Genomic DNA, 48,364 nt, shown 5'->3' with positions numbered 1-48,364 from the left:
AGAAAAAGAAGGAATTCCGGCAGACCAGTTAGTTGATCATAAAGTAGCGGTTGTAGGTATGACAGCAGCTGTTAATCCTAAAGTTGGCATTAAAGATATTAAAAAAGAAGATCTGATTAAAGTTTTCACAGGTAAAATCACAAACTGGAAAGAGCTTGGCGGAAAAGACCAAAAAATCGTTCTAGTTAATCGCCCTGATTCTTCAGGAACCCGTGCAGTATTTAATAAATTTGCACTTGATGGCGCAACGCCTGCTGAAGGTATTACAGAAGATTCATCCAATACAGTTAAAAAGATCATTAATGAAACGGACGGTGCAGTTGGTTATCTTGCATTCTCTTATTTCACTGATAATACGGTAACACCACTTGCCATTGACGGAGTAGAGCCAACTGCAGAAAACGTACAAACTGGCAAATTCCCAGTTTGGGCGTATGAGCACTCCTATACTAAGGGAGAGTCAACAGATCTTGCCAAAGCATTCCTTGACTTCATGATGTCAGATGATATCCAAAATAATCTATTAAAAGAACAAGGTTATCTTCCTGTAACAAAAATGGAAGTTGAAAGAGATGCAAAAGGAAATCAAAAAAATAAATAATTAATTTGATTTTAAAATGAAGAACCTGCAAACAATTATTGCAGGTTCTTTTTATCCTCATCTTTTTTTATTTTTTTAACAGGAGAACGTATTAATTTAAACGCATAATAAAAGTATGTTTCACACTATTATGATTTTGAAATTTATCTGCACCCAAATTGTGTATCCAAGCAATCTGGATGCAGATTTTTTTTTACTATGTATTCGGCATTCATCCATAAATTATTTCTTAGATATAACACCCCTTTAGTGTTGCAAGTATGTAATGTACTAATAGTATTGGCTCCGCCTACGCCATATACCATGATAGCCACACATGCTATCCCCGCTATATATATCATAATTGGAAAATATTAATAAATTTCTAATGGGGTATTAAGACTATGTAAATAAAAGTTTAATTCTTCTAGGACAGCGTTAAAATTTACTAAGAATTTTCAATCGGTTTACATGATTTTAATATTTGTAAATTATGCTTAATTTGTATCTAATTTAAATAAAGAGGTGCAACTTATGTACAGCCATGCAACCAGCCAGTCACACTCTTCATTTGGTAAAAAAACATTTTTTTCATACTTTAAGTACTTCAATAACAGAGTAAAGAAGGACTTCTTACATTATAAGAGGCTTAGAGAATTACATTCTATTATGAATAGCTATGCTTTAGATACATTTTTTCAACCCGTTCTTTGCCTGAATACAGGGAAGACCATTGGCTTTGAGGTATTAAATCGTCCAGCTGTTACTCGTTTATTTCCGGACACGGAATGTTTTTATGAATTTGTTGGACAATCCAATCATGTATTCCTATTTGAATGTTTCTGTAGAAATCTATCTCTTAAACGGTTTATCGATCAATTTAAACGTCTTGCTTGGCAAGAACCAACATTGATTTTTATTAATATTCACCCTCTTGTTTTACTAGATTCTAATTATCAAAGTGGAGAAACACTGGAACTTTTAACGGAGCTAGGCATTGCACCTCAACAGGTCGTTTTCGAATTAACAGAGAAAAGTGCAGTTACCGACTTCGCCCTTTTTGAAAAAGTACTTTCCCATTATCGTTCACAGGGGTATCGAATAGCGATTGATGACGTAGGTTCCGGATACAACAGTTTAAAAACCCTGGTGTATTTAAAGCCTGAATTTATCAAACTTGATAAATCACTGATCCAAAATATCAATCAAAATGTGGAACAACAGCTATTGGTGAAGTTAATAGTGGAATATGCAAAACAATCCTCCACAGAAATTATCGCAGAAGGGATTGAGAGGACTGAGGATCTAGCCTTTATTTATGAACAAGGAGTCCATTTTGGACAAGGCTATGCTTTAGGAAGACCGCACAAAGAAGTACGTCCAGGGGAAATCCCGTTTGAAAAAACGGTCATGGATAGTGAGAATTATCGTGCATTACAAGAAAAAATGGCGATCGGGGGAGCATAACATTGAGGTTGTCTGTCAAACGAAAATTGTTTATTTCTTTACTGTCAGTTGCTATCATTCCATTACTAATTTTGAGTTCTATCTTGTACTATAAAACAAATCTTGGCTTTAAATCCATTCTCACAAATAGCCAGAATTCAACAAAAGAATCAGTTAGCGATCAGTTAGATCATTTATCAGAAGAGCTTCTTCAATTGACCATTTATTATGCCGGTAATAAGGAGCTTATAGAAGCATTTAGAACTGGGGATCGCGAAACGATTGCTCAGACCGTTCAGCCGATATTTGAAAGATTAAAGAAAGAACAAAAACTGGACGTATTTGAATTTGGTGATGTAAATGGTGTAGTGTTTTATCGAGCCCATAATCCACAAAAATTTGGTGATGATAAAAGTGATAAGCCTGCGATTCAAGAAACGATTAAAGGGAAGGAAATGGCTGGTTTCGAGTTTGGGAACAGTGGTCTAGCCGTTCGTGCGTTCGTCCCACTCGTTTATGAAAATAAAATAATAGGAACTTTACAAACAGGTATAGATAGTTCCGCAATCACCTACATAACTAAAACGCTCAAAGACGTAAACATTAATATAATGGATCCTGAAGGCCAGATTTTAATTTCTACTGATGATTCTAAGATCGGAACAAGGTTTAAAGATAATAGGATTATCAATAAAGTGAAAGCTGGCAAAGAAATGACCAGGGAACATGACCATCAATATGAAGTGTATATGCCTCTATTAGATCCCACTAAACAAGAGGTTATTGGAATAACGCAAATTAAACAAGATGTGAGTATTGTCAAGACAATTAATAGCCAAGTATTTCTTTATTTGTTAATCGGTAGCATCATAACCATCATTATCGTTGTCATAACTGCTTTCTTTTTAAGCAAAAGTTTTTCCACTCCCATAAAACAGATAAGAGACTTTATGGAGCACATTTCTAAAGGTAATCTCGAATATAAATTCAAGGGAAAAAATAGGAACGACGAATTTGGACAATTATTTTATTCAATAAAAAATACACAGGCCCGTTTAAAAGAAATGATAGAAAATATTTCGGAGCATTCTCAAGTAGTAAAAAATCAATCACTTTTTATGAAAGAATCTTGTGCAGAAATCCATATTGCCAGCAACCAGGTAGCTTCTACTATGCAGGAGTTATCATCCGGGGTGGAGCAACAGGCACACTTGACGACTGAATTGGCTGAGCAAATGGATCATTTTTCAAAGCGAATAAACCTTGTAAATCAAAATGGGACATTAATACAGGAATCTTTCTATGATATTTCGAACGTAACTGAAATTGGAAATGAACGGATGAATAAATCTATAGACCAAATGAATAAGATCTATGATATTGTGAGTGTCTCTATTGAAAAAGTTAAAAGTTTGGATGATGAGTCTAAAAAAATAGCCAACCTCATTAATGTGGTTCATAACATTGCGGATCAAACGAATCTATTGGCATTAAATGCTGCAATTGAGGCTGCAAGAGCGGGGGAACATGGAAAAGGATTTGCCGTTGTTGCTAATGAAGTAAGGAAGCTTGCCGAACAAGTATCACTTTCCGTAGGAGAGATTACAAGTATTGTAAATGGCATTCAGACTGTCTCTAAGAATGTGGCTGAATCATTAACATTAGGATATCAACAGGTGGGAGAAGGAACGATTCAAATCAAAGAGACGGGTGAGACATTCGAAAATATTAACAAAGCGGTTGTTAATATGGCAGAAAAAATCGAGCAAGTCTCAAAAAATTTAACAGAAATTGTGTATGGCAGCAATGAAATTAACAAGTCTATTGAGTACATTGCTACCATATCGCAGGAATCTGCAGCCGGCATAGAAGAAACATCAACGGCAATTCAACAAACCAGTGGCTCTATCGAGAGATTATCTTCAAATGCGGACTCTTTGGAAATTCAATCAGATGAATTGGGATTATTGGTAGGAAGGTTTCGGCTGTAGATGAAAATCAATAATAGTTTTGAGTCTTCTTGAAAAAATCCATTTACACTATCTAGACATTGGAGTAATATTATGACAGTTTCAAATTTCTAAATCGCTGAAACCAATAGGTACGGGGGAACCATTTTTATGGGTTGTTACTAAACTCAAGGGGTGAATCCTTTTTTGGTAGGGCTACTCAAGGTCCGAATCCGACAGCTAACCTCGTAAGCGTATATGAGAAGGAAGGTGGAGCTTGTGACATTACAAAAATGGTGTGTCTACGGGTCTATTTAAATCTGACTTGTAGGCAAATTTTTTTATTTTTGAGTAATTACTGATAGCATGGGTAAATTAAACCATAATTAATTTTTGGCGGTGAATAACTTGTTTGGGGTTATAAAAAGATTTTTAATTGGCCGACCTTTGAAATCTCATGAGCTAGGCGAACAGAAACTAAACAAAACGAAAGCATTAGCAATCCTTTCATCTGATGCTTTGTCGTCAGTGGCATATGGTCCTGAACAAATTTTAATTGTATTAGTTACGATCAGTACTGCAGCATTTTGGTATTCCATTCCTATTGCAGTAGGTGTGTTAATTCTTTTATCAGCCTTGATACTGTCCTATAGGCAAATCATCTTTGCTTACCCTCATGGAGGTGGGGCCTATGTGGTTTCAAAAAGCAATCTGGGGGTAAATCCAGGCTTGATAGCTGGAGGGTCCCTATTGGTGGACTACATCCTGACAGTTGCTGTAAGTGTGTCTGCTGGGACCGATGCTATAACATCTGCGTTTCCGACTTTACATGGCTATAATGTAGGAATCGCAATTACGTTTGTCATTTTAATAACAATATTGAATCTGAGAGGGGTAACGGAGTCTGCTTCAATATTAGCATACCCGGTTTACTTATTCGTCTTAGCGTTATTTATATTGATTGCTGTTGGTTTATATAACATTGTAACCGGAGGGATTTCGCCACAATTACACACCCCAATCGGTACCCCTGTAACGGGGATCAGTTTGTTTATTCTATTAAGGGCGTTTGCTTCCGGAAGTTCCGCCTTAACAGGAGTTGAAGCCATTTCTAATGCTATACCTAATTTTAAAGACCCAGCTCCTAATAATGCAGCTAAAACATTAATTGCAATGGGAGCGTTACTTGCCATTCTATTTTCAGGAATTGTATTTTTAGCCTATTATTATGGGATCTCTCCAAGTGAAAAAGTAACTGTCGTATCCCAAATTGCTGAAGAGACTTTCGGTCGGAATTTTATTTATTTCTTTATTCAAGGAACCACAGCATTGATATTAGTTCTTGCTGCGAACACTGGATATTCCGCTTTCCCGTTGTTGGCAGTTAATCTTGCTAAGGATAAGTTTATTCCTAGAATGTTTCTTATGAGAGGGGATCGATTAGGATATTCAAATGGCATCATTATACTTGGCATTGCTTCTATCCTTTTAATTTTAACTTTTCATGCTAAAACAGAACATCTTATCCCGCTTTACGCAGTTGGGGTGTTTCTTCCATTTACTTTGTCTCAGTCAGGCATGATGGTTAAATGGCTGCGAGAGAAGCCTAAAGGGTGGGTACCTAAATTTATCATTAATACAACAGGTACCCTTATTAGCTTTATTGTTACATTAATGTTTTTAATAACAAAATTCTCACAGGTTTGGCCTATTTTAATTTTTCTACCAATTATTGTGTTCTTTTTTCACCGAATTAGAAAGCATTATGACGCTGTTGGAGACCAATTAAGCCTAAAAACCTGTGAACCGTCTTTTACCATTGAGGGGAATGTTATGGTCGTGCCTGTTGCTGGTATGACCCATGTCGTAGAGAATACCTTAAATTATGTTAAATCTCTTTCGCCTGATCAAATTATTGCGGTGTATGTTGCCTTTGAAAGAGACGACGAAAAGAAGTTCGAAGAAAAATGGAAGAAATGGCAACCAGATGTAAGGCTGGTGACATTGCACTCTCATTATAGAAGTATCATCAGTCCGCTTACTAAATTTGTTGATACTGTAGAGCATAAAGCCAAAGAAGGGAATTATCGGGTAACGGTTGTCATTCCGCAATTTATTCCTAAAAAGGGGTGGCACAATATTCTTCACAACCAATCAAGCCTTCTTATTCGATCCTTCTTACTTTATCGAAGAGACGTGATTGTAACAACTGTGCCTTATCATTTAATAAAATAATAAATATGGGCCCACGTATAAATAAGGGATCCATTAGAGAAGGAGGCTACTAAATTGGTAGCCTCCCTTAAATATGTCTCAAATAGTATCTTTTGTCCGAGATAGATCTTACTAGAGGATGAACATCTTCTTTAAACTGTATGGAAGATAAAATACTCTTTATTGTACTATCTAATTTTCAGACTCCTGAGTTTTTAAAATAACTAATCATAACGTTTTGTTATTATATAGAAAAAATCAGCGTGCTCAAAAAAAGTCAGCCCATTAATGAATAGGCTGACTTACACTTTCCTTTTTATCAAAATAATGATCTATTATTCGGTCCAGTTTTTCCAAATCTTTCGAAGCAATATCTCCGATATGGTTTTTCAAAGAATCAATGGTTGTTTTTACAAGGAATTTCCGTGGCTTTTTGGAATGAAGCATTTCTTCCAGAATAAAATCCAGCAGTTCAACATATTTTAGTTGGTCTTCATCGTCGTTTAAACGATTTTTCAATGCTAAAACACAAGTGTAGAGTTGTTTCTTAAAAGCGTATTCCGAATAATGACAATCCGGCAGCCATTTTTCCAGAATGGCCGGGTCTAATAATCGGTCCCCTGCTTCCCCAATTTCTTCGACCATTTTTATCAATCGTTGCACCGTATAACGGATCACTATCCGAATATTTCCATTTGATTCATTCGCTAAAAAATGAAAATGAATATTATGATGCAGCATTCCAACAAACATAATGGCACAATCCAATAAATAGGGCTGTTTTTGCTCCCCGAATAGGTCTAACAAGCGGTTATAGGTCCAACGAATATGCAAAATTTGCGTTTGTTTTAAAAATTGTTTTAAGGCAGGGTCGTTAGAAACAAATACCTCTTCAAAAAGAGTTAACAATTTATTGCGATGATTAAAGGCCATTTGCAGTTCAATTTGTTGAATAAAGATTTCAATATCAGCAGGGTCATGTCCAATGAGTAGGGCATTTCTTTCCTCATCAATCTTTTTACTCAATGAAGTAAAAATGGCAATCAGCAATTCATTTTTAGAAGAAAAATAATTGTAAAACGTCCCCTTGGAAATCCCGCTAAAATCGATAATATCTAAAATCGAAGTAGCTTGATAGCCTTTTTCGATAAACAATTGGTGAGCTTTATTGATTACATGCTGTTTCCGGTCATTCATTTTATTCACCTTAAATCCTTACTAGACTGACTGTACAATTTTTAGTATACTGCATTTTTAAATCTAGTACAATTCCAGTAAAAATTTAAGATTTTTAGATTGCAAAATTTGAACCGTCGGTATATGATAGTATCTATCCAAAACAAAGGTCTAAAAAAATGGACCGTCAGTTTAGTGGGAGGAATAATAATGGATACTACTTTAAAACAAAATCGCCCTCCTTATGGAATCATCGCAATATTGATGATCGGGGCGTTTATTTCGATGTTAAATGAAACATTATTAAATGTGGCCTTGCCATCCATCATGAAAGATTTGGATGTTGGTGCTTCAACAGTCCAATGGCTGGCAACTGGATACATGCTCGTAAACGGGGTCATGATCCCGGCAACCGCGTTTTTAATTCAGAAATATTCAGTAAGAGGGTTATTCCTTACCGCAATTAGTTTGTTTACGGTTGGAACGATCATTGCCGGCTTTGCCCATGTTTTTCCGTTATTATTAACAGCACGAATGATTCAGGCGTCAGGTTCTGCCATCATGATGCCGTTACTGATGAACGTGATGTTAACCAGCTTTCCACCTGAAAAAAGGGGAGCAGCAATGGGGCTGTTCGGTCTGGTATTCATCTTTGCACCAGCAGTTGGACCAACGCTTTCAGGTTATTTAATTGAACATAATAGCTGGAGAATTTTATTCCATCTTGTATCGCCATTGGCTGCAATTATTCTTGTGATTAGTATTTTCTTATTAAAAGATAAGAAGGAAAAAGTAGACATTCGACTTGATAAGTTGTCGTTAGTATTATCTAGTATTGCGTTCGGTGGTTTATTATATGGCTTCAGCTCTGCCGGCGATAAAGGCTGGGACAGCCCAGCGGTATATGCAACGATTACTGCCGGAGCGATCAGTTTGGTTATGTTTATTGTTCGCCAAAATAAACTTGAAAAGCCGATGCTTAATTTTAAAATTTATAAGTACCCAATGTTCGCGTTATCTTCAGCCATTTCGATTGTGATTTCGATGGCAATGTTTTCAGCGATGCTGTTAATGCCGATTTATCTGCAGACTATCCGTGGAATATCACCATTAAAATCTGGTTTATTAATGCTTCCAGGCTCCTTATTAATGGGAATTATGAGCCCTATTACTGGGAAATTATTTGATAAGTTTGGCGGCAGAGTATTAGCGGTTATCGGTTTAACGATTACAACGTTTACGACCTACTTATTCAGTAAATTGACATTAGATACTACCTATACTCATTTGATTTTGCTCTACTCCGCTCGGATGTTTGGGATGTCGATGGTGATGATGCCAGTTATGACAAACGGGTTAAATCAGTTGCCTGCCCGTTTCTATCCACATGGTACCGCGATGAACAACACCTTGCAGCAGGTTTCCGGAGCGNNGCCTTGTTAGTAACCATTATGACAAACCGGACGAAGACACACGCTACTGATCTCGCTGCAGATGCCATGAAACACTTGACAGGGCAGCCGAGTCCTGAAATGCTAGCAACTATGAAGCAGCAAATTGCCATGAAGGCGATGCTCGAAGGGATCAATGATTCTTTCCTAGTGTCGGTTGGGATTGCCAGTATCGCGTTAGTTCTGGCCTTCTTTATCAAACGTGCAAAGCAAGCCGAAGACCCTGCTGAGAAGATGAGTAAGGGAAATCCGGTTGTTAATAAACTAGCAGAAAATTAAATCAATAAAAAACACACAGTGGATGCTGTGTGTTTTTTTATACATTGAATTGGATTCCAAAAAAAGGGAAACTTGGCACGGAAATTGCTTCTTTACTAATTGAAACAAAAATTGAATAGGAGGCTGAAACAAGATGGAACATATAAACATTCGCAAGGCAACCAAGACAGATATCCCTCAACTTCTGGAATTAATGGATCAATACATCGTTGACTTCTATCATTGCCCTCGTCCAAAAGGACAATCGGTTGAAAACTTGGTCCAACATTTACTAGAAAATCCTTACGAAGGGATACAGTTTGTTGCAGAAACGGAGTCAAATCACCTTGTTGGTTTTGCTACACTTTATTTTACGTTCAATACCCTTGAAGCAAAACGGATGGCAATACTTTATGATTTATTTGTTTCACCAGAAACAAGGGGAGGGAAAATAGGGGAAAGGCTGATGCAGACTTGTATTTCCTATATCAGAGAGCATGACTATTCCCATATGATCTGGGAAACCGCACATGACAATTATCCCGCCCAGGCTTTGTATGATAAATTGGGAGCAAAAAAGGCCGTTTGGCTTAACTATGAAATCAGCTAAGTGTTATGTATAGCTGAATAAATTATTCAAAACCTCATAAAAAAAATATCTCCGGGCCAGTACATACCAGTCCGGAGAATTCTTTTATAGTTTAAATTTATGAATTAATCCTTTTAAGTCTTGAGCCATTTTGTCCAAATAGCCGGAGGATGCTGCGATTTCCTTCATGGCCGAGAGTTGCTCATTGGAAGAATAGGCCACGTTTCTGGAAGAATTGGCGGAGCCCTTTGCTATTTCTGCGACTTCTGTAATGGATGAGGCGACTTTTTCCGTGCTGGCCTCCATTTGTGGTGTTATTGACGCCAACTCTTGGGTTAGGCGGGTTACATCCTTGGTGGCCGAAAGGATATTTTCAAAGACTTCACCGACGTTTTCAATTTGATTTAATCCCTCATGGACCTCCGAGTTCACCTTATTCATTGACTGAACGGATGAGGCGGAGTCACGCTGAATGACGGAAACGAGTTCCGATACCTGTTTAGCTGAAACAGCGGATTGCTCCGCTAATTTTCTTACCTCATCAGCTACTACAGCAAATCCCCGGCCATGCTCACCTGCCCGTGCTGCTTCAATAGCCGCATTTAAGGCAAGTAAATTTGTTTGGTCAGCAATATTAGAAATGAGCAAGGCAATTTGCCCAATTTCTTGAGATCGGTCGGTAAGTTGGTTTACGATTAAGGAAGATTCATTAAAAGAAACACTGATATTTTGCATTTGTTGGATGGCCTTTTGAATCGATTGATTTCCTGATACTACTTCCTTCTCCGTTTCGGTAGAATTGACCGAAATATGAGAAACAGTGTCAGCAATATTTTGTATGCCTACAGCCATTTGTTTGACGGCACTGGAGGAGTCAAGCGTCCCTTGCAGTTGAACGTCTGAACCGCCAGCCACTTCCTGAATAGCAGCCGCAATCTGATTGGTAGCCTTTGTTGTCTCCTCGGAACTAGCCGAAAGCTGTTCTGCAGAGGAAGCGACCTGTTCTATTGCTTGTGCCACTTCCTTGATCAAATTTCTGAAATTTTCAATCATGATATTCATGGCATTACCCAATTTTCCTATCTCATCACTGCGCTTGGAAATTTTGTGATCCACTTCACACGACAGAACCCCCTTGGAGACCTCTCCGGAAATGGAAACTAGACTCTTAACAGGTTTTATCATAAACCGATAAATCATAAAGGAAAGCAATATTAAAATAACGAGCATTATTGCTGCTATTATTAAGTTGACGTTGATAAGTTCTGCCTTGACCTTTGTACTTTCCGCTTGTTTTTCATTGATGTGTAAAATTGCCAAGGGTTCTCCAGAAAAAGACTTTAATGCAGTTGTATACTGGCCATATTCGGTTGTTTTTTCAGCGGTTGTTTGAAAAGCTTGCAAGTTTCCTTGGTGATCCAGGTCGTTTACGTACTTAGAAAGCTGCTCATGCTTTATTTGATTTGAAGTTGACAGCATGGTGCCGTTTTTGGATAAAATGGCAATATCATCATGAAGTGTATCTTTAATCTCTATTAAAGCTTTGTTATCTAGCAGTCTACCATAAATTAGGATTCCGGATGGATGTGATGTAACCTCTCCATTCGTAATGTTAGACGCTGCAAAAATGGCTAGTCCTTTAGAGGTTTCAATTAAACCTGAAAACTCTTGTTTTTCCTTTATCTTGTTGATGATTTCCTTATCGGCTAATGCTTCACTGAATTCTTTAACATCCCCTTTTTGGGACACTACGTTACCGTTCATATCTGTCGTTGTGACAAAAGAAACGCCTTGAGAGGAACCCAAATCAGCGTTAATATTACCTTCAATCCAGCTAACATTTCTCTTATCTACAGCATCATAATAGTCTTTCCAATGAGAGTTCGTATTTGCCAGATCGACCAAGCTACTCCCCATTTTTTCAATTAAATTTTCCGTTGCTTGATTTGAAATCTTTACCCGTTCTTTTTCCATTTGAGTAAGATCCTTATTTATTTCTGAAAATAAGTAGAACCCAGCTAGTGTAATCGGTAAAACTAATAAAATAACAAAAAATAAAATCATTTTTACAAGTAAAGAATTTTTGCCCATCTCCAATTTGTCCTCCATAAGTCCTATGTTTAGATATAATGATACATTATACAATAAATAAATCATTTGTATATATCTGTCGAATTTGTGAAACTTTTGTAAAAAAAGAAGCCAAAGGCTTGACCTTTGGCTTCTATAATGTCCGGTACTTTTTCAAGGCAAGAATATTTAACACAATAAACAAGGCAGCAAAGAGGATCAGTGCAAAGAGGTCTCCACCAATTTCACTTAAGCCTGCTCCCTGATACATGACGGCCTTTAGGGCATCACCTGCGTAATACATAGGGAATATTTTTGCAATCACCTGGAGCCAGTTGGCCATCCCTTCAAGTGGAAAGATACCGGCAAAAAACACTTGAGGAACAACGGCGATTGGGATGAATTGCATCATTTGAAATTCAGAAGCGGCAAATGATGATAATAAAATTCCTAAAGATAATGCAACTAAGGCTAGTAACAGGTTAATTAGTATGACGTGAAAAATGGATCCGACTAATACAATGTCTAAAACGTTGATCGCGTAAATGACGACAATAATTGTTTGGAGGACTGCAAAAATACCATACCCGATTAAATAGGCTGTTACCACCTCGGCGCGGCGGATTGGTGTGGAAATCAGCCGTTCCAATGTACCGGTTGTTCGTTCGCGCAGCAGCCCGATCCCGGAAATAATAAAGACAAAGAAGAAAACGAAGAAGCCGACTAAAATTGGGCTGAGTACATCAAAAAACACCGTGTCCTTATCCCCATAAACATATTTGGTTGTGATGCTTTGTTTCGCCAACCCGCCGGCAGCCATAGCCGGTAGTTGCTGGATCAGCTTCGCCTGAACCACTCCTGCAGAAGCCTGATTAATCTTCATTTGTAAAGCCTTTGCTTTGGTTGGATCATCGTTTCGCAGGGTTAATGTTAATGTTCCATTATCCTTGACTAGCAAGCCATCGAGATCATCATCTACCACTGTCTTTCCAGATACCTTTGAATAAGACTTTACATCGATATCCGCTTTTTTGATTGCTTTTACAAGAGTTTGATCAATTCCTTTTACTCCAAGCTTGGGATCGACCGTATTTCCGTTAAAAAGAAAGTACATTAAGGTAAGGATTAACAAAGGCGCCACGAACATTAACGCCAAGGTCCGTTTATCCCGCACCATTTGCTGACAAATTCTTTTGACTAACGCCCAAATTCTCATGATTGTTTCACCCCCGCCTTTAAAAATACCTCATCGAAGTGGTCAGCCTTGTAATATGCCTTTAATTCCTGAGGGGATCCGTTTGTGAGAATCCGTCCATCACGAACCATAGCTACGTAATCACAGCGCTCCGCTTCATCCATTACATGGGTAGTGACAATGATCGTTTTGTGTTCTTCCTTCTTTAAGCGAAGGAATTCATTCCAAATCGAAAGTTTTAGTTCCGGGTCGATGCCGACGGTTGGTTCATCTAGGATGAGTATTTTAGGATCCTGAATTAAGGCGATGGCCAGGGACAAGCGGCGCTTCATACCTCCTGAATAGGCAGATACCCGTTTCTTGAGCTGATCTGTCAAATTAACCAGATTGGCAACGTATGCAATGCGTTCTTTCTGCACTTCTTTTTTCAATTTGTAAAGCGAAGCAAAGAATTTTAAATTTTCTTCACCGGTTAACTCAACATATAGAGCATCGGATTGGGCCATATAGCCAATTTCCTGTAAAATTTCGAGGTTCGGCATATCTTTGTCTAAGACCTGAATCGTTCCGGCATCGGCTTTTTCCATCCCAACAATCATTTTGACAAGAGTGGTTTTTCCTGCACCTGAAGGCCCAATTAGTCCGTAAAGCTGGCCTTTATCAATTTCAATGCTGATATCATTTAAGACGGCCTTTTTATTAAAGCTCTTACTGACATGAGCCACTTTAATGGCAGCTTCCATACTGTATCCCCCCATAGAGAGTGTTTATAATTTAATTTTACCTTGTAAGCTGAATTACACAATAATCAAAAACCGACAATGTGTTGATTATTTTTTTAAAAAGCGTTGTGACAAAAATGGATAAAATGGTGCCACTCCAAAAAAAGGTGAGTTGAGACGTAAAATTAGATAGTGGTATAATATGTATATACAGCAATACCATTTCCAAACATGAAACAATCATCGATAAAGGGTAGGGAGATTATGACGGAGCAAACAAAAAAAATGTTCAGCATTCAGAAAAAATTAGTTATCGGGATTACAGCAGTTGCTTTAATTACTTATGGAATCAGTGCTATTTTTATCTTTTATCTGGCAGAATTGATCTCTAAATATACCAATTTATCTGTCAACTTTATTATTACGCTAACTCTTTTACTGGGAATACTATGGTGCGGAATCCTGGGGTACGTGGCTTCCCTATATATCACTCGGCCATTAAAGAGAATGGAAGAGTATGTGACTAGGGCAGCAAACGGGGATCTAACCAAACAGCTACCTCTTACTAAATCAAATGATGAGTTGCGATCATTGTCTGTTGCCTTTAATCATATGTTGAACAATCTTCAGGAAATGGTTCGGGAAATTGATATTAACTCAAATATGACGAATACAACTGTTGAACTAGTAACGGCAAAAACAAAAGAAGCGAATCAAGCATTTCAAATAGTATCGAATAATATAGAAGAAATTGATAGAGGGACGCAAAAAACGGAGATGTTAATGGAGCATACGGTTAACACGTTGTCTTCCTTGAAGGAAATTGCCGTCGTCATTCAGGAAAAAGCCAATGATACGAGTAATTTCACTAACAGGATGAATGAATCATTAAAATCATCTGTTGATTCTGTCGGAACGATTGTAGAGGGATTACAGAAAGTTGCGGATGAAAGTCAGTTATCTGTGAGTTCCGTTCTGCAACTAAAAAAGTATGCCGAGGAAATCAACCGGGTGGTTACCATCGTTGGCGATATTTCCACACAAACAAACTTATTGGCGCTAAACGCCAGCATTGAAGCAGCGCGCGCAGGTGAACATGGAAGAGGATTCGCGGTCGTTGCAGAGGAAGTCCGGAAACTAGCGGATGAAAGTGCTGAATCGGTCAAAGAGATCACGAAATATATTAAAAATATCCAAATAGAAGTGGAAGAAGTGGTGAAGCGGATGACTTCACTCAGTAGCCAAACAGGTGAGCAGACTGATCACGGTAGGAAGGCTAGCGGAGATATGATGAAGATGGAAGAGGTCTCATTATCCATCATTGAGCAAATCTATGAAATTTACAGTCTCGTCAATAAACAAATGGATGTCATAGAAAAAACGAACTCACAAGTCTTTGAAGTAGCCATCGTTGCCAAAGAAGCGGCAGTTTCCAGCGAACAGGTGACCGAATTCACAGCAAACCAATGCAGAATGATGTCCGAAATCGAAACCATCACAGTCGAACTGACCGAAAAAGCAAGCAAAATGCGCAAGACCATTGAAAAATTTGACTATTAGAAAAGAAAAAAATAGGAGTGTAAAAAAAAGACAAGCCGAATTTAACGGGTTTTATTGAAATATTTGCTTTAGGAGGAACAACTGACATACAAATCTATCAGCAAGAACCAACAAAGGAAAACAACCAAGATTTTACCGACTATGCTGAGGAATTACTAAAAGTAAAAATTTCAATCCAAATATAGGTTATTTAGAGAAATAGGTTAAACACCTGTTTCTTTTTTTGTTTGTTAGAAAAAGGAAAATTAAGTTTGAATGGTAATCCCAATTATCATGATATAAAAATGATGGATTATAGTTGATGTATATTGTGTATATACTGTATATTCTATATATAAACAGTTATGAAAAAGAGGTTTTTATTTGTGAAAATTATAATTAAAAATACTTCTGAACAACCGTTATATCAACAAATAAAAGAACAAATTAAGGGTGGGATCCTTCGTAAGGAACTAAAGGAAGGTGAAAAACTTCCATCTATTCGTAAATTGGCAAACGATTTACAGGTAAGTGTCCTTACGACAAAAAGAGTATATGACGAATTAGAGAGTGAAGGATTCATTATAACTCAAGTTGGAAAGGGGTCATTTGTAGCCTCAGAAAATATTGATATGTTAACGGAATCTAAGAGACATATGATAGAAAAAAAGCTATTAGAGGTTTGGCAAATGGCTAAAACATTTGGAATAACAAAAGAAGAATTAACTCTAATGATGGATATTATCTTTGAAGAGGGAGAAGAAGAATGATGAAGACTATTTTAGAGGTAAGAAATTTAAAGAAAGATTTAGATGACTTCAATTTAGATAATGTGAATTTTTCTTTAAAAGAAGGGTGCATAACAGGCTTTATTGGAGTAAATGGCTCTGGTAAAACTACAACGATAAAAACTATCCTTGGGCTATATCCAAAGGATGGAGGAAGCATAAGTGTTTTTGGTAAGGATATTGAAAAAAATGAATATGATGTTAAGAACCGTTTAGGTGTAGTTTTGGATGAAGGTTATTTTTATGAAGAGATGACCTTGAAAGAAATGAAGAGTGTTATTGCCCCTGCTTATGAAAATTGGGATGAAACTATTTTCTTAAATTATATCCAAAAGTTTGATTTAGATTTGCGTCAAAAAATCTCAAACTTATCCAAGGGGATGAGAATGAAATTCGCTATAGCATTAGCCATTTCCCACCATGCCGATTTACTAATAATGGATGAACCGACCAGTGGGCTTGACCCATTAGTTCGCAATGAATTAATGCAAATACTTCTGGACTTTATGGAGGAAGATGGGAAATCTGTTTTCTTTTCAACGCATATTACATCTGATTTAGATAAAATAGCGGATATGCTTATTTTTATTGATAAAGGTAGAATCATAATTAACGAGAGTAAAGATGAATTGTTGGATAGACATGCTTTAGTCAAGGGAGATAGTCATCTTATTAACGAAGAGACAAGCAAACTATTCCTGAGCATACGGCAGACCTCATTTGGATTTGAAGGGATCACTGATAAAAAGGAATTAGTTTGTGAACAAATGAACGATGTTGTTATCGAAAGACCTACCGTTGAAAATATAATGTTAGCTTATGTAAAGGAGGGGTATTAATGTTGTTTCATCTTGTAAAAAAAGATTTTATTTTGACAAAAAGGTATCTATTAATAATGCTTCTATTTGCAGTGGTAGCACCTATTTTTCTCTATTCACAGTCGGGACTAGATAATAGTGGCTTTGAAAGTTTTCTGATAACTGTTTTATTTTCGGAATATATTTTATTTAATACGGTTTCGATGCAAGAGGACAAATATAAGGGGTCAGCACTTATTTGCACAACTCCACATACGCGAAATGGAGTGATTAAAGCAAAGTATCTATTTGTTCTTGTGATTTTTATTGGGTGTTTCCTATTGTATAACCTCGCAACAGCTATTAGTACATCCGTTGGATTGAAACGGTTGGATATTTTCAATGTAGGTACAGCTCTAATGATTATTTCTATCTTTTATGGGGTACTAATACCTGTTCAAACTAAACTGGGTTATGAAAAAACAAAGTATATTTTCTTTATTATAATCTTTTTAACGCCATTTCTATTACCACGTATTATTGAATGGTACCAATCAATGAATTTTCATTTCAGTATTGGCTCAAGCCTTCCCTACAGTATTGGAGTATGGATTCCTTTTGCTGTATCTTTCCTGATTGGGTTAACGTCAATGTTACTATCAATTCAAATTTTTACAAATAAAAACCTATAACCCCATTCTGTAAGGTAAGCATTAAATAAAGAAAAGCAGGTGAATTCTTAAGTGAATGCCCTGGAAATGTTAGACACTCTACTAACATTTCCAGGATGTTTTTTTATGTTTTGCACCTCAAAATTGAAACGTTAGGATTACAGGCAAGTCCTTATTTGGGTGGACACATAAGGGGGACAATAATGGTGACAGGCACCGCTCGTGGACAAAACGCCCATTTTGTCCGCCTGGGGTGGACATTCATATAATTTGGGAAAATGTTGGAATATTTGGGGCTTGGGCTGCAAAACCTAATATTGGTAATTTAATGTTTATGGAGGGTGGGTAGTTTTGATTATTAGTTTATTGGATGGATTCAAGTTTCAAACCCCCGTTTTTTTGAATTTACAGGGGGCAGCAGCGTTAATGTTTTATTTTACCTTGTACTCGTTTTTCGGATGGCTGTTGGAAAATGGGTATAACTTTTTTACAAGGGGAGAGTGGACCAAGCCGAATTTTTTATATGGCCCCTTTAAACCGATGTACGGTTTTGCTCCATTAGTTCTCGTGTTATTCATCACTTCTAAGACTCACTGGGCCGTTGTATTGCTCCTTTGCTTGTTCATTCCTACGATCGTGGAATATGTCAGTGGGGCTTTGCTGTACAAATTATTTAACCGACGCTGGTGGGACTATACGGAAACACCATTACAGCTGCACGGGCATATTTGTCTGCCTTTTTCCCTCTGTTGGGTGGCGCTTTCCGTGATCTTTCTTAAATGGATTCACCCTACAGTTGAATCGGTTTATGAATTATTTGAACCTTTTTGGACGTGGATATGGACGATCATCGCACTATACTTTATCGCAGACCTCGTTCTAACCATCCGGAGACATACATTACAAAATGCCATCACAAACGAAGAACCAACAAACCCGATTCAATAGGTATTCTTTTTGTCAGTTGAACTGGGCCTTTCACTGACAAAATTCCATCCGGATTGGTTTTGTGGTATAATTTAGTAAATGAATATTGTTCGGCAGAGGCAACAGAATAGATATTTCGCAAAAGCGAAGGGCAAACCTGAGGAGACACGTGTACCGTCTTTTCAGGTTTTTTGTGTTTAAAGAAAGAGACACAGGACAGGGCTGATATAAATGTTCGAGGAAATTTCATATTCTTTTAAAAAATAGCCCAATTGAGTCATAGGAATTGATGGTAAATTGCTTTAAGTTAGAATTTGTCTATTTATGTATTCCTTAAAATAACGGTGCTAGAAAAGTTTTCTAAGGAAGGAAACGAATTATGAAAGTATTGGCGAAATGGATGGTTGTAGCTGCATTAATGATGGTAATTCCAGAAATGAAGGCGTTTGCCGAAACCTCCCTGCAATCACGCATTAATGCGCTGCCTATGGGAGGCACGCTTAAACTGGAAAAAGGTATTTATCATGAAGCCATTGTTATGAACAAACCAATGACTCTTGTAGGGACAAAGGGGGCTATATTTCAGACCTGCGGCTCTGATCCGGCCATCACGATCACCGGTAAAAATGTCACGTTAAAGGGAGTGAAGCTAAAGCAATGTGCTGCATCAAAGGCCAAGGCCGTGATTTCTATCAGTGGAGATCAGCATCATTTGGAAGATCTGACAATAAGCACAGGCAATACCGGTATCAAATTAACGAACACCGTAAATTCAAACCTGGAATCAATTAAAATTACGGGACAGGGAAAGGAAAATGCCATCGATCTCTGGCAGTCCCCACACAACACCTTTGAAAACATCTCCATCCGTCATGTTCAGGACGGCTTTTACATGGAAAACAGCGACAAGAATTCGTTTCTCCATAACACCATCCAAGATTCACGCTACGGCATGCACATCATGTTTTCCGATCAGATTACCTTGAAAGGCAACACGTCGACCCGCAATATAACCGGGGCAATGGTCATGGGCACCCAACAAACCCTTATCGAGAAAAATAACCTGATAGCCAATAATCAAAATGTAAATGCCCAGGGTCTGCTTCTATACGATGTCCACCATTCGGTGATACAGAACAATCTCCTATCACAAAATCGAATCGGGATGTATATCGAGGATTCCAGCGGCAACCAAATCCATGACAACGAGGTCAATGCCAATTTTATCGGGGCACAAATTCGTCAGATAACCAAAAATACCATCAAGGGCAACTCGTTTATCGGAAATGTGAATGAAATCCAAGCAACTGATAGCAGCGATAACAAGTTGGAGAACAATTATTGGGATGCTGCCCTGAAATTGGATATTGACGGCGATGGTAAAAGCAATCTGCCATATCGGGCCGATCCGTATTTTCTGAATCTTACGAGGGAAACACCACCCTACCAACTACTGTTCCAACATCCGGGGCTCACCTTATTGCAAAAAATGCTCAAGAGTCCGGAGCCACTACTTGTTACTGATTCTGCACCGTTAATGAACAATCGACTACTCGAAAAACACCCGGAAAGGGAGTCTAACACAGCCCAATGGGGCATCAGTCTTATCATGATTTCAATCAGTCTACTAATGATTTATTTGGGGAGGAGAAAACAATGAAAAAAATTACTATTATTGCCGTCCTGGCAATGCTGCTCATCGCAGGGTGTGGAAAAACTGAATATAAAGCCGTGGCCATTAAAGAGAAAACGGATAAGTGTGAGGTCTGCAATATGGCTGTGAAAAACAACGAGTTTGCCACGGAAATTATCCTGGATAACGGAAAATCAATCGTGTTCGATGACATTGGCTGCATGTTTAAATGGATCAAGGAAAACGAAGGCAAAAAAGTGGCCAATTCCTATGTCAAAGATTATCACTCCAAAGACTGGATTGAACTGGAGAAAGCCAGCTTTGTCTATGACAAGTCGATTAAAACACCAATGGCCTATAATGTCATTTCGTTTTCAGACAAAAAGCACGCCGAAAGCTTTATTGATGGCCACGACGGTAAACTATTAAGCTATGAAAAACTTCAACACCATTCCTGGAAACGAAACAAGGAAATGATGAAAAAAATGCACGAGCACATGAAAGGAATGGACATGAAAAAGTCTGAATCGGAGCACGACAAATAAAGAGTAATCTGTCTTTCTGCCTAAGGAGACTTGAAATATGAAAACGATACTGATTTCTGAATGGAAGACTATGACACGGCAGCGCTCTTATTACACTTTTTTTATCCTATGGGTGCTTGTTTTTTCTCTGCTATTTTTGCTGGAAAAAACAAATTCGGGTATTTCAGGGTTCACGAATATAACGGGTACCATTCTCAATATTATCCTTTACCTGCTGCCGCTGTTCATGCTGATCACTGGCTCCTTCTCGATTGCTAATGAAATGGAAAATGGTCAATGGCAGCTGCTCAGCACCTATCCTGTCAGTCTATTAGCCTATTTACTGGGTAAATGCGGCGGACTGTTTACAGCACAAACGGTGATTTTTACATTAAGCTTTGGCTGCAGCATGGGGATTGGCCTCATAGCAGGTAATGCAATGACTCTTGGCTGGCTATTAAAAATCTACCTATTTTCAATCCTGTTAATCTACACGTTTATTATTCTTGGCCTCCTAATCGGAACCTGGGTGAAAACGAGATGGCAAGCCTTTACAATCTCAGTGGCAATGTGGTTTTTTCTTATAATGATTTGGCCGACGGCGCTCATTACTTTTCTTGGCCTTGTTCCTTATCCGGTCATTGAACCCATTATGAAAATGGCAATGATGCTAAATCCGGCTGAGTTTTTGCGCATCTTTTTCATTGTCAAATGGGATAGCGGCTCGGTATTCGGCCAATCTTATGATTCGATCGTCACATTATTCCATTCAGGGGCCGGCTGGTTGATTCTCTCTGCTTATCTGGCCATCTATTTGGTTGCGTTCATTTCCTTAGCTTTGCTATGTTTACAAAGGAGGAGGCAGTAATGACAAAGCGATTAGAAATGAAGGGAGTATCAAAGACCTTTAAAAATAAATCGGCGCTTCATCCGTTCTCTTTAACTGTAGGGGGCGGGGAGTGTGTGGCGCTTTGCGGAGGGAATGGTGCCGGAAAAAGCACGTTGCTAGACATCGTTGCAGGGATATCCGTGCCTAGTGAAGGCTCCGTGCTGATTAATCAGGTCGACCTTAAGAAAGACCGAGGAAGCTATGTATCATTTATTGGCTATATGCCCGATGATTTTTATGCTCAGGAAACCATGACGGTGACTGAGTTTCTCTCCTTTTATGGGGCTTTACGAAAAGTGAAAAAGGAGCGGGTCCAAGAGGTCATCCATATCTTGGGCCTAGAGACAAAAGAACAGGATCTAGTGAAACATTTATCAAAGGGGATGCGGCAGCGGCTGTTATTCGGACAGGCCTGGCTAGCTAATCCGGACGTCCTCATTCTAGATGAACCGACGAACGGATTGGATCCTTACTGGATCAGTGTGTTTATCGATCTATTAAAACAAATCAAAGCAGCTGGAACGACCATCATTTTTTCTACTCATATGATGGATGTAGCGGCAGAGGTTGCCGACCTAATCATTTTCATGGAGGATGGCCATGTCATTGAGGCAATTACGAATGACCATCTGACACCGGAGAAATTTATGGTGGAGTTGCTTGCAAGATACAGGGGAGTGGAAGAATAAATTGGTTATTTATGGTTTAATAGAGTAAGAGGAGGCGAAACAGGTGTCATACCGTACATTAAAAATCATCACAATTCTCTTGCCAACCTTACTCATTGGTGGTTTCGAGTTACTGCGTCACAGTGTCCTACTCCATGAACTATCTATGAAAACAGGAAATTATTTAATCACGATCTTAACCTTCCTCATTTCCTATGCCTTCTCTACCTGGATGTTTAAAACGATTCAAGACAAGAATCAACGGATTGCTTCCGAAAGAGCAATGCGAGCCGTTTATGAAGAGCGGGAAAGGCTAGCTAAGGAACTGCACGATAATATTGCACAAACGTTATTTTTATTAAAAGTCAATTTAAAAAAAGGAAAAGTGGATGAAGCCACTGGTCTGGTTCATTCAATCGATGCCAATGTCAGACAGGCCATTTACAACTTGCGGATGAGTCCGGATGATATGATGTCTTTTTCAAAAAGGGTGGAGAATTGGCTGAATGATTGGAGCACTGTGTCAGGAGTTGAACCATCTATTAACATTCAAATTCCCGAGGGGTATTTCAGCACTTTGGAAGAAGTCCAGCTATTTGGAATTATCCAAGAGGCCTTTATGAATATCCGCAAGCATTCCCAGGCAACTTCCGTCTCCTTGGAGCTGAAGCCCTATAATCTTGGTTGGGGATTACGGATTGAAGATAATGGAAAAGGGTTTTCGCCACACGAAATCAAGGTAACCCAATATGGACTTGTCATGTTAAAGGAACGGGCTCAAAAACTGGAGGCAGATGTGGACATAGTTTCGGAACTAAATCAGGGAACGACGATTACGGTGAGAGGAGGAGTGAAATATGGTTCCATATCGATTGCTCATCGCGGATGACCATCCTCATGCCCGCCAGGCGATCCGGGAAATCCTAGAAGGGGATCCCCTGTTTTCAATCGTGGGCCAGGCCAAAAACGGCCATGAGGCCATCCAGCTTTGCGAAGAGCTAGTACCGGATATGTTGCTGATTGATATTGAAATGCCGGTGATGAACGGTTTAGAGGCAACAAAGCTAATCAAAGAAAAATTCCCTTACATGAAAGTCATCATATTGAGCGTGTCCGACCATGTGGGCGACTTATTTACTGCCATCCAATATGGTGCCCATGGCTATTTATTGAAAAATATGGATCCGGATGAATGGCTCCAATATCTTCATTCGATTGTCGACGGTTCTGATCGGGTATCAAGGGACATGGCCTCAAAACTTCTCTACCAATTTCGGGAGCGGGATTTACAAAACACACCTACCATCAGTTCTTTAACACCTCGTGAAAAAGAAATTCTCCTTTTAGTTTCAGAAGGGCGAACCAATAAACAAATAGCCGAACAACTATTCATTGCCGAAAATACGGTGAAAAATCACATTAAAAATCTCCTGGAAAAGCTAGAGCTGGAGAACAGAGTGCAATTAGCCTCATATGCTGTAAAATTTCTTCACTGAAGTGATTTTCCAAAAAACAGGGAATAGTAATGGTGGCGGCAGGTCTTTTTTTTTTCAATACATAAAAACAGTGAAGTGGGGTTTACGGTGTATAAAAAACAAGAACGAATGCTCATCTGGCTGACCTTTATTGTTGCTGCCATTTTAGGATTGTCAATCATAGGACGGATGTTTTGATTTAAGGAAAGGTGGTCTTTGCTTGGAATGGGAAATTCAGAAGCCGTATTTTTCAGCCGGGTCTTAACAGAACTTACCTTATCTTTTCATATTATTTATGCAACCATTGGGGTCGGCATCCCGTTAATGATCATGATTGCTCAATGGGTGGGCATCAAGAAACAGGATGAACACTATATTCTGTTGGCTAGACGCTGGACACGCGGCTTTGTCATTTCGGTTGCGGTTGGTGTTGTAACGGGAACCGCCATAGGTCTGCAGCTATCTTTACTGTGGCCGAATTTTATGGAGCTTGCGGGTAATGTGATTGCCTTGCCACTATTTATGGAGACCTTTGCATTCTTTTTTGAAGCGATTTTTTTAGGTATTTACATTTATACTTGGGATCGGTTTGAAAATCAGAAGAAACACCTGCTCCTGTTGATACCGGTGGCACTGGGAGCGTCATTTTCAGCCATTTTTATTACCATCGTCAATGCGTTTATGAATGCACCGCAGGGGTTTGATCTATTCAAAGGTCAACTCGTCAATGTCAGCCCTATTGTTGCGATGTTTAATCCGGCGATGCCGACGAAGGTCGCTCACGTATTGGCAACGGCCTATATGACATCTGCTTTCATACTAGCCTCTATTGGGGCGTTCCGGTTATTAAAGGGTTCGAATCATATTTACCATAAAAAGGCTTTGCTGCTAACGATGAAGCTTGGTTTTGTTTTTTCGATTGCCACAGCCGTTATCGGAGATTTTTCCGGAAAGTATTTGGCAGAATATCAACCGGAAAAATTAGCAGCAGCCGAGTGGCACTTTGAAACAGAAGAAGGAGCGCCGCTGATTTTGTATGGTGTGCTTGACAATGGCGACGTTAAATATGCGTTGAAAATTCCGTTTGGACTCAGTTTCCTGGCTCATAGTAATCCGACCGCAGAGGTAATCGGGTTAGACCGTTTTGTCGAGGATGAGACACCGCCGCTCTACATCCATTATTTGTTTGATGTAATGGTGACGCTTGGTATGTGGCTGACGGTTGTTTCTTTCTTATATATAATGGGTGCGAGATGGAAATTGCGGTTTATTTTTTCAACTTGGTTCCGGTGGTTAATGGTTCTCGGAGGACCGCTTGCGGTTATCGCGATTGAGGCAGGCTGGTGGCTGACGGAGGTGGGCCGGCAACCGTGGATTTTAAGAAGGATCATGCGGACGAGTGAGGCTGCTACCTCTAGTGGACATGTGGATTTAATGCTTATACTGTTCTCGATTTTGTATCTAATACTTGGAATTGGCAGTGTGCTGGTGCTGTGGCGCATGTTCCGAAAAAATCCGGTTGAACAGGAATTGGCGGATCGTGATGCGGATAAGGCAGGTGACTTGAGATGAACTTTGAGATAACGGGAATCACCGTATTGGGGGTATTCCTGTTTGGCTATATCATCGTGGCCTCGCTTGATTTTGGCGCCGGCTTTTTCAATGCTTTCAGTACCATTACCGGGAAACAGCATATTTTAACGAGGGTTATTCAACGTTATTTATCGCCAGTATGGGAGGTTACCAACGTCTTCTTAGTGTTTTTCTTTGTAGGGATGGTTGGATTTTTTCCAAAAACCGCTTATTATTATGGGTCGACCCTGCTTGTCCCTGCGAGCATTGCTACGATTCTCCTGGCCATTCGAGGCGCTTATTATGCCTTCACCACTTATGGAGGATTGAAGCAGAAACGCTATACAATCCTTTATGGACTGACAGGGGTATTCATTCCTGCCTCCTTATCGATTGTGCTGGTGATCTCTGAGGGGGGCTTCGTTACAATGGGGAAGGGCGGTCCATCCCTTGATTATTGGGCGTTGTTCACCAGCCCTCTATCATGGAGTATCGTTTTGTTAAGTTTAACCTCAGTTTTATATATTTCTGCGGTGTTTTTAACTTGGTATGCCCAAAAGGCGAAGGATTGGGGGGCAGCCGGATTATTGCGAAAATACGCATTAGGATGGGCTGGGCCTGCAATTGTAACCGCGACAGGGATTATTGTAGAGATGAGGTCACATAATCCAGAGCATTATGAACGTCTGGTTGATTTATGGTGGCTGTTTGGTTTGTCTGTCCTATTTTTCGCTGGTACAGTGTTTTTACTTTGGAAGCGAATCGCCTACGGTTTTGCCTTTGTTTGTTTAATGGGGCAATTTATCTGTGCCTTTTTGGCATACGGAATTTCTCATTATCCTTATTTAATGTATCCTTATCTGACCATCTATGACAGTTTCACGAATGAAGCAATGGCCACCGCGCTGGTGATCGCCTTCATTGCCGGACTGGGATTACTGGTGCCATCCCTTTATTTGTTGCTTAAGCTGTTTTTGTTTAACAAGGATTATGTTCAAGGTAAACGGGATGATCATGTTTGAAAAGGAGGATTTCAGGTGAGTGATTTTCTGATGTTTTATGCACCTTTCATCGTGATTTTTGCCTCTATTGTTGTGGCGTTTTGGTTGGCCCCGATGGATAGGGGCGTTGAGAAATAGTGGGAGGGGACCTTGTTTTTTGGGGTCTTTTCTTTTTTTATTGGCTTGCTGGTAAAAGAAGGTGGCTGGATTCGGCGAGTTTTGGAAGGAATTCCGCCGGTTTTGAGTAGAATCCCGCCAATTTACGCAGGAATTCCGCCGGTTTTGAATAGAATCCCGCCAGTTTACGCAGGAATTCCGCCGGTTTATCTGAAAATCCCACCAGTTTACGCCGGAATCCCGCCGGTTTTTCGGAAAAACCCGCCAGTTTCAGCAATAATTCCTGCAATCGCCGCAAACTCGTTTTAAAAATCAAAATATATTGAGAACCCTCCACAAACTAACGTAAAATAAAGAAAATACAAACAATGGAGGAACAAAGTGTGCCGCAAAACAAGTTAAGGATCTGGATTGAAATCCTGCTGGTCTCAACCAAACTGGGATTGACATCATTTGGTGGACCTATCGCTCATTTAGGTTATTATCATGCGGAGTACGTTCAGCGACGGAAATGGCTTGATGAAAAAAGCTACGCTGATCTTGTAGCCCTGTGCCAGTTCCTCCCCGGTCCAGCAAGCAGCCAGGTTAGTATTGGAATTGGAATCATGCGTGGCGGGGTGTTGGGTGGGATCATGGCATTCATTGGATTTACCGCTCCTTCGATGATGGTCATGATTCTTTTTGCTCTTTTATTAAAGGGCTTTGGTCTGGCCGACTCTGGCTGGATTCATGGGTTGAAAATAGTAGCCGTAGCTGTAGTGGCTCAGGCTATCTTCGGTATGTCTCAGAAGCTGACCCCTGATTTGCCTACAAAAATGATAGCTTTATTAGCATTGATCGTTACGTTAATGTGGGATACGGCTTATTCTCAGGTCGGGATTATCCTGTTGTCGGCAGCAGTGGGATGGCTAATTTTTAAAAAGCACAAAGAAGACCTCGGCACAGTTGCAATTGGCTTTCCGATTTCCTATCGGTCTGGGGCCATTTGTTTAGGTTTATTTTTTCTGTTGCTTTTTGTATTGCCATTAGGGAGCGGCTTATTACAAACTGAATGGTTGAATATGTTTGATCGTTTTTATCGGTCTGGTTCGTTGGTATTCGGTGGTGGTCATGTCGTTTTGCCATTGCTAGAAAAGGAGTTCGTCCCGACAGGCTGGATTTCGAAAGAGGACTTTCTCGCTGGATATGGTGCTGCCCAAGCCTTGCCAGGTCCTCTGTTTACCTTTGCGGCCTATATTGGAGCCATCATATATGGTTGGAAGGGTGGCCTTCTCGCCACGGCTGCGATTTTCTTGCCGGCCTTGCTGCTTGTGTATGGAACATTGCCTTTCTGGTATAAACTGCGTTCTAATCCAAAAATAAAAGGGGCTCTAATTGGTGTGAATGCGGCAGTTGTAGGTATTTTGTTAGCTGCTTTTTATCACCCAATTTGGACCAGTACTATCTTGTCCCCCCGAGATTTTGCTTTTGCAGCAGTATTATTCAGCTTGCTGGTATATTGGAAGCTGCCACCATGGATTATAGTAATCGCCGGAGCTTTGGGCGGGGCAGTATTGAATGTATTTTAAAAATAAGGGTCGGATCTGTGAATGATGACAATCGAAAAAAGTGTCTGGCCCCCATTTTCCCTCAGATCAATCCTTCAAATTTTCCTCGAAAAATCACAATCATTTCTCTTTAAATTAGTTGACATTCAAACGAGTATTTGAATATGATATATTCAAATGAACATTTGAATGAAAGAAGGTCACGGTATGAAAGAGCATGATGTCTGTGAAGTTACCTGTGTGGACAGCGAAAAAACAGCCCACGTTCAAGAGCAACTGGAAATGAGCCGGGAAATAGCCGGAGTTGCTAAGCTGTTTAAAGCCTTGTCCGATGAAACACGTATGAAAATTGCTTATGCACTTACAGTTGAAGATGAGCTCTGCGTCTGTGATGTTGCTAATATTGTGGGAGCTACAACAGCAACGGCGTCCCATCACCTTAGGCATTTAAAAAGCCTGGGTCTCGCCAAGTACAGAAAAGAGGGCAAGTTAGTCTATTATTCCCTTGATGACGATCACGTAAAACAGATTATCCATATCGCTTTTGCTCATCAAAAAGAGGTGATTGGCCGTGAGTAATCCCATCGAAAAACAGGTTTACCGAGTCCAAGGTTTTTCCTGAACTAGCTGTGCCGCAAAGTTCGAAAAGAACGTCCAACACCTGGATGGTGTGGTTGATGCAAAAGTAAATTTTGGGGCAGCGAAACTGACTGTCTATGGTAACACCAGTCTCGAAGAACTCCATAAAGCTGGTGCATTTGAGAAGCTTACTATTTTTCCAGAAAAAGAAAAACCGTCAGCAGCGCCGAAGGAACCAATCTGGAAACGATATTCACTGCTTGTTCTATCCTTATTGTTTCTATTAGCGGGCTATATTTTTTCCGAAAATCTACTTTTCGCGATAGCGATTTTAGTAGGCGGATTCCCGCTTTTTAAAACAGGTTTGAACAATTTAATAAAATTTGAGTTTGATATGAAAACGCTAATGACGATTGCGATTATCGGGGCGGCCATCATTGGTGAATGGAGTGAGGGAGCCGTAGTCGTGATTCTGTTTGCGATCAGCGAAGTGCTTGAGGGCTATTCGATGGATAAAGCGCGGGCTTCAATTCGGTCGCTCATGGAAATGGCGCCAACTGAAGCGCTCGTCGTTCGCAATGGCCGAGAAATGCTATTGAAAGCTGAAGACATAGAAATCGGCGACCTGATGCTAGTAAAACCGGGACAAATGATTGCCATGGACGGCATGATTGTCGAGGGGGCATCCTCCATTAATCAAGCTGCCATCACAGGTGAATCGGTGCCTGTTGAAAGAGCTGTCAACGATGAGGTCTTTGCTGGAACTTTAAATGAAGAAGGCTTTTTAAAAATAAAAGTTACCAAGCTTAGCGAGGATACGACAATTTCCAAAATCATTCACCTTGTCGAGGAAGCACAGGCGGAAAAGGCACCGTCCCAGCAATTTGTTGATATATTCGCGAAATACTACACTCCGGTTATTATCGTGGTTGCACTATTAATTGCCATTGTGCCGCCGTTATTGTTCGGAGGGGAATGGCAAAATTGGATTTATGAAGGGCTAGCTGTATTAGTTGTTGGTTGCCCATGCGCCTTGGTTATCTCCACTCCGGTTGCATTGGTTACCGCGATTGGCAATGCCGCTAGAAACGGCCTTCTGATCAAAGGCGGAAATTTTCTAGAAGAAGTTGGTGCCATTAAGGCGATCGCTTTTGATAAAACGGGCACACTGACCAAGGGAGTGCCAACTGTTACAGAGTTCATCAATTACAGCAGGGATGAGGAGCTTTTTGAAAAAATTGCCGCATTGGAATGTAAATCCCAGCACCCGCTAGCATCAGCAATTGTAAAAAAGGCGGGTAATATAACCTATCAAGTGGAGAATTACACTTCCCTTACCGGAAAAGGTATTAAAGGGACAATCGGTGGCAGGGAGTATCTAGTCGGAAATACCAAGTTATTTCATGGCATTCCTGCTGAAATTCAAACACAAATCACCGACTTGCAAAATCAAGGGAAAACCGTCATGATTGCTGGAACAGATTCGGAAATCATGGGGTTGGTTGCTGTTGCGGACGAGGTCCGAGCTAGCAGTGAATCAGTCATTAGGAGGCTCTATCAGCTGGGGGTCAAGCAAACAGTGTTGCTGACTGGCGATAATCAGGCCACTGCAGCCTCCATCGGTCGCCAAACCGGTGTAACAAGCATAAAAGCTGAGCTGCTTCCGCAAGAAAAATTGGAAGCTATTAAAAAACTGGCCACAGAATATGGCAGAGTAGCCATGGTGGGCGATGGTGTTAATGACGCACCAGCCCTAGCCGCGGCAACGGTCGGAATTGCCATGGGCGGGGCCGGAACCGATGCCGCTTTGGAAACGGCAGACATCGCCCTGATGAACGACGACCTGGATAAACTGCCATATTTAATAAAATTAAGTCGGAAAACACTCAAGATTATCAAACAAAACATTACTTTGTCGCTAGTGGTCAAACTGTTAGCATTGCTTCTTGTCATACCGGGCTGGCTCACCTTATGGATTGCCATCTTTGCTGATATGGGTATGACTCTGATCGTTACTTTAAACGGCTTGCGACTGCTAAGAGTGAAAAATGATTGATCCGATTCAGTGTTTACTTGCGGCATCACTAGGCTTACTTGCGAAAATAACCCTTATACTTGCGGAAGCTACCGTTCTACTTGCAAAAAACACCTATTTATTTGCGAAACAAAAATGATCTTAGAATATGGGGGTGTATCCAATGAATAACCATTGGAACCGCTGGATCTACCGGCTTTGGTCGCCCATCTATGATACATTTTTCAACAAAGGCCCGTTCCTCAGGGCACGGCGAGAAGTGTTTAGAGAGATCCCATTCAAAAAAGGCGACAAGATCTTATTTGTCGGGGTCGGTACCGGGGCCGACCTTGAACAGATTCCAGTTAAACTGTTAAATATAACAGCTATTGATTATTCTGCAGACATGCTGCAGCAGGCAAAAAACAAATTTCCAGCCGGAGAAATTGATTTTCAGCAAATGGACGCCCAAGCCCTTAAATTCCCGGACGGGAGCTTCGATTATGTCGTTGCTAGCTTAGTGCTATCGGTGGTGCCTGGCACCAATAAGGCGTTTTCGGAAATGAGCCGGGTGTGTCAATCTGGTGGTCAGATTCTGATTTTTGATAAGTTTGCGGCAAAGCCCTCATGGTTAAATGCGCTTTTCAGGCCGATTATTAAAGTGTTGGGTACGGATATAGGGCTTTCTTTTGATAAGATTTTCGCGGGCAGTGAAGGTTTATGCATTTTGGAGGATCGCCCCGTTCTGTTTGGCGGAATGTATCGAAAAATAAGGATTGGAAAAAGCTAGAAGTATAATAAAAGAGAAAAGGAGTCTTAATTAAAAGGCTTTAGGGGGGATAAACATGGGTCACCATCATCACCATCATGGACATTCACACGGCCACTCACATGGCCATTCACATACAAGCAATAAGAAAGCATTATTAAGTTCTTTCATCCTAATAGCTGCTTTTATGATTGTTGAAGTGGTTGGCGGATTAATCACAAATAGTTTGGCACTGCTTTCTGACGCTGGACATATGCTAAGTGACGCCGCAGCTTTAGGATTGAGCTTTTTTGCGATTAGACTCGGAGAAAAGCAGGTTTCACAAGAAAAAACCTACGGCTATAAGCGGTTTGAAATTATTGCAGCCGCTCTTAATGGGCTGACCTTGATTATAATTTCCATTTATATTTTTTATGAAGCTATCGGTCGCTTTTTCAACCCTCCGGAGATTCAAAGTAAAGGTATGCTTTGGATCTCCGTGACCGGCTTGGTCGTGAATATCATAGCTGCTTGGATTTTAATGCAAGGAGATAAGGAAGAAAACCTAAATGTTCGCAGTGCCTTCCTACATGTACTTGGTGATATGCTTGGTTCTGTCGGGGCCATCGTTGCCGCGCTGTTGATCATGTTTTTTGGCTGGGGGATTGCCGATCCGATTGCCAGTGTGATTGTCGCTGTCTTAATCCTGATTAGCGGATATCGAGTCGCGAAAGACTCATTCCATATTCTGATGGAGGGTGCGCCGACAACTATTGATATGAGCCAGGTAAAAACGGCATTAGGAAAAGTGCCTTTTGTAAAGGAAGTCCATGATTTGCATATTTGGACGATTACGTCAGGCTACCCGGTCCTCAGTTGCCATATCACCATTTATGATGAAGGCATCCATGACGAGGTCCTAGCCCAATCTCAAAAAATTCTGCATGATGACTTTGATATCGAACATAGCACAATCCAAGTGGAAAAAGCGGCTAACGGTTGTCCTAGTCCGCATGGGACATGTAATTAATCTAATTCAAAAACATAAAGCAGCCTAGTTCCAAAAATAAATGGAACCAGGCTGCTTTTTTGTGCTGTTAATAATGTACTTCAATCCGGGCTTGCATTTTTTATTTTTTCGCCGAATTTTGCGCTTTTGTTAAAAAGCTGTCTTTGTACTGTCTGGGTGTCATCCCAACGTATTTTTTGAATAATAACGTGTAATAGCTTTGATTGCAATATCCAAGCATTTGGGCAATCTCGCTTAGCTGTGATTTTGTATGAAGGAGAAAATATTTGGAATCCTCAATTTTCTTGCGGTTGATGAATTCGGGAATAATCATCCCTACTGATTCTTTAAAGATTTTAGAAAGGTAGCCCGGATGGACTCCGGTAAATTCAGCTATTTTTTCAAGGGATAATTTATTGTTCGAAATTTCTCGATAAATATAAGTAATGGCTTTATTAACCAATGGATTATATTCCAATTTTTCAGTCGCTTTTAATGTTTCAATAAAGCAAGTTACCATTTCATACTCTAGGTCTGTTAAATCACGAATGGTTTCCTTCTTTTCAATTTGCCGAATCATCACATCGCTTAAGTTAAAAGCGTCCTCTGGCATTACACCTCCATGGATGGCGGCACGGGTAAATAAGGTGCAGGAGCAAATAAGAGAATTTTTTAAAGAGCGGATGGGGTCAGAAGCCAGTGTCGCTCGATCCAAACTATTAATCTGGTCCAATACTTCCTTTGCTCCGTTTTGGTCACAACGGATTATTGAGTCCATTAATTGCTGTTCCAAAGCAAAAGAGGGGTGATAGTAGAGATTGAGATTATTATTTGCACGGTTTTCGAAAAAGAGCTTAATATTCCGATTATTGATCTGCATCCATTTTCACCTTAAAAAATTGTTATAAATGTCATATTTTTAATATAATTGTAGTTTTTGACTCGTTAAAATTCAAGTATAAACCAAAAAGGGGGCTCAAAAATAAATGTCAAAAAGAAAATGGATTACAAAAATGTTAGCGTTTTCATTTGCCGCGAGCATTGCACTTACAGGGTGCAGCAGCAATACCAGCGGTGATAAGTCAAAGCCTGCAGATGACAAAAAATCCAGTTCCAGTCCCATTGTTTTAAAATTTGCGGCTCAGGCAGACAACACACCTGCTACCAAGAAATTAATTAAGGCGTTCAATCAAAAGCAGGACAAGTACAAAGTGGAATGGACGCAAATGACAAACGACTCCGCACAAATGCATGACCAGCTTCTGAATTCATTATCAAGCGGTTCCTCCGATTATGATGTTATTTCAATGGACGTTGTTTGGGCAGGAGAATTTGCCGGTGCCGGATATTTGGATCCAATTGATATACAAATGAACAAAGAAGGTCTCAAAAAGACGGATTTTAACTCAGGATCGATGACATCCGGAAATTATAAAGGCAAACAATACACACTTCCATTCTTCCCGGATCTTGGATTACTTTATTTCCGTAAGGACATTGTCAGTCAAGAAGATGCCGCCAAACTGGAAAGTGGCAACTATACTTACGATGACTTATATAACATGGCGAAAACCTATACTGGCAAAAACAATACCAAATACGGCTTTGTCTATCAATCTAAGCAATATGAAGGGTTGACCGTAAACGTTACCGAGTTCTCCAAATCGTACCAGGATGTTAAAGGCGGACTTGAAACGATGTATAAATTCACACAAGCACCTTTCGAACCGAAGGATCTCCTTAACTTCATGGAAGGAGAAACTCATACCAACTTTGAACAAGGCAATGCAGTATTTGCCCGCAACTGGCCATATGCCTTTGGGCGAATTAAAGGAAAAGAGGACGGTGTAACTGTAACCGTTGACCAAGTTGGTATTGCTCCGCTTCCTAATGGTGGATCAGTAGGTGGCTGGCTGCTTGGAATGAATAAAAATTCGAAACACCTTGACGGTGCATGGGAATTCGTCAAATTTACTGCAGGTAAAGAAGGGCAAAAAATCATGTCTACAGAAGGCGGATATTTGCCTGGCTTTAACTCACTGCTCAACGATGAAGACGTTAAAAATGCCAATGTCATGTTAAGCTATCCAGGCTTCCAAAAAGCATTATCTGCAACGATTGCAAGACCGGTTTCACCTGAATACTCAAAGACTTCAGACACCATTCAAGTTTCCGCACATAAATATTTAAGCTCCGGAACAGGTCTTGATGAAGCGGTTAAGGCAATTGAAGACGCTTCTAAAGGACAATAAACGATCCAATCTAACTTGAATAATAGGGGAGGCTGACTTATGGAAGGCCTCCCTTTTCTATCAGAATATGTAACTGTAAAGAGGTGAAACAATGCGGAAAATGGGTTTCAAGGAATGGCTGTTTATCGTTCCTACACTATTGCTCATTGGAATTTTCTCTGTTTGGCCGGTTTTGCAGTCATTCACCTATACCTTTTTTGATTATCGCCTGAACGACCAGCAAAAGTCCGGATTGTACCTTAGTGAAAGATTTAATGCTTCCCTATTCAATGAAACACAAATGTATATTGCGATGTTCCTGGAAGAAGACCTGCCGAACATTAAGGATGCACAGGATCAAGACCGGGTTGCCGACATAACGAAAGAACTGTCCACTGCCGACCATAAATATAAAAACCAAAAGGGTGTCATCAAGATTAGTAAGCAGGAAAGGACGAAGATTGAACGATTGCACAAGCATGCAAAGTCCTTAATAACCTCCCTTAATCAGAAGTATACGCTGATCCACAAGGATGATCTGCCTCCGTTGGTAGACGACTTGCAAAATAGTATCATTCCATCCAATTTCATAGGCTTAAAAGGCTATAAACACGTTTTAAGCGATGAGCGGATTGGCATTGCATTAAGGAATACCGCCCTATTTACGATTGTATCCGTGTTTATTGAACTCGTGCTTGGACTTGGTCTTGCACTCATATTGAATAAAACCATTTTTGGCCAAGGTCTGATTCGGACTACCTCCTTAATTCCCTGGGCCATCCCGACCGCCGTTGCGGCATTGATGTGGAGCTATCTTTTTAATGGAAGCAGTGGGATAATCGCTCATTTTTTTGAAATGATTGGTCTCGTAGATAAATCCCAAGATTTGCTCTTGAGCGGAACGGGTGCGATGATTTCGACTATTTTGGCCGATGTATGGAAAACAACGCCTTACATGGCATTATTACTTTTAGCTGGATTGCAGAATATTTCAAAGGATTTATATGAAGCATCATCGATCGATGGGGCCACCAAAATTCAAGCATTTTTTAAAGTGACCCTGCCTTTGTTGAAACCATCCATCCTTGTCGCCTTGTTATTCCGGACTTTGGATGCCTTCCGGGTATTTGACCTTATTTATGTATTAACAGGGGGAGGTCCCGGCGGCGAAACCGAAACCATGTCCATTTATGCCTACAAGGTTATGTTCGGGCAGACCAATTTCGGCTATGGTTCCGTTATTGTGATGCTTATGTTTGTTTGTGTCGCAATTATTGCTATCATTTTTGTAAAATTTCTGGGTGCTAACCTAATGGAGAGAAATTAAGGAGGGGCTCATATGCAGGCATCGAAAAGAAAGCTATGGATTACCTTTGGGATCATTGTAGTCCTGTATTTGTTTGCGATGGTATTCCCATTTTTCTGGGTCTTTATCACCTCCTTTAAAACATCAGGTGAAATATTTGGAACAGGGGCATTCCGTGTCGTCCCCGAACATCCGACCATCCAAAACTATATAACGATTTTATTTGAAAAAAACATTTTAAACTCGATTAAAAATAGCCTGATTGTGGCGACAACCACCACCGTTTATATCATAGTGGTCGCTACCTTTTCAGCCTATGCCATATCCCGGTTCCAATTTAAAGGGAAAAACATTCTACTGGGCTTGATCCTTGCAGTATCGATGTTCCCGCAAATGATTATTACCGGTCCTGTTTATAATTTATTTTTACATTTCAAACTCTTGAATTCATATGCAGTTGTGCTACCGTATTCGACCATTACGCTGCCTATGGCGGTTTGGATTTTAGTCACCCATTTCAATCAAATTCCGGCAGCTCTTGAAGAATCCGCGAAAATGGACGGGGCGACCACTTTCCAAACCTTATATAAAATCATCTTTCCACTGGCAGCACCCGGTGTTTTTACGACTGCCATCATTACGTTTATCGCCTCCTGGAATGAATTTCTTTTGACCATCACCTTAAATCCAAACGCCGAGTATCACACAGTACCGGTGGCCATTTCATTTTTACGGACGCAATTTGAGATCCTTTGGGGCCAAGTGTCTGCGGCAACAGCAATCGTCACCGTCCCAACACTGATTATTGTCCTTTTCTTTCAGCGGCAAATTGTTTCCGGGCTTACCAGCGGCGGTGTAAAAGAGTAATCTTACAAAAGCATAGAGGTGTACAGCATGTCTTGGAAAATTAGTTCTTTCAGTACGGAAGAATCTCAAATATTAGTTGATGAGAGTTTACTTTTTACAGGAAATGGATATCTTGGAGTCCGCGGAAATTTTGAAGAAGGTCTTCTGCCTGGTCAAAAAACCATTCGTGGCAGCTATATCAATGCCTTTCATGATTCTGTTCCCATTTCATATGGTGAGAAGCTCTATGCCTTTCCGGAAAGTCAGCAAAAGCTTTTAAATATCATCGATGCCCAAACAATTGCCATTTACTTCGGAGAAGATAGGTTCAGCCTTAATGAAGGTGAAGTCCATTCGTTTGAACGCCATCTCCATCTTGATCAAGGTTTTTCAGAAAGAATCATCGAATGGTGCTCTCCTTCGGGAAAAAGAATAAACCTTATCTTTAAAAGAATTGTTTCATTTTGTGAAAAAGAGGTCTTTATCCAAAGAATTGAAATAGAATCAGCTGATTACAGGGGCCAGGTGCGAGTTGTTTCAACAATTAATGGCGATGTTCAGAACTATGTGGACAAGAGTGATCCGCGTGTTGCTTCGGGTCATGCAAAGCTCCTGAACGTTACCCGAGTAGAGCAATCAGATTCTATCTCCTTTGTCGAGTGTGAAACAACCAATACTCACTTAAAAACAGCTTGTGCGGCCGTTTATAGTGTGACTTCCCCTTATTCAAGAAAGGATTTTGCTAAAGCTTCCTCTATCGAAACGGAATTCATTTTTGAATTCACAGGGAAAGCGGAGTTTGAGAAAAAAGCGATTTTTACAGATACTTTGAGGCACGGGGAAGATCTACGTGCTGCTTCATTTGCACTGCAAACAAAACTGCACGAAAAAAGCTTTGATCATTTTTTACAGGGGCAAACGGCTTATTTAGAAGAGTTTTGGAATTACGCAGACATTGTAATAACGGGAGATTCCACCATTCAGGAGGGAATTCGCTTTAATTTATTTCACCTGTTGCAATCGATTGGCCGGGACCGTTTTTCTAACATTGCGGCTAAAGGATTGTCCGGAGAAGGGTACGAGGGCCATTACTTTTGGGATACGGAAATCTACATATTTCCCGTCTTTTTAATGACCCATCCAGAAATGGCGAAAAGTCTACTGTTATACCGATATTCCATTTTGGATCAGGCGAGAGATCATGCAAAAGAAATGGGACATCGGAAAGGAGCATTATATCCATGGCGAACGATTTCAGGCACTGAATGTTCTTCGTATTTTCCGTCTGGGTCGGCGCAGTACCATATTAGCGCGGATATTGCCTATAGCTTTATTCAATATTACCTTGTCACCAATGACTTGGCCTTTATGAGGGACTTCGGGGCAGAGGTGCTGTTTGAAACAGCAAGGCTGTGGCTGGAAACTGGTCATTTTTCCGGCAGCTCTTTTAAAATTGATGCCATTACAGGCCCCGATGAATATACGTGTATCGTCAACAATAACTATTACACCAATGCCATGGCCAAACATAATTTGCTTTGGGCGGCCAAGTTCTTCCGATTACTTGAAACACAGGATCAGGAAGCTCTATCAGCTTTATCTCGGAAAATTGGGTTGAAAACTGAGGAAATGGAAGCTTGGCAAAAAGCGGCCGATTCGATGTATTTGCCGTATGATGAAACCCTAATGATCAACCCTCAGGATGATACATTCTTGCAAAAGGCTGTTTGGGATTTAGCGGGCACACCAAAGGAAGATTTTCCGCTGCTTTTGCATTATCATCCACTGACCATTTACCGCTATCAGGTTTGTAAACAGGCGGATACGGTGCTGGCGCACTTTTTGTTGGAGGATGAGCAGAGTGTCGAAACGATTCGAAATTCATTTCATTACTACGAAAACATTACCACTCATGATTCGTCCCTATCAACCTGCATCTTTAGTATTATGGCGTCCAAACTCGGTAATGGCGAAAAGGCCTACCAGTATTTTAACGAAACGGCACGATTGGATTTGGAAGATACACATGGCAATACAAAGGACGGTCTGCATATGGCCAACATGGGCGGGACATGGCTGGCAATCGTTTTTGGCTTTGCCGGCCTAAGGATAAATGAAAGAGGATTGTCCTTGTCTCCGATCATCCCTGACAAATGGTCCGGATACCGTTTCTCTATTCGATATCAGGGACGCAAAATTCAGATTGAGAGATTAGCAGAGCAAACGATTATTCACCTATTGGAGGGTGATGGTTTATCTCTGACTGTATACAATCAGCCGTATTTGCTGGAAAAAGAAACCTCGATAATAATTTGACAACCAGGTTGCTCTAAAAGGTTGGTCCCCTTTCATTTTGGGACAGCCTTTTCTTTTTAGGAAAAGCGTAGCATGTGTGAAGACACGAAAATGTAAATGGGGAGGCTGGATTGATGGTTCCACAATTGAAGGCAGTAATCTTTGATTTGGATGGAGTAATTACCGATACGGCTGAGTATCATTACCGTGCCTGGGAGGCGCTCAGCAAGGAATTAGGAATACCCTTTACAAAAGGATTTAATGAGGAACTGAAGGGGATTTCACGGATGGAATCTCTTGAGAAAATTCTAGTTCTAGGCGGGAAACAGAATGATTTCACCACGGATGAAAAGACATTGCTTGCCGATCGAAAAAATGACTATTACCGGAGACTGATAGAAACGATCACACCACAAGATATTCTTCCGGGAATTAAGGAATTCATCTTTGACCTTAAGCAGAATGGAATTAAGATGGGGTTGGCTTCAGTCAGCAAAAATGCCTTTACTGTTATCAGCCGTTTGGAACTAGCTGGAGAGTTTGACGTCATCGTTGATGCGGCTTTGATTCAAAAAGGGAAACCGGATCCGGAGATTTTTTTGCGGGCGGCTGAACAGTTGAGCGTTGAGCCGGTTGACTGTATCGGTATAGAGGATGCCGCAGCAGGAATCACTGCCATCAAAGCTGCTGGGATGTTTGCGGTGGGCATTGGGAATGCGGAAAGACTTGTGCTGGCCGATCTGCTTTATCACTCGACTGGGGAAATTCAGTTTGACGAAATCAGGGATGCGTTTTTTTCTGCAAAATCATGAGACTGAAAGATAGTAAAGCCGTTCTTCAATTGAGGAACGGCTTTTTATCCGTAATATTCAATCCATTCTTTACCTACAATGGACCAGTCCTTTTTTATGAAGCTTCATCAAGACCAAGCTCAGGCGGCGGCTGCCTGAACATTTTTGTTAAGTTTAATAGGTAGATAAATCCCACGATCAACCAAGTTCCTCCGAGTATGAGTGAGTGGATATCCAACTCGATAAAAAATATACCAATGAGTCCTGCACCGATAAGTGGAATGATGAAATATTGAATTGTTCCCTTTATTGACCTCTTTTTCTCTCTGAAAAAATAATGGGCTGTGACCGAAAGATTGACAAAGAAATAAGCGAACAACGCCCCAAAACTAATGAGTGATACGGCTGCTGTTAAACTTAGAAATAGGGCACTTAACGAAACTATTCCTACTATTAAAATATTAAATACAGGTGTGCTGAACTTTGGTGATAAATAACCAAAGACTTTTTTTGGCAGGACATTTTCCCTTCCCATGGCATATAAAATCCGGGAGGCACTCGTTCCGGATGCTACGGCTGAGGCAAAGGTGGAGGTCAGTCCCACAGCTATAAAAAAACTCATGAAGGCTTTTCCGCCAATATAGACTGCAATCTCTAAATAGGCAGATTCAGGATTTTTGAAAGACTGAAATTCTGGAAAAACGAGTTGAGCAAAGTAAGAACCTGCTATAAATAAGAAACCTCCAATCACCATAATCAAATAAATGGCTTTTGGCAGTGTTCGGGTAGGATCTTTCGTTTCTTCGGATAGGGTTGATACAGCATCAAAGCCTAAAAAGCTAAAACAAAGAATGGGTACTACCGATAAAAGAGCAGGCATATTCACTTTTGTATCATAGAATGGAGCAATGGACATTAATGTTCCAGCCCCTTTTCCTGCAAGAAGTCCTTTAATGGACAAAATAAAGAAAATGGCAAACAATAAAATTTGCAGAAGAAGCATGTAAGTATTTAGTTTAGCTGCCAATTTTATGCCAAGGATGTTGACGCTTGTAACGGTGACTATGAATAATATGATCCATACAAACATTGGAATGGAAGGAAAATAGGCTTTCAGAGCAATTCCTAAGATTAGGGAACTGATCATTGGACTTAAAATATAGTCAAGGATGATCGTCCAACCAACAATAAATCCGAAATGTGGACTTATCGATTTCTGCGTAAAAGTATACGCTGCCCCGGCATTTGGAAAAGCCTTGACTAACTGTGCATAACTATAAGCCGTAAAAAGCATGACAACAAAAGCGATCGCATAAGCGGTTGGTATCATCCCGTTTGTGCTATGAACGGCTACTCCATACGTGGAGAAAAACGTTTTAGGCGCCATAAAGGCCAATCCGAAAAAGACGACATACTTTAACGTAAGCGAGCGCTTTAGTGTTGGTGAATTTGATTTTTCCATTTATTCAATCCTCCTTGTAATGGTCATTATGAAAGTATCAAGGATGCATGGACTTATTATAAGGTCTTGTCCAACACCAGAGTAAACCGTTTTCATAAAAAAATAAGACCGCTTACAGATAGTTCGGCGGTCTTAAAATAAATTACTTTTTATATACGATCTTTCCATCAACGATTGTATAGTCCACAGGTGTTTCGGAAATATCCTTAGGATTGATTTTGGTAATATCCTGATCAAGGACGACCATATCGGCTTTCTTGCCAACTTTCAATGTTCCCAGATCATTTTCACGGAAAATCTGATAAGCAACATTTTTTGTGACAGCCTGCAGCATTTCTTGAACGGTAAGTGCTTGAGATGCATTACGTACCATGTCTTGATCCTGTTCTTCCGGATATGGGCTGTTTCTAGTCACACCCGTTTCGATTGAATTGAGTGGACGGTAGTCAGGAGTTGGTGGGTAGTCGCTGCTTCCGGAAATCAGCACACCCTCGTCCCAAATCTTTCTGGCTGGGTACATGGCTAGTGCGCGATCTTCGCCAATCATGGCACTTTCCAATTGATAATATTGATCCTTATAGAACCAGAATGGTTGTAAGGAAGCAATGACTTTCAAAGCTTTCATTCGAGCGATGTCGCTGTCTTTGATTGCTGAAATATGGGTAATCGTATGACGAGCATCACGTTCTCCATTTGCTTTAACAGCGCTCTCAATGGCATTTAGACTCATATTAACCGCTCCGTCACCAATCGCATGAATATGAACCTGGATTCCAGCTTTGTCCATGGCAGATACCATTTGATTAAATTGATCTATCTTCCAAACTGAATCCCCATGGAAGTCACGGCCCATTCCAGCACCTTCAGTGTATGGTTCGAGGAAGAGTGCAGTTTTGCCTTCGGTCACTCCATCGGCAAATAGTTTAACAGTATGTACCTGAAGCCAATTCGAGTGGTACTTTTGCTGTGCCTTTTTCATTTTTTCCACTTCAGCTTCCGGATTGCTGCCCGGGTCGATAAAATAGGTGCCAGAGACACGCATCGACAGCTTGCCTTCTTTTTCTAATTCTCCAAGTATATCTATCATTTTGTCGTCAGTTCTTTGAAAGGTCATGATCCCAGTCATTCCAAAGCTATGCATTTCCTCTTGATATTTCAAAATAGCTTCTTTATATTGATCTTTTGTTAACGTAAATAAGGCTTGCACTTGATCGACCAAATTGCTTGCGCCTTCACGCAGAACACCTCGTGGTGAGCCGTCAGAGTTGTGTTCAATCATACCGCCTTTCGGTGCCTGGGTGTCTTTGGTAATTTTGGACATTTCCAGTGTCTTGGAATTTACCCATACGGAGTGATTATCGATAGAATAAAGAATGACGGGTATGTCAGAAACAATTGCGTCCAAATCTTCCTTTTTGGGCCCAGGATTCGTTCCATCTGCTTGTTTATAGGGACCGTTTTTCCAGCCTGTACCTGTAATAATTTTTACATCAGGATGTTTCTTTCGGAAGTCAGCAACCGCCTTCACGTATTCCTCATGAGTTTTGAGGCCTGACAGATCCACTTCAAACAACTTGGTTGTCCAAAGACCAGGGATATGGGTATGTCCGTCCATCAACCCTGGTGAGACCATCTTTCCTTTTAAATCAATGACTTTGGTACCCTTTCCAACATAGTTTTCTACATCTTTGGTACTGCCGACAAAGATAATCTTTCCATCCTTGGCAGCAATTGCTTCCGCTGTCGGCTGGTCATCTTCCATCGTGTGTACAATACCATTCTTTAAAACAAGAGTAGCTAATTCATCCGATCCTCCTGCTTGTTTTTTTGGGGAGGCTTCTTTTTCCTTGGCACAACCATTTAGCAATGGAAGCAACAGAACTATAATGCCCAACCAAACTAATAACTTCTGGTTTCTTAGAAAACTAATCATCATTTTAACCCCCTAAAGATTTAGTGGCTTGCAGGAATTATTATAAAGTCTGGTATAACACCAGAGTAAACAGTCTCGAAACGAAAAAATCTACGAAATGGTGAACATTTCGTAGACTGGTTTTCTCCTGAATTGGACCGCTAACATAATTGCCAGGTGGTCCAAAAATTAATTATTTTTTATATACGATCTTTCCATCCACGATTGTATAGTATACAGGTGTTTCCGAGATATCCTTAGGCTTGATTTTAGTAATATCCTGGCCAAGGACAACCATGTCGGCTTTCTTTCCAACCTTCAATGTGCCCAGGTCATTTTCACGGAACATTTGATAAGCCACATTCTTTGTAACTGCCTGCAGCATTTCTTGAACGGTAAGAGCTTGAGATGCATTACGTACCATGTCCTGATCCTGCTCCTCCGGATATGGGCTGTTTCTTGTCACACCCGTTTCGATTGAATTGAGCGGACGGTAGTCAGGAGTTGGCGGGTAGTCGCTGCTTCCGGATATCGTCACTCCGGCATCCCAAATTTTTCTTGCTGGGTACATCGCCAACGCACGATCTTCACCGACCATAGCTTTTTCCAACCCGTAGTATTGGTCCTTATAAAACCAGAATGGTTGTAATGCGGCAATAACTTTTAATGCTTTCATTCTCGGAATATCATTGTCTTGAATGGAAGAAATATGGGTAATGATATGGCGTGAATCACGTTCCCCATTCGTTTTAACAGCATTTTCAATCGCGTTTAGTCCAGCGTTAACAGCTCCGTCCCCGATTGCGTGAATATGCAATTGAATTCCTGCTTTATCCACTGCTGCAACCATTTTATTGAAGTCATTCACTTCCCAAGGCATTTCTCCATGGTGATTATGCCCCATTCCAGCTTTCTCTGTGTATGGTTGAATGAATAGTGCTGTTTTTCCTTCTGTCACACCATCTGCATATAATTTAATGGTATTAGCTCGCAGCCAATCAGAATGATATTTTTGAGAGGCGGCCTTCACTTTTTGAACAGCTTCATCCGGAGTGCTGTCAGGGTAAATAAAATAGGCCCCGGCAACTCTCATGGTCAACTTCCCTTCTTGTTCCAGCTCTCCCAAGATATCGATCAGATGTTCTTTATCCTCAAAAGTCATAATGCCAGTCATCCCAAAACTATGCATTTCCTCTTGATATTTTAAAATTGCTTCCTTATATTGCTCTTTGGTAGGTTTAAATAATGCCTGAACGTCTGCAACTAAATCCATTGCGCCCTCACGTAAAACACCTCGAGGGGAGCCATCAGCATTATGTTCAATCATGCCACCTTTAGGAGCCTTGGAATCTTTGGTTATCTTGGCCATTTCAAGTGCCTTGGAGTTTGCCCAAACTGAATGATGGTCAATAGAAAGGAGAATGACAGGAATGTCGGAAACAACCGCATCTAAATCCTCTTTCGTCGGGCCGGGATTTGTCCCATCTTTTTGTTCATATGGGCCATTTACCCAGCCTAGCCCTGTAATAATGTTAACATTTGGATTCTTCTTCCTATAGTCAGAGACGGCTTTAATGTATTCCTCATGACTATTCAGATTTGAAAGATCTACTTCGAATAGTTTTGTAAGCCATAAACCCGGGATATGTGTGTGACCATCCATAAATCCTGGAGAAACCATTTTTCCTTTTAAATCAATGACTTTAGTGTTTTTTCCCACATACTTTTCTACCTCTTTGGTGCTGCCGACAAAGACAATCTTTCCATCCTTTGCGGCAACGGCTTCAGCTGTAGGCTGATGATCTTCCATTGTGTAGATCATACCGTTCTTCAGAACCAGGGTAGCTGCTTCATCCGATTGGGTTGTTGCCTTTTTTGAGACTTCTTGATCTTTTGTACAGCCATTTAACAATGGTAACAGCAGTACAAGAATAGCAATCAAAAAATGTGGCCACCGTTTTCTTTGAATACTTTCCATCATAATGCCCCCTATATTTTTGTCACTTACAGGAGTCATTATAAAGTCTCGCGTAAGGCTAGAGTAAACGGTTTCAAAACATAAAAAGCTACGAAATGGTGAACATTCCGTAGCCTGTTTTCTAAACGATTTTCTTTTGAATGGGAATCTGGATTTCATAATATGCTTCATCATATTGGTCTGTTAAAGAAACATCAACCTGCATAATTCGAACGGCGTTACCGGTAATAACATAGCCATATTTATCACAATAATCCAATAGTTTTTTGAGCTGAATCAGCATTTTTTCCCATACGAGGCCCGTATGGTAGGAACAAATATATAATCCTTTTTCTAGTTTTTGAGTGGAGTACGGCGAATTTTCATCCTGAATCAATATGAATAATTGAGATTGATAGGAACTAAGCTGATCGGGAATATCTGATGTTTGTCGAAATTCATCAAAGTACTCTTTTTTTATAATGTCGCCAAATTTATTACTGGCCAGTACTGGAATGGCTCCTTCAATCATATTTTCAAGCTCAAGAAATCCAAAATAGAGGCTTTCATAATCGTTCCAACCCACTGGCTTTTCTAGCTGAATATATTCACGTTCTTCAAAGTATTTAATGACAATATCTGTGTCTTTATAGCTGTTTTTAAACTGTTCAATATTGGTTAATCGGGTATTCAAAATATGATGAATATCTTGCAATTCCCTGATTTTTTTCTGAATATCGCTCATGGATTTCTGTAGAAATTGAATCGATTGATCGACGTTCCGATTCGTTAGAAATAGCTTAATTTCCTCTAGGGAAAAACCAATATTCCTTAATTCCTTGATTGTTCCGAGCACTTCATACTGTTCAATGGAGTAATAGCGATAGCCGGAATGGGGGTCAATATAATTCGGTTTCAACAAGCCGATTTTATCGTAATGCCGTAATGTATGGATGGTTATGCGTCTAAGCTTTGACATTTCTCCAATACTCAACTTGCTTTGCATAGGTTTTACTCCCCCGATATCCTTACTATAACTCTACTTTAAAATGAATAAAGAGACATTGCAATAAGAGACTATGAATGCTTTATGTCCTCAAAACGAATCATGCCGATAATACTAGTATTTACCACTATATCCCTGCCATACCATCAATTAAAATAGAATTATCATAATATTTTAATAGGAGAGGCAGGTTAAAGGGATGAAGCCACATGTCCACCATTTGAAAAAGCATAACGGCTTTAGGTTCTTCTTTATTATTTTCTTGCTGGTTAGCTACTTCACCACATATAGTGTGACGGAAGCAGCCACGTCAGATCGAAAAGCACCAACAGCACCGACAAATCTTCGTACAACCGGGATCACAAGTTCAAGTGTTTCTTTGGCATGGACGAGCTCGACTGACAATGTGGGGGTTACTGGGTACGATGTTTTCCAGAATAATAAAGTAATAGGGAAGACTACATCCACGCAATATACGGTTAATAATTTAACGGCCAATACCACTTACAGCTATTTTGTTAAGGCACGGGATGCAAGTGGAAATATATCTTCTTCAAGTAATACTATAAAGGTAACCACTTCCAAAGTGGTGACGGATCTGGCGCCGCAGGTTGGCAATATCCAGGTTTCACCGATTGCCAGTGATGGAAAAACCGTTAGTGGGACCGTTACCTTATCAGTCAGTGCAAGCGATGATAAAGGAATTAGCAAGGTGGAGTTTTATAGCAGCAATGGCGGCTATTTAATCAAATCCCTGACTTCCGCACCCTATAGTGTAAGTTGGGCCACGAATCCCTGGGTGTCGGATGGAGAACAAATATTAAAGGCCGTAGTTTACGATACTGCCAATCATATAGCACAGGTTTCAAGGACTGTCATTGTAAAAAATACCGTAAGTGCGGTACAGAGCGCCTACAAGATGGTTGGATATTACACAAGCTGGTCAACATATTCCAATTTTCAAGTGGCAAACATTGATGCAACCCAAATAACATACTTAAACTATGCCTTCGCTAACATTTCTACGGATGGAAAAATAGCTTTGGGGGACTCATGGGCAGATATAGAAAAGCCATTTTCAGGAGATACAACCACACAGCCTTATAAAGGAAACTTCTATCAATTAACCAAATTGAAGCAGTCCTATCCAAATTTAAAAACTTTAATTTCTGTTGGCGGCTGGACTTGGTCAGAAAAATTCTCGGATGTAGCTTTGACCGACCAATCCAGAACAATTTTTGCGCAAAGTTGTCTGGACTTTATCAGAAAATACGGTTTTGATGGAGTGGATATAGACTGGGAGTATCCGGTTGCCGGGGGAGAACCAGACAATGTGAACCGCCCCGAGGACAAACAGAATTTTACGCTTTTGATAAAGAAAATCAGAGAAACCTTTGATGCCCAAAGCGCTGTGGATGGGAAAAAATATATTGTAACGATCGCCGGAGGAGCAGGCAGGAGCTTTGCAGCAAATACAGAGCTGAATTTACTTCAGCAATATGTCGATTATATGAATCTGATGACCTATGATTTTCATGGTGAATGGGACACCTTAACCGGTATGAATGCTCCGTTGTACCGAGATCCTGAATCAAAATTTACCGGCGAGTGGAGTGTTCAGGATGCAGTGCAACTTTATATCAATAACGGTGTGCCTGCCAATAAAATAGTCATGGGCATGCCGCTATACGGAAGAATCTTTAATCAGGTAACAAATTTCAATAACGGTTTATACCAATCTTATTCAGGTGGAGGGTCTTCCATTAGTTACGCCAATATAGAGGCGAATTATCTTAACAAAAATGGGTTCATGCGTTATTGGGAGACCGATTCAAAAGTGCCGTGGCTATTTAATGGCTCACAGTTCGTCAGCTATGATGACCTGGAATCAATCGGCTATAAAACTTCCTTTATCAAATCGATGGGCTTAGGTGGCGCAGTAATGTGGGAGCTGAGTCAAGATCCTAATAAGGTTTTGGCATCCAAGATTTATAATGATTTGAAATAGATCAAGATGTACTATGCAAACCGGATTTATTTTTGTTGCATTTTTCTGGATTAATTTCTAGAATTAATTAACAGAACAAGAATAAATGAGGTGTACCCTTTGATTGTAATTGAATATTTATCGGCGTTGATTTTGCCGGGGTTATTAGTTCTCCTGTTCACACGGGTCACTTACAATCGGATGATCGGCCTGATCTTGACTGTCGCCCTAATCGCAGGATCTGCCTATAAAGGTTATACAAATACATTAGTCCTTATCGTCATTGATGCTTTTTCACTAACAGCCGGTTTCTGGCTTGCGTCAAAATTGAAACCAAAAACAGCGAGAAAAAACGAATCATAGTCTGCCCGTCATGTGGCAGGCTTTTTATTTTTATGCTCTGTTAAACTTGTCTGTTGATTT

General features: G+C 40.3%; 41 protein-coding genes, 5 pseudogenes and 1 riboswitch. Of the genes and pseudogenes, 35 read left to right on the top strand and 11 right to left on the bottom strand.

Annotation, left to right across the window (positions count from 1 at the left end):
* The 5 genes and pseudogenes from V7083_RS09350 to V7083_RS09335 form a co-directional block, all read left to right on the top strand.
* The coding region (locus tag V7083_RS09350; protein WP_335477251.1) for a substrate-binding domain-containing protein at positions 1-601 on the top strand (601 nt) is incomplete at its 5' end.
* 513 nt (positions 602-1,114) lie between these two features.
* A complete protein-coding gene (locus V7083_RS09345) occupies positions 1,115-2,047 on the top strand; it encodes an EAL domain-containing protein (protein ID WP_335477250.1) in 933 nt (310 codons plus the stop codon).
* Between the two features lie 2 nt (positions 2,048-2,049).
* Positions 2,050-3,075 (top strand): annotated as a pseudogene (locus V7083_RS23790) (cache domain-containing protein); the annotation flags it as partial.
* A gap of 15 nt (positions 3,076-3,090) precedes the next feature.
* The gene (locus tag V7083_RS23785; RefSeq protein ID WP_438823710.1) at positions 3,091-4,017 is read left to right on the top strand and encodes a methyl-accepting chemotaxis protein; all 927 of its coding nucleotides are present in this window, start codon (positions 3,091-3,093) and stop codon (positions 4,015-4,017) included.
* A gap of 85 nt (positions 4,018-4,102) precedes the next feature.
* Positions 4,103-4,245, top strand: a riboswitch (cyclic di-AMP (ydaO/yuaA leader).
* Between the two features lie 138 nt (positions 4,246-4,383).
* Entirely contained in the window at positions 4,384-6,210 is a 1,827-nt protein-coding gene (locus V7083_RS09335; RefSeq protein WP_335477248.1) for an APC family permease, read from the top strand.
* A gap of 264 nt (positions 6,211-6,474) precedes the next feature.
* On the opposite strand, the gene V7083_RS09330 is transcribed toward V7083_RS09335, so the two are convergent.
* Positions 6,475-7,386 (bottom strand): TetR/AcrR family transcriptional regulator, encoded by a 912-nt coding sequence (locus V7083_RS09330; RefSeq protein ID WP_335477247.1) that lies wholly within the window; start codon positions 7,384-7,386, stop codon positions 6,475-6,477.
* Positions 7,387-7,575: 189 nt separating this feature from the next.
* On the opposite strand from V7083_RS09330, the pseudogene V7083_RS09325 reads away from it, so the two are divergent.
* Positions 7,576-9,095, top strand: a pseudogene (locus tag V7083_RS09325) (DHA2 family efflux MFS transporter permease subunit).
* Positions 9,096-9,228: 133 nt separating this feature from the next.
* Entirely contained in the window at positions 9,229-9,684 is a 456-nt protein-coding gene (locus V7083_RS09320; protein WP_335477246.1) for a GNAT family N-acetyltransferase, read from the top strand.
* 84 nt (positions 9,685-9,768) lie between these two features.
* On the opposite strand, the pseudogene V7083_RS23780 reads toward V7083_RS09320, so the two are convergent.
* From V7083_RS23780 to V7083_RS09305, 4 genes and pseudogenes are all read right to left on the bottom strand, one after another.
* Positions 9,769-10,401: pseudogene (locus tag V7083_RS23780) on the bottom strand (methyl-accepting chemotaxis protein); the annotation flags it as partial.
* A 309-nt stretch (positions 10,402-10,710) separates the two neighbouring features.
* Positions 10,711-11,580: pseudogene (locus V7083_RS23775) on the bottom strand (CHASE4 domain-containing protein); the annotation flags it as partial.
* Between the two features lie 307 nt (positions 11,581-11,887).
* Positions 11,888-12,949, bottom strand: coding sequence for an ABC transporter permease (locus V7083_RS09310; RefSeq protein WP_335477244.1), 1,062 nt, complete (start codon positions 12,947-12,949; stop codon positions 11,888-11,890).
* A complete protein-coding gene (locus V7083_RS09305; RefSeq protein WP_335477243.1) occupies positions 12,946-13,671 on the bottom strand; it encodes an ABC transporter ATP-binding protein in 726 nt (241 codons plus the stop codon). Before V7083_RS09305 ends, V7083_RS09310 begins: the two co-directional genes overlap by 4 nt.
* 210 nt (positions 13,672-13,881) lie before the next feature.
* On the opposite strand from V7083_RS09305, the pseudogene V7083_RS23770 reads away from it, so the two are divergent.
* The 15 genes and pseudogenes from V7083_RS23770 to cydS form a co-directional block, all read left to right on the top strand.
* Positions 13,882-14,271: pseudogene (locus tag V7083_RS23770) on the top strand (HAMP domain-containing protein); the annotation flags it as partial.
* Positions 14,263-15,210 carry a methyl-accepting chemotaxis protein gene (locus V7083_RS09300; RefSeq protein ID WP_438823709.1) on the top strand — a complete coding sequence of 316 codons (948 nt, stop codon included), beginning with the start codon at positions 14,263-14,265 and terminating at the stop codon, positions 15,208-15,210. The pseudogene V7083_RS23770 and the gene V7083_RS09300, both read left to right, overlap by 9 nt.
* Before the next feature lie 365 nt (positions 15,211-15,575).
* On the top strand, positions 15,576-15,959 hold the full coding sequence (locus V7083_RS09295; RefSeq protein WP_335477241.1) for a GntR family transcriptional regulator: 384 nt from the start codon (positions 15,576-15,578) through the stop codon (positions 15,957-15,959).
* Complete coding sequence (locus tag V7083_RS09290) at positions 15,959-16,816, top strand: ABC transporter ATP-binding protein (protein WP_335477253.1); 858 nt, start codon at positions 15,959-15,961, stop codon at positions 16,814-16,816. The genes V7083_RS09295 and V7083_RS09290 overlap by 1 nt, the downstream gene beginning before the upstream one ends.
* Positions 16,816-17,466 (top strand): ABC-2 transporter permease, encoded by a 651-nt coding sequence (locus V7083_RS09285; RefSeq protein ID WP_335477240.1) that lies wholly within the window; start codon positions 16,816-16,818, stop codon positions 17,464-17,466. The genes V7083_RS09290 and V7083_RS09285 overlap by 1 nt, the downstream gene beginning before the upstream one ends.
* Before the next feature lie 330 nt (positions 17,467-17,796).
* Complete coding sequence (locus V7083_RS09280; RefSeq protein WP_335477239.1) at positions 17,797-18,393, top strand: putative ABC transporter permease; 597 nt, start codon at positions 17,797-17,799, stop codon at positions 18,391-18,393.
* Between the two features lie 358 nt (positions 18,394-18,751).
* Complete coding sequence (locus V7083_RS09275) at positions 18,752-20,032, top strand: right-handed parallel beta-helix repeat-containing protein (RefSeq protein ID WP_335477238.1); 1,281 nt, start codon at positions 18,752-18,754, stop codon at positions 20,030-20,032.
* Positions 20,029-20,550: a nitrous oxide reductase accessory protein NosL gene (locus tag V7083_RS09270; RefSeq protein WP_335477237.1), complete on the top strand. Its 522-nt coding sequence runs from the start codon at positions 20,029-20,031 to the stop codon at positions 20,548-20,550. Before V7083_RS09275 ends, V7083_RS09270 begins: the two co-directional genes overlap by 4 nt.
* A 37-nt stretch (positions 20,551-20,587) precedes the next feature.
* The gene (locus V7083_RS09265; RefSeq protein WP_335477236.1) at positions 20,588-21,397 is read left to right on the top strand and encodes an ABC transporter permease; all 810 of its coding nucleotides are present in this window, start codon (positions 20,588-20,590) and stop codon (positions 21,395-21,397) included.
* Positions 21,397-22,107 (top strand): ABC transporter ATP-binding protein, encoded by a 711-nt coding sequence (locus V7083_RS09260; RefSeq protein ID WP_335477235.1) that lies wholly within the window; start codon positions 21,397-21,399, stop codon positions 22,105-22,107. Before V7083_RS09265 ends, V7083_RS09260 begins: the two co-directional genes overlap by 1 nt.
* Before the next feature lie 43 nt (positions 22,108-22,150).
* Entirely contained in the window at positions 22,151-22,975 is an 825-nt protein-coding gene (locus V7083_RS09255; protein WP_335477234.1) for a sensor histidine kinase, read from the top strand.
* Positions 22,944-23,582 carry a response regulator transcription factor gene (locus tag V7083_RS09250; RefSeq protein WP_335477233.1) on the top strand — a complete coding sequence of 213 codons (639 nt, stop codon included), beginning with the start codon at positions 22,944-22,946 and terminating at the stop codon, positions 23,580-23,582. Before V7083_RS09255 ends, V7083_RS09250 begins: the two co-directional genes overlap by 32 nt.
* Positions 23,583-23,786: 204 nt before the next feature.
* Positions 23,787-25,133: a cytochrome ubiquinol oxidase subunit I gene (locus V7083_RS09245; RefSeq protein WP_335477232.1), complete on the top strand. Its 1,347-nt coding sequence runs from the start codon at positions 23,787-23,789 to the stop codon at positions 25,131-25,133.
* Positions 25,130-26,155, top strand: a complete 1,026-nt coding sequence (locus V7083_RS09240) for a cytochrome d ubiquinol oxidase subunit II (protein ID WP_335477231.1) — start codon at positions 25,130-25,132, stop codon at positions 26,153-26,155. The genes V7083_RS09245 and V7083_RS09240 overlap by 4 nt, the downstream gene beginning before the upstream one ends.
* Positions 26,156-26,170: 15 nt before the next feature.
* Complete coding sequence (gene cydS, locus V7083_RS23765) at positions 26,171-26,272, top strand: cytochrome bd oxidase small subunit CydS (protein WP_435554648.1); 102 nt, start codon at positions 26,171-26,173, stop codon at positions 26,270-26,272.
* Positions 26,273-26,309: 37 nt separating this feature from the next.
* On the opposite strand, the gene V7083_RS09235 is transcribed toward cydS, so the two are convergent.
* Entirely contained in the window at positions 26,310-26,567 is a 258-nt protein-coding gene (locus tag V7083_RS09235; protein WP_335477230.1) for a hypothetical protein, read from the bottom strand.
* A gap of 67 nt (positions 26,568-26,634) precedes the next feature.
* On the opposite strand from V7083_RS09235, the gene chrA reads away from it, so the two are divergent.
* The 6 genes from chrA (at position 26,635) to V7083_RS09205 (ending at position 32,169) form a co-directional block, all read left to right on the top strand.
* Positions 26,635-27,819 (top strand): chromate efflux transporter, encoded by a 1,185-nt coding sequence (gene chrA / locus V7083_RS09230; RefSeq protein WP_335477229.1) that lies wholly within the window; start codon positions 26,635-26,637, stop codon positions 27,817-27,819.
* A gap of 186 nt (positions 27,820-28,005) precedes the next feature.
* Positions 28,006-28,377, top strand: coding sequence for an ArsR/SmtB family transcription factor (locus V7083_RS09225; RefSeq protein WP_335477228.1), 372 nt, complete (start codon positions 28,006-28,008; stop codon positions 28,375-28,377).
* Entirely contained in the window at positions 28,364-30,433 is a 2,070-nt protein-coding gene (locus V7083_RS09220; protein WP_335477227.1) for a heavy metal translocating P-type ATPase, read from the top strand. Before V7083_RS09225 ends, V7083_RS09220 begins: the two co-directional genes overlap by 14 nt.
* Complete coding sequence (locus tag V7083_RS09215; protein WP_335477226.1) at positions 30,426-30,551, top strand: hypothetical protein; 126 nt, start codon at positions 30,426-30,428, stop codon at positions 30,549-30,551. Before V7083_RS09220 ends, V7083_RS09215 begins: the two co-directional genes overlap by 8 nt.
* 24 nt (positions 30,552-30,575) lie before the next feature.
* Complete coding sequence (locus V7083_RS09210) at positions 30,576-31,181, top strand: class I SAM-dependent methyltransferase (RefSeq protein ID WP_335477225.1); 606 nt, start codon at positions 30,576-30,578, stop codon at positions 31,179-31,181.
* 55 nt (positions 31,182-31,236) lie between these two features.
* Positions 31,237-32,169, top strand: a complete 933-nt coding sequence (locus V7083_RS09205; RefSeq protein ID WP_335477224.1) for a cation diffusion facilitator family transporter — start codon at positions 31,237-31,239, stop codon at positions 32,167-32,169.
* A gap of 100 nt (positions 32,170-32,269) precedes the next feature.
* Here V7083_RS09205 and V7083_RS09200 read toward each other — a convergent pair whose 3' ends face one another.
* A complete protein-coding gene (locus V7083_RS09200) occupies positions 32,270-33,028 on the bottom strand; it encodes a helix-turn-helix domain-containing protein (RefSeq protein WP_335477223.1) in 759 nt (252 codons plus the stop codon).
* A gap of 106 nt (positions 33,029-33,134) precedes the next feature.
* On the opposite strand from V7083_RS09200, the gene V7083_RS09195 reads away from it, so the two are divergent.
* The 5 genes from V7083_RS09195 to pgmB all read left to right on the top strand — a co-directional run bounded on the left by V7083_RS09195 (position 33,135) and on the right by pgmB (position 39,638).
* Positions 33,135-34,400, top strand: a complete 1,266-nt coding sequence (locus V7083_RS09195) for an extracellular solute-binding protein (protein ID WP_335477222.1) — start codon at positions 33,135-33,137, stop codon at positions 34,398-34,400.
* A gap of 91 nt (positions 34,401-34,491) precedes the next feature.
* Complete coding sequence (locus V7083_RS09190; RefSeq protein ID WP_335477221.1) at positions 34,492-35,706, top strand: carbohydrate ABC transporter permease; 1,215 nt, start codon at positions 34,492-34,494, stop codon at positions 35,704-35,706.
* Positions 35,707-35,718: 12 nt separating this feature from the next.
* The gene (locus V7083_RS09185; RefSeq protein ID WP_335477220.1) at positions 35,719-36,552 is read left to right on the top strand and encodes a carbohydrate ABC transporter permease; all 834 of its coding nucleotides are present in this window, start codon (positions 35,719-35,721) and stop codon (positions 36,550-36,552) included.
* 27 nt (positions 36,553-36,579) lie between these two features.
* Positions 36,580-38,847 (top strand): glycoside hydrolase family 65 protein, encoded by a 2,268-nt coding sequence (locus V7083_RS09180; RefSeq protein ID WP_335477219.1) that lies wholly within the window; start codon positions 36,580-36,582, stop codon positions 38,845-38,847.
* A 113-nt stretch (positions 38,848-38,960) separates the two neighbouring features.
* Entirely contained in the window at positions 38,961-39,638 is a 678-nt protein-coding gene (gene pgmB / locus V7083_RS09175) for a beta-phosphoglucomutase (protein WP_335477218.1), read from the top strand.
* 94 nt (positions 39,639-39,732) lie between these two features.
* Here pgmB and V7083_RS09170 read toward each other — a convergent pair whose 3' ends face one another.
* From V7083_RS09170 to V7083_RS09155, 4 genes are all read right to left on the bottom strand, one after another.
* The gene (locus V7083_RS09170; protein WP_335477217.1) at positions 39,733-41,079 is read right to left on the bottom strand and encodes an APC family permease; all 1,347 of its coding nucleotides are present in this window, start codon (positions 41,077-41,079) and stop codon (positions 39,733-39,735) included.
* Between the two features lie 142 nt (positions 41,080-41,221).
* On the bottom strand, positions 41,222-43,012 hold the full coding sequence (locus tag V7083_RS09165; RefSeq protein ID WP_335477216.1) for an amidohydrolase: 1,791 nt from the start codon (positions 43,010-43,012) through the stop codon (positions 41,222-41,224).
* Between the two features lie 172 nt (positions 43,013-43,184).
* Positions 43,185-44,969 carry an amidohydrolase gene (locus tag V7083_RS09160; RefSeq protein ID WP_335477215.1) on the bottom strand — a complete coding sequence of 595 codons (1,785 nt, stop codon included), beginning with the start codon at positions 44,967-44,969 and terminating at the stop codon, positions 43,185-43,187.
* A gap of 121 nt (positions 44,970-45,090) precedes the next feature.
* Complete coding sequence (locus tag V7083_RS09155; RefSeq protein WP_335477214.1) at positions 45,091-45,954, bottom strand: MerR family transcriptional regulator; 864 nt, start codon at positions 45,952-45,954, stop codon at positions 45,091-45,093.
* Between the two features lie 199 nt (positions 45,955-46,153).
* On the opposite strand from V7083_RS09155, the gene V7083_RS09150 reads away from it, so the two are divergent.
* Positions 46,154-47,962, top strand: a complete 1,809-nt coding sequence (locus V7083_RS09150) for a glycosyl hydrolase family 18 protein (protein ID WP_335477213.1) — start codon at positions 46,154-46,156, stop codon at positions 47,960-47,962.
* 102 nt (positions 47,963-48,064) lie between these two features.
* Positions 48,065-48,304, top strand: a complete 240-nt coding sequence (locus tag V7083_RS09145; protein ID WP_335477252.1) for a DUF2198 family protein — start codon at positions 48,065-48,067, stop codon at positions 48,302-48,304.
* Positions 48,305-48,364 lie beyond the last annotated feature (60 nt).

This window comes from Bacillus sp. JJ1764 (assembly GCF_036962145.1).
GTDB lineage: Bacteria > Bacillota > Bacilli > Bacillales > Cytobacillaceae > Neobacillus.
Note: the sequence above shows the minus strand (reverse complement) of the source record. Positions and strands in the feature narration are given on the sequence as shown.

Coding starts and splice junctions, on each gene's coding strand:
- V7083_RS09290 (WP_335477253.1), top strand. CDS start 15,959: ATGAAGACTATTTTAGAGGTAAGAAATTTAAAGAAAGATTTAGATGAC.
- V7083_RS09210 (WP_335477225.1), top strand. CDS start 30,576: ATGAATAACCATTGGAACCGCTGGATCTACCGGCTTTGGTCGCCCATC.
- V7083_RS09260 (WP_335477235.1), top strand. CDS start 21,397: ATGACAAAGCGATTAGAAATGAAGGGAGTATCAAAGACCTTTAAAAAT.
- V7083_RS09300 (WP_438823709.1), top strand. CDS start 14,263: ATGTTGAACAATCTTCAGGAAATGGTTCGGGAAATTGATATTAACTCA.
- V7083_RS09200 (WP_335477223.1), bottom strand. CDS start 33,028: ATGCAGATCAATAATCGGAATATTAAGCTCTTTTTCGAAAACCGTGCA.
- V7083_RS09245 (WP_335477232.1), top strand. CDS start 23,787: ATGGGAAATTCAGAAGCCGTATTTTTCAGCCGGGTCTTAACAGAACTT.
- V7083_RS09180 (WP_335477219.1), top strand. CDS start 36,580: ATGTCTTGGAAAATTAGTTCTTTCAGTACGGAAGAATCTCAAATATTA.
- V7083_RS09205 (WP_335477224.1), top strand. CDS start 31,237: ATGGGTCACCATCATCACCATCATGGACATTCACACGGCCACTCACAT.
- V7083_RS09305 (WP_335477243.1), bottom strand. CDS start 13,671: ATGGAAGCTGCCATTAAAGTGGCTCATGTCAGTAAGAGCTTTAATAAA.
- V7083_RS09170 (WP_335477217.1), bottom strand. CDS start 41,079: ATGGAAAAATCAAATTCACCAACACTAAAGCGCTCGCTTACGTTAAAG.
- V7083_RS09275 (WP_335477238.1), top strand. CDS start 18,752: ATGAAAGTATTGGCGAAATGGATGGTTGTAGCTGCATTAATGATGGTA.
- V7083_RS09225 (WP_335477228.1), top strand. CDS start 28,006: ATGAAAGAGCATGATGTCTGTGAAGTTACCTGTGTGGACAGCGAAAAA.
- V7083_RS09320 (WP_335477246.1), top strand. CDS start 9,229: ATGGAACATATAAACATTCGCAAGGCAACCAAGACAGATATCCCTCAA.
- V7083_RS09240 (WP_335477231.1), top strand. CDS start 25,130: ATGAACTTTGAGATAACGGGAATCACCGTATTGGGGGTATTCCTGTTT.
- V7083_RS09330 (WP_335477247.1), bottom strand. CDS start 7,386: ATGAATGACCGGAAACAGCATGTAATCAATAAAGCTCACCAATTGTTT.
- V7083_RS09310 (WP_335477244.1), bottom strand. CDS start 12,949: ATGAGAATTTGGGCGTTAGTCAAAAGAATTTGTCAGCAAATGGTGCGG.
- V7083_RS09250 (WP_335477233.1), top strand. CDS start 22,944: ATGGTTCCATATCGATTGCTCATCGCGGATGACCATCCTCATGCCCGC.
- V7083_RS09165 (WP_335477216.1), bottom strand. CDS start 43,012: ATGATTAGTTTTCTAAGAAACCAGAAGTTATTAGTTTGGTTGGGCATT.
- pgmB (WP_335477218.1), top strand. CDS start 38,961: ATGGTTCCACAATTGAAGGCAGTAATCTTTGATTTGGATGGAGTAATT.
- V7083_RS09185 (WP_335477220.1), top strand. CDS start 35,719: ATGCAGGCATCGAAAAGAAAGCTATGGATTACCTTTGGGATCATTGTA.
- V7083_RS09190 (WP_335477221.1), top strand. CDS start 34,492: ATGCGGAAAATGGGTTTCAAGGAATGGCTGTTTATCGTTCCTACACTA.
- V7083_RS09270 (WP_335477237.1), top strand. CDS start 20,029: ATGAAAAAAATTACTATTATTGCCGTCCTGGCAATGCTGCTCATCGCA.
- V7083_RS23785 (WP_438823710.1), top strand. CDS start 3,091: ATGATAGAAAATATTTCGGAGCATTCTCAAGTAGTAAAAAATCAATCA.
- V7083_RS09215 (WP_335477226.1), top strand. CDS start 30,426: ATGATTGATCCGATTCAGTGTTTACTTGCGGCATCACTAGGCTTACTT.
- V7083_RS09345 (WP_335477250.1), top strand. CDS start 1,115: ATGTACAGCCATGCAACCAGCCAGTCACACTCTTCATTTGGTAAAAAA.
- V7083_RS09195 (WP_335477222.1), top strand. CDS start 33,135: ATGTCAAAAAGAAAATGGATTACAAAAATGTTAGCGTTTTCATTTGCC.
- V7083_RS09285 (WP_335477240.1), top strand. CDS start 16,816: ATGTTGTTTCATCTTGTAAAAAAAGATTTTATTTTGACAAAAAGGTAT.
- V7083_RS09155 (WP_335477214.1), bottom strand. CDS start 45,954: ATGCAAAGCAAGTTGAGTATTGGAGAAATGTCAAAGCTTAGACGCATA.
- V7083_RS09150 (WP_335477213.1), top strand. CDS start 46,154: ATGAAGCCACATGTCCACCATTTGAAAAAGCATAACGGCTTTAGGTTC.
- V7083_RS09265 (WP_335477236.1), top strand. CDS start 20,588: ATGAAAACGATACTGATTTCTGAATGGAAGACTATGACACGGCAGCGC.
- V7083_RS09160 (WP_335477215.1), bottom strand. CDS start 44,969: ATGGAAAGTATTCAAAGAAAACGGTGGCCACATTTTTTGATTGCTATT.